The sequence below is a fragment of the Bacillus cereus group sp. MYBKT14-1 genome, from assembly GCF_051915185.1.
In the GTDB taxonomy this organism is placed as follows: domain Bacteria; phylum Bacillota; class Bacilli; order Bacillales; family Bacillaceae_G; genus Bacillus_A; species Bacillus_A cereus.
In genome coordinates this window covers 113,658-171,328 of record NZ_JBQAEF010000001.1, presented here as the reverse complement: position 1 = coordinate 171,328, position 57,671 = coordinate 113,658, and the positions used below count along the sequence as shown (strand labels likewise).

Below are 57,671 nucleotides of genomic sequence, written 5' to 3'. Positions count from 1 at the left end.
ATCACTGATTCTTCTGGAGCTTGCTTTTCTACTTCAATAGTAGGTTGTTTTATTTCTGTGTTACGTTTAATTTCTTCTGATAATATTGTATCCTCGTGCTCTACTTTAGAAGCTACTAATTCTTCTTGTAGATTGTTTTCGTTTAACACCACTACATCTTTTTCTAGCTTAGCACTTTCCATCTGCTCAGCTACTGTTTTATGAAGTAATTCATCCGCTGAAACTTCCTGCGGTGTACTCATTTCTTGAATCACTTCTTTTTCTTCTACTAAAGGCACTACTTGGCGTTCGATTTCATAACCGTTTTTCTCTAGCCATTGATCAACTACTGACTTTTCTTCCTTTTTATTCTCTTCATATTGTTGCTCTCCTTGCTGGTTAGCAGCTCTATGACTAGAAGAAGTTGGTGCTTGTCCTTCTGAGAAATCAGATAATTTATATCCTTTTTTCTCTAACCATGCATCAACGACTGATTTACCCTCTACAGATATTTCAAGGTCTTCTCTTTCCTTTACTTCCTCCTGCTTTTCTTCCTTTTTCTCTACTGAAGGACGATTATATCCATAAATTGGCGAAATCATTTCTGTTGGACGAAATGGTCTACGGTTACTCTCTTGCGAAGGTGCAGATGCCTTTTTAACGACAGACTCCCGCACCGGTTCATATTGCACTTCCGGCTCTTCATATGTAGAAACTACCTTTTCCACATACGGTCGTCTGCTTCTTTCCACCTTTATTCCTCTTTGGGCAGTAGGTTCTTCATATGTTACTCCTTGAACAGGTTGTTCTTCGAAGCGATTTACTTCGCTTTCATCCTCTTCATCGAACCCATTATCCGGTACTAAAGGAAAACGGCATTTACCTGCATTCCTACTTGCCATTTGTGCTTCTCTTGCTTCAGTGTAGTGGTTTACACGAGGAATTTTCGGCTGACTTTCAATTTGCTTTGGTACTTCTTTATTCATCGCTGTTTGTTCTTCCTCTTTGTTAAACAGCTTTTTCATCCAATCTAACATGCTTACCACTCTTTCTACTAAATAGTAACATCCTTTATTGTATCAGCATTCGGCAAAAAGTGCAGGTAAAATTAAGCATGTCATATTTATCCACAATATTCTAATTTACGAGTGTTTCATATAGAAAAACGCAGCCTTTCATGTAAGACTGCGTTTAAGCTTTACTCTTCCGATATGCATCTACACTATCCGTTACACTTTGCAATAAAGAATTTACATACTGCGGGTCAGATAATTTTTTATCTTCTTCATGGTTTGACATAAACCCAAGTTCTAATAGTACGCCAGGAACCTTTGCCCAATTAAATCCAGAAAGATCATCCCGAAATTTAATTCCATTTACTTTCACTTGCTGGTTCTCCCTCATTTTATTAACAATCATTTGAGAGATTTGAAGACTTTCCGCATAAATCTCTTTCGTATACGGACTTCCTTCTGCCGGTGTCAATACAGCAAATCCACTTTCGTTTGGATTTTCAGAACCATCTGCATGAAGACGTAAAAATAAATTAGCCTTATGATTATTTGCGAATGTCGCCCGTTCTTTATTACTTATATCAACATCTTGTGATGTTCTCGTCATTAATACTTGTATCCCTTTTGCTTCAAGCTTTTCTTTTAATAAAAAAGCCATTTCTAATACAAGTACAGCCTCTCTCTTTTTCGTCACAACACCCGTTGTACCGTCTGTCACTTTATATTTTTGCGTTGTTGCCCCTGGTCCAATTGGCTCTAAATTTAAATTCGCTTTTTGTTGATGCCCTGGATCAATAACAACGAGAAACTTCTCTTGTTTTTCATTACTCTCTACTTTTTGTTCATTATTTTGCACTGGTTGCTCAGTTGGCTGTACTGGCGTAGTTTCTTCTTTCTTTTCCTCAGATGATACTTCCTCTTGCTTATGTTCTACTTGCTCATTCGTTTGAATTGCTTGTGACTCTTCATTCTTTTCTTGTTCTTGCTGCTTTTCTACCGGTGCGTCTTCTTTGGTATCTTTGTTTTTCTCTTGTATAGAAGATGTAGTTTCTTTTTTCGGCTGCTCTTGTGAACAACCGGCCATATATATTCCAATGAATGCAATCATGCTCATTATTTTTATATACTTCATACTTCTCTCCCATCACTTTGCACCGGATTCAAAGTTTTTCTTATAATTGCCCTATAATCTCATCCATATTTCCAATATAAACTGGCTGCCATTTTTCTGTACCACGTTCTGCAGTATAAACCGGATAAGCGTCATCATCTATATTTACGAAAACTGGATCGCCCATATCCGTTTCATATCCAATTGTAATCCATCCTTCTTGCCACTTTCCGTTTTCTTCACTTATTAATGAATTTTTATGTTTATCGTATCGGTAACCGATTTGTCCTTTTTCTAATTCACTTTCACTAAACACATATATTTCATAAGTACCTAGCTCAATATCTTGCTGTTTTGAAGTTTCAATTCGTTTTAGAAGTTCTGCGATTTTTATTTGTTGTTTCATACGTCTATCCCCTTCTATTTTTCTAAATTTTAACTAGTTTGTTTATAAAATACAATATAGATTTTAAGAAAAAAGGTGACATCCTTATAATATGAATGATTTTTTGAATATATCTGTCACAACTCTACATATATCAACGATTTTTCAAATATATCTATCGTAACTCTACATATATCAACGATTTTTCAAATATATCTATCGTAACTCTACATATATCAACGATTTTTTAAATATATCTATCACAACTCTCAATATATCAACGATTTTTTAAATATATCTATCGTAACTCTACATATATCAACGATTTTTCAAATATATCTATCGTAACTCTACATATATCAACGATTCGACACGGAATATCGACTTACCAACAAAAAATGACAAAACAAAAAGAGAGACTGTCCAAAAGGACAACCTCTCTCTTCTTATATCAATTAAAATTTAAACTCTTGTCCAACTTCAAAGCTATCTTCTAATACAAGGATACCTTTTTCTTGTGGAGCATCTGGAAGCTCTAATTCACGTGCAGAGCAGATCATTCCAGAAGAAGGAACACCGCGAAGTTCTGCTGGTTTAATTAACATACCACTTGGCATTACAGCACCAATTTTTGCAACGACAACTTTTTGTCCTGCATCAACGTTTGGTGCACCACATACGATTTGTAATGTTTCTGTACCGATTTCTACTTTACAGATGTTTAGCTTGTCAGCATTTGGATGCTTTTCTTTTTCAGCTACATAGCCTACAACAAATTTCGGAGAAAGATCTGCTTCTACTGTTTCTTCAAAGCCATTCTTCGCTAAAATTTCGTTGATTTTCTCTACAAGCTCTTTCGTTAATGTAAGGTTGCCTGTTTCTTTTACTTCTAAGTAAGAAGATGCATTAAAGATGTTGAATCCTGCTGTTATATTGCTTTCACGATCATATACGCGTGCAACATCTCCTTTGCGATCAAAAGTACGGTTCTCTAAAGTAATATCTTGTAAGGCAACAATTAAAGTGTCACCAATTCCTTCAAGGTTGTAAAAAACGTTCACTTCGTTCATCCTTTCTCTTTTCCATCTGTCTTCTTCCGATTTTTCGCTAAAATAAAGATTGGTTCAAATTCTCCATCTTCATATACGAATGAAAGTGATGTAATCGGAACATGCCCTTCGGCAAAAAATTTCATTGTCATTTGTGCAATAATATCATAACCGATTTCGTTGACGATATCAGCAATAATTAATACATCTTGGTGAGGAACAGCAACAACCATGTCACCAGAAATCTTTTCACGCATCGATTGTAGTAATGATTCGTTTAAAATACGAGTCGCGTCATACCCATCATTTGTGTTTAAAAAGTAGAATGTATTACCCGCTACTGTGTCTTGTTTAAATTCATAACCTAATGAGCGTGCGTTGAATAATGCCATTTCACGCACTTGCTGTTCTGTAAGTTCTAATTTTTGTAATAGACGCTCATCAATTAGTCGATACGTTTTATTCGAATCTAGCGCGTAGTAAATACGTGTTTCCGCCGTATGATCCGTCATAATAAACGGATTTCCTTCTTCTGCTTGTTTCGGGAAAGAAGTAGAGCGAATAACAGGTAAAATTTTCGCTCCGCTATTTTCTTCTTTATGCATCGCAATTAGCGCTTCTTGTACGTAATAAGCAACTTCTTCAATTGCCTTTTCCTTGTTCACTTCCCATTTTGCCACAACTCCTGGAAGCGATACGTTAATACCTTTTTTGGAGTCTTTTTGTTCAATACGTAAAACTTCTTTCTCACTATCATACTGAAAGTCCCATTCTGGGCGAGATAATTTCTTTATTAACTCATCTTTCATCTTTTTACTTGTCATCTTCATCTCTTTTTTCCTCCCTTCCAAAAAAATAACCTCCCCCGCGAAGGTAGAGGTTGTTTTACAATTCAATTGGCAAATTGCCTTATTTTAAACCTTCAATGAACTCTTCGATTTGTTCTTGTGTTTTACGATCTTTGTTTACATAGCGACCAGTTTCTTCACCTTTATTGTACGCTACAAAGCTCGGAATGCCAAATACGTCTAATTTTACACATAGATCAATAAACTCATCACGATCTACATAGTAAAATGAGAAATCACTATATTTCTCTTCTACTTCTGGCATAAATGGATCTACAAAGCGGCAGTCTGGGCACCATTCTGCTGAGAACATAAAGACTACATTCTCTTCATTTTTTAACTGTTGGAATTGCTCCATGCTTTCTAATGACTTCATCTATATTTCCTCCTCTAACGGGTGCATTTTTCATGTTATAATCTTTCTTTTATACTACCATACATCGCGCACGGTGCAAGGTTTATGCTTGCTTTTTGTCATACTTATATTGCCCAACTAACAACTTAACAACGTGTACAAATAATTCCGTGCGGTCGACATAATCATCTGTAAAAATACCGATAGCACCTTCGTGACTACGAATATCTTTTCGCTGCACAAACTCTTCCATCACTTCGCTTAATTCCTTACCATCTTCAAGAGGTGCTAAAAAATCGTCTGGTAACGTAATACGCGCTCCTCCGGCCACAAATACTTTCCCATCCATTGTTGCTAGCGCGCCCCAGTTACACATAAATAAACCGTGCTCCGTTTTCATTACGCCGCCTTCTAGTCCAATACCAATTTGAGCTTCTCCTTCCTCTAGCGCTCGCTTCGCTCTATTGATCGCTCCTTGCATCGTCTCTTCATCTGAGAAAGGCTGAGCTGATACTCCTGACGGAACAGAAAGAGATGTAATTTCAGCATCTTTCCAAACCTTCTCCACAGCGCCAACCTTCGTTTTATTCTTTGATCCTACTACTACTTTCATTTCGTTCACCTCTATAAAAATTCATCATTCTATTCTAATATCCCTATCAGATACGAATTAAGCATCAACAACTACCACATATTACCAAGTCATCTATTCAGCCTAAAAAAGAAGGTTTTTTCTAGCAACATTACCGTCTTCGAAAACAAAAACAGCCTTCCTCTCACTTCCTACTTGGGGTCTTCATACATCATTCGAACACCAATTAAGCACTGACCACTCCCACTCATGGATGGGTCATCTATATTCAAGCTAAAAAAGAAGGTTTTTTCTAACAACATTACCGTCTTCAAAAACAAAAACAGCCTTCCTCTCACTTCCTACTTGGAGTCTTCATACATCATTCGAACACCAATTAAGCACTGACCGCTCCCACTCATCGCTGGGTCATCTATTCAAGCTAAAAAAGAAGGTTTTTTCTAACAATATTACCGTCTTCAAAAACAAAAACAGCCTTCCTCTCTTTTCCTATCTAGGGTCTTAATACACCATTCGAGCACCAATTAGGCACTAACCGCTCCCACACATGGATGGGTCATCTATTCAATCCAAAAAAAGAAAGGCTCTTCAGCCCTTCTTCTCTACGCGTTATTTTTAATTGTCTCTAACGTCGTTTTATCCGTTGCTCTTACAAGCTTCGTAATTAACTCTTTTGCTGCCGCATAGTCATCAACATGTAAAATAGAAGCATGTGTATGAATGTAGCGTGCACAAACACCAATTACTGCTGATGGGATACCTGAGTTACTTGTATGTACACGGCCCGCATCTGTACCACCTTGTGAAATAAAGTATTGGTACGGAATGTTGTGTGTTTCTGCTGTATCTAAAATGAATTCTCGCATTCCTCTATGTGTTACCATCGTACGGTCGTAAATACGAAGAAGAGCACCTTTTCCTAATTGACCGAACTGTGTTTTGTCACCAGATGCATCGTTGGCTGGACTTGCATCAAGCGCATAGAAAATATCTGGTTGAATCATATTTGCAGCAGTTTGAGCACCGCGAAGACCAACTTCCTCTTGTACAGTCGCACCAGAGTACAATGTGTTTGGTAATGTTTCGTCTTTTAATTCTTTTAGTAATTCGATTGCAAGGCCACATCCATAACGGTTGTCCCAAGCTTTCGCCATAATTTTCTTTTCGTTTGCCATCGGCGTAAACGGGCAGATTGGCACGATTTGTTGTCCTGGTTTTACACCAATCTCAATCGCATCTTCATAGCTATCTGCACCTATATCAATTAACATATTTTTTATATCCATCGGTTTTACACGTTGCGCGTCACTTAATAAGTGAGGAGGAATAGAACCAACAACCCCAATAACAGGACCATTCTTTGTCATCACTTGTACGCGCTGAGCTAATAGTACTTGGCTCCACCAGCCGCCTAATGGTTGAAAACGAAGCATTCCGTTTTTCGTAATTTGCGTAATCATGAAACCTACTTCATCCATATGACCTGCTACAAGAACACGTGGGCCAGTTTCGTCCCCTTTTTTCAGACCAAATACGCTACCTAAACCGTCTTGTACAATTTCATCAGCATATTTGCTTAATTCTTGCTTCATAAAACGGCGTACATCATGTTCGAAACCTGATGCACCTTGTAATTCTGTTAACGTACGAAATAATTGTAATGTCTCTTTATTCACGAAGTCCCCTTCTTTCAAACCTTAGTAGAATACCTCTTTTATTGTAACGAAATTTTCGAAATGTTTCTAGTTTCTTCTTTTTTAGCTGTATTTGCTTTATAATTATTATCGGTACACTATTTTTATTTTATAGAATTGAGGTGAATATATGAGCTGGAAAGGTTTAGTAGCAGGTCTTGGCGTTGGGTTCGCAGCTGGTTATTTCGTTGCAAACAAAGTACAAGAACAATCCCATATTTCTTCAGAGAAAGCATTGAAAATGGTGAAACAAGCATTAAGTCATAAAGGTGAAATTACTGGCTCTTGGGTACATATGGTTCCAGAGACATTTGAAAAATATGATGTCGCATATGAAGTTTATCGCGGCGGTCTTACAACGATGTTAAATGATATACAAGAACGATTTGAATTTTTAGTTGATGCTAAAACAGGTACTGTTTTAGAGGTTATAGCAGCATAAAACGGAGGGTTCCCATTAGGTGAACCTCTTATTTTTTAATTGTGGATAGTGATTAAATTTATATCGGCGATTTTTCGAATATATCGGCGCAATTCGATTTATATCAGTGATTCCTCAATTTTATCGGCAATTTCCCCACTGTATCGACTTACCGAAAAAGACCAACAATAAAAAAGAGGTCGCTCCAACAAATATTCTGGAACAACCGCCTCTTTTTATGCTTCTATACTCGTTTTTCTCTCTATCTTTTCTACAATGTGACCTTCCTCATTCCACTTTACCGCCCGGTAATATGCGTCATGATAAAAAGTAAACCATGCTCCTTTTTCAGCTCCATACTTCATCCACTTTTGCTTATTTTCAATCGATGTCATCGGATAATCATCGTATGCCATTACCCATAATACATTTTGATGGGCGTGCGTCGGCAATAGGTCTGCTAAATGAAGCATCGTTTCTCCTTGGCTTTCTAAAGCAATAACTGCATGTCCATCACTATGACCGCCTGTATGCGCCATTTTTATTTCAGCTGTAATTTCTATTTCTTGCTGAAACGTAACAACTTGATCTACAATCGGCTCCCAATTTTCCTTCCAATATGTATTACGGGATCTAATATTTGGACTTCTCATTTCATTCCACTCTGTTTCACTTACGTAAACTTTCGCATTTGGAAAAGTTGGTACAAGTTGATCACCTTCCCATTTCGTTAAACCAGATGCATGATCAAAATGAAGATGCGTCATTAAAACGTAATGAATATCTTCAGGCTTTAGTCCCAGCTTTTCTAAAGAATTCTCAACTGACGACTCTTCCGTTACACCTTGATTCCGCTTCATCTTTTCATTCAATTTACCATTTCCTATACCTGAATCAATGAGCATGTTGCCGTCTTTCGTTTGCAAAAGTAACGGATCTGTTCGTAAATAAATATGATTTGTATCATTATGTTTATATTTACGTGACCAAAGTACTTTCGGTACAACGCCAAACATTGCTCCACCGTCTAAATGTGTATTTCCACCTTTTAACCATGTCACTTTTATATCACCAATTTGTAACTGTTCCATTTTTCATCCCCCTTTCCTTTCAATACTAACATAAAATTCTGATTATTTTAGATACAAAAAACCTATGCATTACTGCATAGGTTCTGTACGATATTTTGCTTCTACTCGGTAAATGCGATGACCTTTACTAGAGAACTTCTCTTCGTATTCTGTCATAATGTTTCCTTCATAATCACTATTATGAAGATCTAGGCTAAGGTAAGTTAATAACATACCATACTCAGCCATACTCATTAGAGAGTATTCAAATAAACCTTGGTTATCTGTTTTGAAATGAATTTCTCCGCCTTCTACTAACACTTCTTCATAATTGCGTAAAAATGTTTTATACGTTAAACGACGCTTCGTATGACGTTTCTTTGGCCAAGGATCTGAGAAGTTTAAATACACGCGATCGATCTCACCTTTTGCAAAGAAAACTGTTAAATCTTCAGCATCTTTATTAATTAACTTTAAGTTCGGTAATTCTTCTTCAATTAATTTATCTAGTGCATCTACAACAACACTTGTGAATTTTTCAATTCCAATATAATTAATATGAGGATTCGCTTTTGCCATATCATACATAAAGCGGCCACGACCTGTACCTACTTCAATGTGAATGGGTTGCTCATTCCCAAATACTTCTTTCCAATTACCAGCGCGCTCCTCTGGGTTTCCGATTACGATATGTGAATACTCATTAATTCGATCCATTGCATATGGTTTATGTCTTAAACGCATAGATGTTTCCCTCTCTTTACATAGCTATTTTAAAGGAATAATTCCTTCTTTCTGTTTTAATCAATCTACCAAACAAAAAACCAAGTACGTACGAGCACTCGGTCCGTTTCTTTCAAGTATAAGATGTACCATTTTGATAAAAACTACATACAGCATTAAACATTCCATGACGAAACAGCTTTTTCTCTTACATTTGAAGAGAAAAACAATCGAAAGGATGATCCGTTCATGCCAATTAATCAACAACATCAATTAGAAGTGCTGAAAGATATTTTAGTCAACCACCAAAGTGATTGCTGCGGGACAGTTTCAGAATGCGAGCAATTAGAGCGCCTCATTCAATCGTTACTCGCAAACGATAATATAAGTAGTGACGCTAAAACAATGCTAAACGATGTATATTCTTATAGTCAATCGGGTAAATCTTCCTCTAATTTGGACAACCATATTTCCAATAATCAAGAACAACTTACTCAGTGGATTGCTGGAATGGACAATTTTTCTTAAGTATCATTCTGAAGCAAGTAGTTGCTGTAAATATTGATGCCAATATTCAGCTTCTGCTTGCTGTTTTTTTGTTGTATGCCATTGAATAGACAAAATCGTTTGTGCTATCACATACCATCTCATACGCCTAAGCAGCGATTCATCCATTTCAATATCATAGTAACCGAGCCACTCACTCCATTCCTGGCGCGGAATGTACCAATATAATAACATACCGAGGTCTAGAGCTGGGTCAGCAATTACAGCTCCATCCCAATCAATTAAAAACAATTCATCTTCATCCGACAATAGCCAGTTGTTATGATTTACATCACAATGGCATACAACGAATTCATTGTATTCAATAGCTTTTAATGAATCCATTAAATATTGAAGGCCTTGCTGAATTGTTTCATCATCCCTTATATCTCCTCTTAAAACGAGTTGCAGTTGTTGTAATAACTCTTGTGCGTGAAGCGGCTGCTTCCCAAGTCTTTGAATCATCTGTACAAGCGCTTTAGAGGAGTGTATTTTCTTCAAAAGTTTCGCAACACGTTCTAGTTTCATATCCTCTGGCTCTAGCTTCTGTCCCGGAAGCCATTTTTGAGCAGAAATTACATCACCATTCGTTACCCTTCTTGTCCAAAGTAATTTTGGAACAATTCCTTCTGCTGACAATACCGCTAAAAAGGGCGATGTATTCCGCTTTAAAAATAACTTCTGTTGTCCGTTTTGCGCAATATATGCATCGCCCGTTACTCCACCAGCCGGTACAAGACTCCACTCTTTTCCTAATAATTGTTCCAACCATTCCATATTCATTACCCGTTAACAAATCCTTATCTTTTATAGTTATGAAAAGAAAAACCGCAACATTTCTACACATGTTGTGGATTCATATATTTTACTGTAAATGAAAAGAAAAATTAGCCTAAGCCAAAAATCCTCTATTTTATTTTACAAAACCTGTCATAGAATGACAACTTATCAAAATCGTCACCTTTGTCAATTCTACATTTATTACATTCTCATCGTCAAGTAGCGATTTGTCACATTATCGTCAATATATACGTGCTAATTGGAGCGAGCTTAAGTTCCTTTCCTCTAAATGAAGAAATTGGCTCTATTTTCGCTTCGTTTTCGTTTACTAACACATGCCACGTTGCTTCTTTCGGAAGTTGCACAGTTTTAGCTTCTAAACCGCTATTAAATAAGACGATAATCTCTTTCCATGGCCCAAACGTTTCTGCATGCTCTAGGTGATATGCAAGTACTTCTGTAGATGTTTGTAAAAAAGTCATATGTTTTTTTATAAGGTCTGCGCTTTGTAAACGGAATGCCCCATGCTCTTTACGAATCGCAATTAAACCTTTTATATAGTTAACAGTCTCTATCTCTTTCTCTTTTTGATCCCAATCTAATTGATTGATCTCATCATTTGCATTATAACTATTTTCATTTCCTTTCTTCGTACGATAAAACTCTTGCCCTGCGTGTAAGAAAGGAATGCCTTGTGAAAGAATAACCATTGCGCTCGCTAACAGGTGACGTTTTTTCAAAATCGTTTCTGATTCTTCATTACTGCGCACTAGTTTATCCCACATCGTCATATTATCATGACATTCTACATAGTTAATGCTTTGCGCTGGCTCTAGAAACAGCCCTGTTTCTTTCATACTTAAAAGACTTCCTGCTGCAATATACTGCAAATGATTACAGTCTACATGCCCACCAAAGGCAAAACCACGCTTATTTATATGAAATGTACTCCCTTTTATCCCATCACGAAATTGATCATTAAACTGCGCGATATGTGGCATTTTCTTCGCATTATTTAACGTTGCTTTTTCTTTGGCAGGAAGCGGTGTTTGTAAATCCCATCCTTCTCCTAATAACAAAGCATCTCGTTTTATGTTTCGCACTTCTTTTTCTATTATATTCATTGTATCAACATCTAAAATTCCCATTAAGTCGAATCGGAATCCATCGACATTGTATTCAGTAAGCCAATATAAAATAGACTCTACAATGAATTTCCTCATCATTTTCCGTTCAGACGCTATATCATTTCCGACTCCCGTCCCATTAGAAGGCATACCATCTTCACCATGACGAAAATAGTATCCTGGAACAAGCTTTTCAAATGATGATAGCTCTCTTTCATAAACATGATTATAGACAACATCTATAATCACCCTAATACCTTGTTCATGAAATGTTTCAATTAGTTGTTTGCACTCAACTATCCTGTTATACGGATCAGAGGGGTTTGTAGCATAATATCCTGTTGGTGCATTGTAATATAATGGATTATATCCCCAATTATAGGCGGACGAAGGATTCGCCTCATCTACACCACCGAAACAATATAAAGGTAATAGTTCAACATGTGTAACACCTAAATCTTTTATATGAGACAACCCTGTTAATGTCCCATTCCGTCCTGTTGTTCCCTCTTCCATCAATCCTTTATATGTTCCCTTTTGAATTACTCCACTATTTGGATGTATAGTCGCATCACGAATATGCAGTTCATACAATATGGCATCTGTCATTGATTGTAATATTGGTAATCCCTCTCGTCTTGTTACATTCGTTTTTTCTAAATTGATAACAACACCATGTTTTCCATTTACCGTCACCGACTTTGCATAAGGATCCACAGCTTCGTTCCATATTAAATTAATACAAACAAGAAATGTATAGCGTGCTCCGTCTAAATCACCTTGTAATATTTGAATCCAAACTCCGTTTTCTCCCCTGTACATTTCATGATCGGTATATTCTTTATCGCTCTTATAAATTCTTACTTTCGCAAGCCTTGCAGTTGGGGCCCATACTTTAAATGTCGTTTCTTCTTTTTGATAAACAGCACCTAAATCTGTACCTTCGTAATAATACTTTTCATCGAAACTTTTTGTTCGAATAACAGCACCTATTTGTAAATCAGTTTCTTCATTCCGTTCATCTCGTACTGTATAATACTTCCCCACATCTAGCGGCTCTTCTATAAAGCACTCATACTTCGTTGCATCTGGAAGCGCAATAGTATGAGCAATCGGTAAATCTTTCACATTACTTCCTTCTTGCAAACGAAATGTCCGACTTGTTCCATACGCATGTGGGAGCAAAATTGTAATTTTATTCATTTCATCTAAATAGGCATCAAATGGACGTTTTACTTTCAACATAAAAAAATCACCATCATTCTCAAAGTTAAAATAAAGTGAAACTTTAATGAGCGAGAAAATTTCTCCATCCTCACTTATTATTAGCCTTCACCAATTAGGCGAGATAAAATGAGCTGCAAATGATAAGGCTTTTCTTATCAACAAGACTCTATACAGTAACTCCATTCTTCTCTATAGTATATTCACCTGCATAAAAAACGTTTTCAACATTCTATTTTTGTAATTTTATTTCAGCAATCGATTTATACTTCGGGGTTTCTTTCACGTGGGATTCGTATAAAGTAATTGTATCTGCTTGAAATGATATTTCAGGCACTTCTTTTATACTTTCTAAACGAAACTTTTCTTCTCCTATCCATTTACGAGCAACGGTAATATGCGGGTGATATGGGCGTGTTTCTAGAGAAAATCCATTTTCTTCACAAATGGCATGTATTTGCTTTTGCAACTGAAACAAATCGTGATTCTCACTTACCTTCGCCCAAAAAATACGAGGCTGATCTTCCCTACCAAACGTTGAAAAACCTTGTAATGTGAACGATAGTTCTTTTGTTTCTGCAATTGTTTTTAATCCATTCTTTATTCCCTCTAATTGTTCCCCCGTTGCACTCCCTAAAAATGAAAGGGTAATATGATAGTCTTCTTTATGTACCCATGAACGAAATTGTAATTCCTCTTGCATATCCTCTTTATAGTTAGACAGCATTTCTTTTATATGATTCGGTAACGTAATTGCGACAAAATAATGCAGTTCCATGTACATCTTCTCCTTCTTTTCTATTGTTGCTTTTCTTTCTTATCTCATTCAGGTAAAAAGAAGCCGCTCTCCAAAATAGAGAGCGGACATTATTTATATATCCATTACTTCGCTAATTCATGAATTGCTTGCGCGTAAATTGCTGTTGCTTTCAATAAGTCTTCAATTTCGATATACTCATCTTTTTGATGCGCAAGTTCTTCTTTTCCAGGGAATAGCGGGCCAAATGCCACACCAGCTTTTAATGAACGAGCATAAGTACCGCCGCCGATTGCTAATAGTTCTGCTTTTTCACCTGTTTGTTCTTCATACACACGTTGTAACGTACGGATTAATACGTGATCTTTATCGACGTGATGTGGGCGAGAATTAGAATAGTCAGCCACTTCAAAACCATGCGTACCAACATATTCTTTCAACTTCACAATTGTTTCTTCAAAGTTAGTTGTAACTGGGTAACGTACGTTTAGCCCTAAGTTACCACCGTTTTCTTTCGTATAAGAAATGCGACCGACATTCACTGTTAACGGACCGCTAATTTCATCTTTGTAAGCAATAGTAGCTTTTTCACCAAAAATATCACCAGTAAATGTTTCTGTTGCAAATGTCGCAAATGCAGTTGCTTTTCCATCAAGTGAAACTGTAGTTAAGAAGTTTGCTAATAATAAACCTGCATTTTCTCCTTTTTCAGGAGTAGATCCGTGCGCTGAAATTCCTTCTATTTGCAACGTCACTGTATTTCCTTCTATAGTCGATTTCCCTATTTTTTTAGCAGTTTGTAAATACTCTTCATATGCTACTGTAAGTGCATTTACATCTTCTCCTGTGATAACTGCTTCTGCAAAATCAGGAACCATATTTAAACGGCGCCCTGAATCAAATGAAACAAGTTCATATGTACCTTTTTTCTCTTCACTACCATTTTGCACAACTTGTATATCAGAAATTCCTTTTTCTGCATTAATAATTGGAAAGTCTGCATCCGGTGCAAAACCAATTGTTGGCATTTCTTCATTTTTAAAGTAGTGATCTACACATTTCCAATTGCTTTCCTCATCTGTTCCTATAATCATACGAACACGTTTTGAAAGAGGTAAGCCTAATTCTTTCACAATTTTCATTGCATAATATGCTGCCATCGTTGGGCCTTTATCGTCAATTGCACCACGTGCAAAAATCTTTCCATCGCGAATATCCGCACTATATGCGGGAGTCGTCCAGCCATCTCCTTCTGGTACAACGTCAACGTGACAAAGAATACCTACTAATTCTTCTCCTTGTCCCATTTCAAGATGACCTGCATATCCTTCTAAATTTTTAGAAGCAAAACCTTCAGCTTCTCCTTTATGTAACATGAAAGATAGAGCTTTTTCTACACCTTCACCGAATGGTGCGCCCTCTTTCGCAGATTCTTCTTCCCATACACTTTTAATTTGTAAAAATTGTTGTGTATCACGAATTAAATCATCTTTTCGTTTTGCAACTTCTTCTGTCCAATTAATCGCTGACATCACGCATCCATCCTTCACTATATTGTTTCTTTCATCATAACAAACAGAAATCTCTTATGCCATACACGAAAACTAAATACCGAACAATTGTAATATTTCAGATATTTCTTATTAGTTTTTCTTTTGTTTTTTCAAAAAAATTTGCAGGAATTTGGCGTTTTACGTAGAATTTTATGTGTTAGTTGACTGACCATATATACAATGTCAACTACCAATATTTTTCTATATGAATATTTGTTAAATTTCTGTAAAATTTAAGTAGATTAAAGCATGAATTTTATCATGTAGAGTACAATGGTAGTAACGACCTTCTTTCCTGAATGGGGTCAAAAAAACTAGTAGAGGAGTGGTTTTCTCTTGAAACCTACAACTACTCGTATGCTAACACGCATTAAATCAATTTATATGTACATCAATGAAAACGGAACGGTAACGACGAAAGACCTTGTAGATGAGTTCGGGATCACACCGCGAACGATACAACGTGATCTAAATGTGTTGCAGTTTAATGAACTCGTGTATAGCCCTTGCCGCGGTAAGTGGACAACAACAGGAAAGAAAGTGAGAATGACCTCATAACGAAAAATAATTGTATGGTAAATAAATACATACCCCTTTCTAATAATTAGAAAGGGGTCTTTTCTGCGCCTATAAAGGTACTACTTTTCAGTATCTACTTGATATGTTTTTAACATTTCTACTTCTTCATCTGTTAGCTCTCGGTATTGTCCAAGTTCTAGTTCTTCATCTAATACTAACGGACCCATCTCTGTTCTCTTTAGGTAGACTACTTTTTTTCCTACCGCTTCAAACATACGCTTCACTTGATGGAATTTCCCTTCCGTAATCACAAGCTCAATTTCAGAAATATCATCGCTTTTCAATATTGTAAGTGCACCTGGCTTTGTTTCATAGCCATCGTCTAAAATAACACCTTTAGCAAATTCTTTTACATCCTCTTCTGTTACTACTCCTGCAACGTGTGCATAATATTTTTTCGGCACATGCTTTTTCGGAGATAATAATTGATGTGATAACTTCCCATCATTTGTTATCAATAAGAAGCCTTCCGTATCGATATCAAGTCGTCCAACTGGGAACGGATCAAAGATTGCATCTTCTAATTCTAATAAATCTATTACTGTTTCATGATTATCATCTTCCGTCGCTGAAATAACACCTTGTGGTTTATGCATCATTAAGTAAACAAATTCTTTGTATTCCACAACTTCACCGTGAATCATAACTTCTTGCTCTTCTACATTTACATGAACTTTCGCATCTTTTACTGGCGTTCCATCAATTTTCACAACGCCATCTTTCAATAATTTCTTTACTTCTTTTCTACTTCCATATCCCATATTTGCTAATAATTTATCTAATCTCACGTTTTTCACCTTCTTTATTTATCATAGAAAAGGGGACGTAATTACGCCCCTCTTGATTTCAACTTTATTTTAAATCTACTACCAAGTTTACGTTGAATTTTATCTAATGCTTCTCCACCAAATACTCTTTCAAGTACTCCTGTGCGAATTGCTAACAATCCGTAAACAAGACCGCCAATACCTGCACAAATCGCAACTGTTATAAGAGCACCAATACGGCCATCAGGCGAAATCATGAAGGATAGAATCCATTGTGATAGTTTTACAGCAACGACCATTATAAGTGTCAGTACTGCAATTTGGAATGTTCTTTTATATACAACACCGAATGAATAGTGTGCGTATTTTTTAATTTGTTGATTTGTGTACCAAACAGAAGCTAAGAAACCAACTGCTGTCGCTAGAATTGCTCCTACTGTACCGAAATAACGAATAAAGATTACGTTACATACAAATTTCAAAATAACGCCCATTATAAGCGCAATAATCGCATGCTTCTGCTGGTTAATACCTTGCAGGATTGCTGCTGTTACTGTAAATAACGCGAATAACAACGCAACTGGTGCATACCACATTAATACTTGTCCACCTAGTGGATCTGAATCGTAAAACGCAGTATAAATTGGATATGCCAGTGAAGAAATACCGACAACTGCTGGCAATGTTAAAAACATATTTGCCTGGAATGTTTGTGTAATTTGTAATTTCAAATAGCGGTATTGTTTTTCAGTAAATGATTTTGTGATTGCTGGTACAAGCGTTAAACTAAACGCTGTTGCAAGTGATACAGGAATCATAATTAACTTATGCGTCCACATTGTGAAAATACCGAGAGCTCGCTCTGCGATATCACCTTGACCAATCGCCTGCATAATTGAGTTAAATGTCAATGTATCAATTTGTTGATATAAAGGAATTGTTAACCCAATTACAACGTAAGGAATCGCATATGCAAATAACTCTTTAAACAATTGAACGGTGCTTACTGTTGATTCTGGTACAGTTTGTTCAATTAAATATTGATCCAAATATTTTTTACGTTTTAGCCAGTACCAAATTAACACACCGAGTGCTCCAACCGCTGAAACGAACGCAGCAAATGTCGCTACTCCAACTGCTGTTGCAACTGTACCGCCAAGTACTTTAATAACGATAAAACTACCTGCTAATAAAAAGACGATACGAATAATTTGTTCAATAATTTGTGAAACGGTAGTTGGTCCCATAGACTGGTGACCTTGGAAATAACCACGAATTAAACTCGCTGCTGGTACAACAATAAGCGCGAAGCTTACAAGACGAATGATCGTCGTAACTTCTCCTACATTATTGTGTATACTTTGTTTACCAAGCATCGCTTCTGCAAACAATGGCGCCGTCATGTACAGTACTAGGAACGAAAGAACTCCTGTTACTATCATCATAACCATTCCCGAGCGGAACATTCTCCGGCTCGTTTTATAATCGCCAAGCGCATTATATTTGGAAACAAATTTTGAAACAGCAAGTGGCACACCTGCCGTTGCGATACTTAAAAAGATCGTATATGGAATGTATCCATATGTATAGAGCGTTCCGCCTTCTGTTCCTACTAATGCATGAAACGGAAAGACGTAAATCATGCCTAAGAACTTTACTAAAAATGTCCCTAGCGTAACAATAAGCGTTCCGCGCAGAAATTTCGAATCGGACATACAAAAATCCTCCTACATCTACATAAAGTGAAACTATAATTAGTTGGAGACTTCTCTCCTACTCCTTATTAGTTGAACCATTCGAGCATTTACAGGCTAACAGACTCCCTATTTGCTTCTCCTAAATCTTGAGGTTTTAGTCTTATCGCCTACAAATGGCAGGATAGTGCTGAACTCTAACTTTTGTATTGTACCACAATTCTCTCATTAAGCAGTACTTCACTCTATTTTTCTTTTAAGGGAAAACATGCTATTCTTTTAGGCAGGAAATGTAGAAAATGAGGTCGATATATTATGCATTATGATGTTATTGTCATCGGCGGCGGTCCTTCTGGGCTAATGGCTGCAATTGGTGCTGCAGAAGAAGGCGCAAATGTCTTACTTCTTGATAAAGGAAATAAACTTGGGCGTAAACTTGCAATTTCTGGTGGCGGACGCTGTAACGTAACGAACCGTCTACCACTTGATGAAATTGTTAAACATATACCAGGAAACGGTCGCTTCTTATACAGCGCTTTTTCTATTTTTAATAATGAAGATATTATTACATTCTTCGAAAATCTCGGTGTTAAATTGAAAGAAGAAGACCACGGTCGCATGTTCCCTGTGTCAAACAAAGCACAATCTGTTGTAGACGCACTTTTAACACGATTAAAAGACTTAGGTGTAAAAATTCGTACAAATACGCCTGTTGAAACGATTGAATATGAAAATGGTCAAACAAAAGCAGTTATACTGCAAACAGGCGAAGTGTTAGAAACAAATCACGTCGTTATCGCTGTTGGCGGAAAATCAGTTCCTCAAACTGGATCTACTGGAGACGGATATGCTTGGGCTGAAAAAGCGGGTCATACAATCACAGAATTATTCCCAACAGAAGTACCTATCCTTTCAAACGAGCCGTTTATACGTGACCGCTCATTACAAGGTCTTGCTTTACGTGATATAAACTTAAGTGTATTAAACCCGAAAGGAAAAGCTATCATTTCTCACAAAATGGACATGCTCTTCACTCATTTCGGCCTATCTGGACCTGCTGCTCTTCGCTGTAGCCAATTCGTCGTGAAAGCGCTGAAAAAGTTTAAAACGAATACAATACAAATGAGTATTGATGCATTGCCAGAGGAAAATAGTGAACAACTATTTCAGCGCATGCTGAAACAAATGAAAGAAGATCCGAAAAAAGGAATTAAAAACGTTTTAAAAGGTTATGTTCCTGAACGTTACTTCCTATTCTTATTAGAAAAAAATGAAATTGACGGCAGCGAACAAGCTGGACAAGTTTCTCACGAAAAGATTCGTGCACTTGTGAAAGACTTTAAAGAGTTTACTGTGAATGTAAATGGTACGCAGTCAATTGAAAAAGCATTCGTTACTGGCGGCGGTGTATCCGTGAAAGAAATTAATCCGAAAGAAATGTCTTCTAAATTTACGAACGGCTTATATTTCTGCGGAGAAGTTCTTGATATTCATGGTTATACTGGTGGCTATAATATTACATCAGCCCTTGTTACTGGTAGAATTGCCGGAACGACAGCTGGAGAAAACGCGAAAATGCAGTATTAAAAAAAGAAACAGGGATTCCTGTTTCTTTTTTTATAGGTACATGAAATTATATGAGCGATTCCGCAACTTATATCGGCTATTTTCCAAATTTATCAGCGATTCTGCAACTTATATCGGCGATTTCCCAAATATATCGACTTACCGACAAGAAACGACAAATATAGGCTCCACTTAACTTCCCATTGCTTTTTTGTTGCTTTATATACCTTAGTACCTTTATATTTTATATTGTTGAATATTTAAAAAAGGGTAAGGGGAAAACAAATGAGAAAAAAAGTCATGATGTCTTTAATGTTAATGACGTTTCTTTCTGCGGTAGAAGGAACGATTGTTAGTACAGCAATCCCTCGTATAACGAGTGATTTGTCAGGCGTCGAACTTGTTAGTTGGGTATATGCAATTTATATGCTTGCAACAGCTGTTTCGACTCCAATATACGGAAAGCTCGCTGATTTATTTGGCCGTAAAAAAGTTTTACTGATCGGAGCTACAATCTTTTTAGTCGGTTCTGCACTTTGCGGAGTCGTTACATCGATGGAACAATTAATCTTCTTCCGCGCGCTTCAAGGTATCGGTGCTGGTGCTGTTATGCCAATCACAATGACAATTATTGGAGACTTATATAGCGAAGCGAAAGACCGCGCGAAAGCACAAGGTTGGATGAGTGCCGTTTGGGGTGTATCCGGTGTTATCGGACCGTTAGTAGGTGGATTTTTAGTTGATTCCCTTTCTTGGCGTTATATTTTCTTCCTAAACGTTCCATTCGGAATTATCGCTTGCTTAATGATTGCAATTTACTACAAAGAATCTATTAAACCTGCTAAGCATCATATCGATTATCTTGGTGCAACAGTCTTCTCATTAAGTACAATCGCTCTACTATATGCATTATTAACAGGTAGCAGTAAGCAAAACTGGGGAGACATGACAATTATCGGCCTATTAATCTTTGCCGCTATTTCATTTATTATTTTCTTATTCATCGAGAAGAAATCTCCGGAACCATTAATTCCGCTAGCACTTTTCTCTAACCGTACATTATCTACGATAAATATATTAACTCTTATTGCTGGCGCAATGATTATTAGTATTACAATGTACCTTCCAATTTGGAGCCAAGGTGTATTAGGGAAAAACGCTACAGAAGCTGGACTTATTTTAATGCCAATTCCTGTTATGTGGACATTTGGCGCTATTTTCTCTGGTAACTTAGTAGGCAAATTAAAAACGAAACAAATCATTTTACTTGGAGCTAGCATTTTATCAGTCGCTACGTTCTTATTATTTACACTATCAACAAATTCACCATCGTTCCTTATTTATGTAGCAGTCGGATTATTCGGCTTAGGCATGGGGCTTGTGACACCGATTTACATGGTAACAATTCAAGCAGCCGTACCAGCTCATACACGCGGAACAGCTGTTGGTTTAAACACATTTATTAATACATTTAGTCAAACGTTAGGTGCTGCAATATTCGGTACAATCTTCAATACGATGATTCACGCACGTGGTATTAAAAATCTTGATCTTGTATCTGGTGGACATGGCGGTACTACAGCAAACGTAGTAACCGAATCGCAATCTGCATTAGCATCAAGCGTACACGTCATTTATATGAGCACTTTCGTATTAGCAGTATTTACATTAATTATCGCTTGGCTCTTATTAAAGCCAGCTACACAAACAAGTGAGCAACAATAAAAAGGATGACCATTTTGGTCACCCTTTTTATTCTTCATTCTCCACAATATGTTTCAGCATGGATAATTTATTATCCCAAAAACGTTCATAATACGAGAGCCATTGTTGTAATTCTTCTAATGGTTCTGGATGCAAACGATATATCTTCTCTCTTCCGCTTTTTCTTCCACTTACTAAATTCGCTTCTGAAAGAATATGAAGGTGCTTTACAACCGCAGTACGACTCATCGGAAAATGATCCGTTATTTTGGAAATCGGTAACTCTTTGTCACTTAATAACCGTATTACTTCTCGGCGGGTTGGATCAGCAATTGCTTGAAATACATCATATTTCGCTGCTGACGAGGACACTTAGCCTTCGACAACCTTTTTCAGTTTTTCATTTACAATCGCTACCCAACCACCGCTCATTCTATCGCGAATAATAGAGCTCTTCGCATTTGCTTTCGGAAGAATTTCATCAGGATGTTTCCAGCCGCCGTGAATTAACGTAAATTCTGTTTTGTTATCTCCTAAGTCTTTCAAATCAAATGAAACAACCCAGCCATCTGTATCCCATGAGAAAGATAAATGGTTTGGCTCATCAATTTCTAACACTTTACATGGTGATGGCCCAAATGGTGATTGCACATGAAATTCATGTCCTACCTCTAATACAAAATCATTTGGCATAAACCATGACGCAATCCCTTCTGCAGTTGATACTACACTCCATACCTTTTGAATAGACGCGTTAAAAACGATTGTTTGTTTAATATCATTTAATGTATTTTGTTGTTCCATTTTCATTCTCCTTTACTCGGCGTTATAACATAACACCTTTTGGTTATACTTCGATAATATAACACCTTTTAGTTTCATTTCAACGCTAATTCTTTTACTGTTGAGAAATTCTCAACATTTTTTCAACAGGACAAACACCCTCTTAGCATTTCCTCATAATATACTCACAAAGGCAATACAAAATAAAAACTTCTCTCAACATGAAACTCCATCATTCATATTGAAAGAAGCGCCTTACTTATATCATGCGTACTTCGTCTCTCCTCCTTCCCTCAAGGGACAATACGCGAGATATGACAAAGTCAGAAGGAATATGCCCACCATTTGAGTAGGTAGTTATTTCTCTTCTCCTCAACATTTCCTCAGGAGCGAAATGACTACCGACTCACTTTTTTCAAACAAAATAAAAAGGGGTTGAAAGCTATGTTCTATTGCATTAACTGTTCTGATATTCATCATGAAAAACATCCGAATGATAAAGTATTCAAAAACGGTTTTTATATTGATCCATTTTTAGGTGATCGTTATCACCTTGGTATGTGTAAAGATGCCCAAAACCATGAAACAGGGGAGCCTCTTTTAACGACAAAGAAATTAGGCACAACCCAATCTATTATGAACGTATTACCGACACATGTTGTCCCAACATAAAACATAAAAAAGAGCTGGGTGAGCCAGCTCTTTTTTATGCTTTATAAACGATCATTGCTGAAAAACAATAAATTTGGTTTTCGTCATCGTTAATAGAAACACCGACTTGGTACTTAATGTCTACAAAGTTACTATCATCAATCTTTTTCAAAAAAACATTTACAGCGTCTTCTAAGTCTTTTTCGTGACTTTCATCAAACACTTTTACACGAATCATGTTAACACCATCCTAGATCGCAGCCCTCCGCCGCTTGATTATTGCCACGGTGCGTATCTATGATGCGATAAAACTTTCCCTCTTCATATATATATCCGTCTTCTAACACATATTGTTTACCTTCAGTATAGACATAAAACTTACCTATCATAAATTTACTCGTATATAATTCCAAATAATCTGGTCTAAATTTAGCTACCACTTTATTTGTAATATCAATTTTTATTGTGCGTCCCACCTTCTCTCCCTCCTTTGCAAAGAACGGATTTAGGTATATTGTATTAGCGATTTTACATTTTATGCTTAAAAATAAGTGGATATGCCTCCTTTCTCCACCTGTACTATTTTTCTAAAAAAATCACGATAAATAAGGTCCCCAAAAAAAACATAAAAAAGCACTTTATCTTATTGACTCGAATATAAATATTATGTTATTATATAAAATTTGACATTTTTACATACGTATGCTATCATTAAAAGTGGTTACCACATATGGAGGTGGATGATTTGTTTCAAATTGGTGATAAAATCGTTTATCCAATGCACGGTGCAGGAATCATCGAAGCAATTGAAGAGAAAGAAATATTAGGTACTTCACGTCAATATTGTGTGATACGCATCATTAGTAAAGATATGCAAGTAATGCTTCCGATGGATCAATTAAAAAAATCAGGTATTCGTTATATCGTTGATCGAGGTACGTTAGATGATATACTTCTTGAATTTCAAAACGGGGAGTCAGACACATCACTCTCATGGAAACAAAGATATACAATGAATATGGAAAAAATGAAAAACGGCAATTTACAAGATAGCGCAGAAGTTGTTCGGGATTTACTTCGCCGCAATAAAGAGAGAACATTAAATGCGAGCGAAAAACAAATGCTAGATAATGCACGAAAAATGATGATTAGCGAAGTCGCGCTCGTACAAAATGTTACTGAACATCAAGCAACAGAATTTCTTCAAGATACAATTAATCACTAAATTTAAAATAGCTGGCCGCTATTTTTTTTGTAAAAAAAGGACGAAGAGTTTTATCTCTTCGTCCTTTTATATTACCCACGCCCAGCTTGAAACGATGGATATAACGTCATTCCACCATCTGCAAATAGCGTAATGCCCGTTACATAACTCGCCTCTGAAGAAGCGAGCCAAGTTGCTACTGCTGCAATTTCTTCAGGGTTTCCAATATAGCCCATCGGTATCATACTTTCTACGTCAGCACGTTTTTTAGGATCAGCAAACTTTTCTGCATTGATCGGGGTATTAATTGCACCTGGTCCTATATTATTTACTCGAATACCTTTTGGCGCATACTCTAGCGCTAACGTTTCTGTCATCAGTTTAATACCACCCTTACTTGCTGCATAGTGCACAAATAGTGGCCACGGAATTTTCTCATGAACACTAGACATATTAATGACAGAACCTTTAATATCATGTTCTACAAAATATTTAATCGCTTCACGACTTCCTAAAAAAGCACCTGTTAAATTTGTATTAATTACCCTATTCCAATCTTCAAGCGGCATTTCATGCGACGGTACCGCGTTTTCTATCCCTGCATTATTAATCATAACGTCAAGCGTACCAAACTCTTTCACAGCAGATTGAATGAGATTCACAACATCCGATTCGACGGTTACATCACCTTTTACAGCAATCGCTTCGCCGCCTACCTTTTTAATTTCTTCTAACACATCATTCGCTTCTGACTCTCGTGAGCGATAATTAATAACCACTTTCGCTTTTTCCTTAGCAAACCTCACTCCCATCGCTCTTCCGAGACCAGTTGCTGATCCTGTAATAACGACAACTTTCCCTGCTAAATCACTATACATTTCCATACCTCCTTTAACTTTTGGCTATACCTAACATAATTCCGGCTGCGATAATAAAAACAATACCGACAACGATACCCGTTAATTGACGTTTCGTTTTCTTTTCACCTAATATAAGGATCCCACCAAGCGTGGAAATAATAATTCCCATTTGCGATAGCGAGAAACTTGTTGCGACTCCAACACGCGGCTGCGAAATGAATAAAAACATATTTCCAGCTGCCCAAATTAATCCTGGAATAATATTTCGGATTGCATATTTATTAAATGGATGATGTTTAAAGGTAAGCAAAATCCCACCTAACACCATACCAACTGCTTGTGGCAACAAAGCTGACCAACCATCTACGTTAAATAGTCTAATCACTACTACGTAAACTAAATAGCCGACTGTTGAAATTAATAAAATTACGATACCTCTTTTAAAGTTTGCTGCTTGCTCTGCATTCTTTTCTTCTTCACTTTGAAGCGATGTTAAAATAACACCGATAATAATACAAACGAGCGCTAAAATCCCAAGGACGACCGATATTGTCGTGGACCATTCATGAAATACGATAACGCCAAATAAAGTCGTCGCGACTAATTGAAGTCCTGTTGAAATTGGCATCGTCCTCGAAACACCCATTAAATCAATACTTTTCAATTGATTTGCCTGACCAAGCGCCCAAAATAAACCTGACACAACTCCAACTCCGATAACGGTAGGTGTTAATACTGGCTTCATAAAAATATAAACAACAATTGAGAAAATAAGTGCTCCAAACGTTGTTCCGAGCGTTTGACTATACGGTCCCCCGCCCAGTTTTACGTTAAATAGCACAATACTTCCCCAAAATATAGCTGGTAAAATCGCTAAAAATATATCCATCACTCATTACCTTTCTTTACTAAATGCATAGGTTATCACTCTAAGTCATTAGAGTGAGCTTTTATTTTTTCTTTTTCCCGTTCACAAACTTTTTCTGCAATAGCGTCAGAAACATTCTTTTCTCGCTCCACTTTCTTTATCTTTACGTGATCTAAATGGTCTTCCAAAGTAAGCGTAACTTTATCGTTCGGGGGATTATGCGCTCCTTGAAATGTAAGAAATTGTAGCTTCACTTCATACCTAGGAACAAATTCATCTTTCTTGCCGAGACGCTTTATATTTATAACTGAAGCACATTCATATTGATCTTCTGTCACTTGTCTAATAACTGAATAGTACCTATTTGATAATGCACTCTCTAAAAGCTGTTCTCTTGATTCTTTCGCGAAAGAATCACTTGGAGAAGAGAAAAAAGACGCACATAGCATTGTCATAACTACACATATTTTTTTCATAATTCCCTCCTTGTTCTATAGATTAGTGTTCTCAAAACTGCCATAAAAAAACGACTTTCCCTATATAGGAAAGTCGTTTTAATGAATCCAATATTAACCACCGCTCACTGGTGGGATTAGTGCAACAACATCACCAGATTGGACCCTGTCATCTTCATTTGCATATTCTTCATTAATCGCAACCATAATTGGCTCTGAAACTGGTACATTATATTCGTTCGCAACAACATCTTTTAACTGTGCAACCGTAATATTTTCTTTCTCTATTTGTAATTCACTTGTCCCTGCTTCTTCTTGCAAGTGCGCAAATAACAATACTCGAATCATACTTATAGCTCCTTCCCAGGCTCTCCCGCCGGATATGGTGTTTTTTCTAATTGATCACCAATCCATGAGTCACCATCTTCCCAAAACTCCTTTTTCCAAATCGGAACAATTTGTTTTATGCGTTCCATAATATATTCGTTCGCTTCATAAGCCGCTTTACGGTGTGGTGTTGAAACAGCAACAACAACCGCTATATCAGAAATTTGCAACGTACCGATGCGATGTGTAATCGCAACGTGTGTACCTGGCCATTTCTCTTTCACTTCTAATCCGATTTTCTCTAGCATCTTTTCTGCCATCGTTTTATAAGCGACATATTCTAAGTATAATGTACGACGCCCTTTCGTAAACTCTCTAACCGTTCCAATAAATGTTGTAACAGCACCGCATTCACGTCGAATTACTTTCTTCGTTACCTCTTCAATCGAGATTTCTGTATCAATTACTTCATAATATGTATTTGTCATTTCGCACTCCTAACCGTTTGTAAAAACCAGTCTATGTACAACTCTTCTTCTGTTATATGAAATACTTTATATTCTTCTCGTATATTTGCTGGGACATCATACCACGTAATAACCGCCACTATATTTTCTACTTTATGTAAAAGCTCAGCATCTTCCGCAGAACGAAGTAACACTACTTTCGGGTAGTTCTCTTTTTTATAGCCCTCTATTAAAATTGTATCCACTTTAAAAAACTCATATAAGCGAATAATTTCTTGCAAGGACCATTTCTTTCTTAGTGAAGAAAGTGAAAGTAATCCAGCACCTTCTACACTACTTACGACAGCACCAGCTTTACGGTGTCTTTCGCTATCTTTTTGCGCTACTTCTGGAAAACCTCCGTGCCCGTGATGTTTAATTGTAGCAACTTTCATTTCGCTTTCGGCTAATGCATGCACAATTTTCTCTACAAGTGTCGTTTTTCCGCTATTTTGATACCCTACTATTTGTAAGATTGAAGGGGCTTCGCCCATGGCCACTCACATCCCTCAGAGTGCTCTAACAATAATACGGATACTTTCATTCCGGTCTCAAATCCTCTCGTTCCTCCGGGTAACACGATAAAAGCATTCGCATCTGCAAGTGAAGATACCGCACTCGATTTATCTAAACCAACCGGCATCGCTTGTAACGCCCCATCCACAATTGTTACGTTCGCTCTTACGAAACGAGTAAATGGATTTGGCTTCGGAAAATCTTTTTGTAAAATAGCATCCGCTCTATATACGTGAGGTTCCTTCGCATACAAATACGTTTTTATAATTGGATGCACAAATAATTCAAAGCCTACATAACAAGCAGACGGATTTCCTGATAAACCAAAGAGTAACTTTCCATCAACTTCAGCTACTGTCGTTACACTTCCGGGCCTCATGGCTATCTTATTAAAGAGTACATTTGCCTGTAATCTTTCATAAATAGCTGGTAAGTAGTCATAATCTCCTACTGATACACCGCCTGTTGTAATTAAAATGTCGACCTCATCCATCGCTGATTGAACAGCTGTAAAACATGCATCTAACTCATCCGCGAGTTGACCATAATAACGAACTTTCCCGCCAGCTTTCATAATTTGAGCTGCGATCATATACGAGTTACTATTTCTAATTTTCCCCGGTTCTAACGGCTCATGTACTTCTAATAATTCACTTCCTGTCGTTACAATACCGACAACAGGCTGTTTTACAACTTTCACCGTGCTATATCCAAACGTTGCTAGTAAGGCCGCAACACCTGGATTAATTGCAACACCTTTCTTAACGAGAACTTGATTTTGTTTTATATCTTCTCCTTTAAACGACACATTGTCACCGTTATTAAAAGGGCGTTTTAACTTCATATATGTTTTCCCGTTCTTCTCAAACCCTTCTGTCAGCTCTAGCATTACGACTGCATTGCAATCTTCTGGAATAGCTGCTCCTGTCATAATGCGAATTGCTTCAAAAGCTCCTACTTCCTCTAAAAAAACGGAACCCGCCCCGATTTCTCCTATTACTTCAAATTCAACTGGATTCTCTTGAGTTGCTTCTTTCGTATCTTCTGCTCGAATGGCGAAACCATCGTAAGGGGAACGATTAAAATGAGGAACGTCATGATCTGAGACAACATCTTCCCCGAGAATTCTCCCGTAACTTTCCGTAATAGAAATTTCTTCTACTTCACCATGCTTCGCATATTTCATTACCCGTTCTACTGCCTCAGCAACTTGAATTGGAATTCGTTTTTCTACCATCGTTTCTCACCTCATATTTGCAATTTTTTTTATCTCGATTAAACTTTATATATTCAATAGAAATTACTTCAAGGAGGAATTCCATGTCTTCATTTACACATTTCAATGACCAAGGACGCGCAAAAATGGTTGATATAAGCGACAAAAAAGCAACCGTTCGAACAGCAATTGCGTGCTCTAGCATTGTCGTTACGAAAGAAATTTACGATAAAATCTCTCACAATGAAATTGGGAAAGGTGACGTATTAGCAGTTGCGCAAATCGCAGGCATTATGGCCGCGAAACGTACTTCTGATATTATCCCAATGTGCCACCCTTTATTATTAAAAGGTGTTGACGTTTCTTTCGATTGGAAACAATCAGAAGAACAATATCGTTTACTCATTGAAGTAAAAGTTAAAACAGAAGGTAGCACCGGTGTTGAAATGGAAGCTTTAACAGCTGCTTCCGCTACCGCTCTTACTGTGTATGATATGTGTAAAGCTGTCGATAAAGGTATGATTATCGGTGAAACGTACTTACTTGAAAAAACAGGTGGAAAAAGTGGAGATTATACGAGAAATTCATAATCCTCTCTCCGTTGAGCCTAAAGGGTTTCCTTTAGGTTCAACCTATATATCTTGCATATAAACTTTTCGCTACATTCATATCATTCGTCCCATGAATGAACGCCCTGCCATCTGTAAATAAAACAAAACGATATTCTTCTACCGGAAATGATAATAAATAAGGTGTCGCCTTTATCTCTACGCTTCTTTGTAAGCGTTTTTTAATTTCTTCTAAATTAAAATTCTTCCGCACACCCGGGCGAATTTGTACTGTATTCCGCCCACATAACACTTCTGTTTTCGTTTGTCCTTCAAATGTTAAACTCGGATATGTACGTAGCCTTCCGCAAGATAAACAAGTATCTTTTTTCTGCCTATTCACTTTAAATGCCATCTGTTGATTATTCCAAAGATCAAACGATAACATCGTTTCACGAAGCGCACCAAAGTCTTCTACTAATATTTTCAGCGCTTCCGTAATTTGATGCGCAACTACTAATTGTACTGCCGGTTGTATAATACCAGCTGTGTCACATGTTGCACCGCTCGCTGGATGCTCCATTAAACAGCGAAAACACGGTGTTTTCCCTGGTAAAATTGTATACGTTACTCCGTAGCTTCCGACACACCCACCATATATCCACGGAATATTATACTTTTGTGAAATATCATTAATCAGAAGACGCGTTTCAAAATTATCTGTCGCATCTAATATTAAATCTACATCATTCACTAATTCTTCCATTTCTTGCACCGTTACATCCGTCACAACCGGATTTATTTCCACCTCAGAATTAATCGCTTTTAAATGTTCTGCAGCCGCTATCGCCTTCGGTTTATACTGCTTTGCATCTTCTTCTGTATATAGTTGTTGTCTTTGTAAATTACTCCATTCTACATAATCACGGTCAGCAATCGTTACTTTTCCAACACCTGCTCTAACAATCGCTTCTGCATTTGCCGCACCGAGAGCACCAGCACCAATAATAAGCACATGCTTCTCTCTTATTTTTCTCTGTCCTTCTTCTCCAACACCAGAAAATAATATTTGTCTTGAATATCGCTCCTGCATGCGATAGCCCCCTTTCTTATCCTCCTATATAAGACATTTCGATTTTCGGACGATTTTTTGCACTTTCTTCTGTTCGTTCATCCGAATACCTATCTTTTCTATTCATCCATACATCTTGTATAACACTTAATAACTCCTCATCCGAAAGATTTCCTCTAAGAAGTTCTCTTACATCCAAACCCTCTGTCGCAAATAAGCACGTATAAAACTTTCCATCTGCCGAAATTCTCGCCCTCGTACAAGAGACACAAAATGACTCAGAAACAGATGTAATAAAACCAACTTCAACATTTGTTCCAACGTACCGATATCGCTTCGCAACTTCACCAAAGTAATGCGCTTCAGCTGGCTCAAGTGGATCCATCTTATGAATCATCTCAATCAATTCTCGTTTTGTAACGACTTGATCAAAATTCCACCCATTTGTACTACCAACATCCATAAACTCAATAAACCGAAGCGTGATTCCTTGCTCTTTAAAATACGCAGCCATCGGAAGTACTTGATGATCGTTCATCCCTTTTTTCACAACCATATTTACCTTTACTTCCAGCCCCGCCTCTTTAGCTGCTATAATTCCCTTAATTACCGGTTTCGTATTAATATTTCGACCATTAATATTCTTAAATATGTCGTCATCTATTGCATCTAAACTAACATTCACTCTATGTAATCCAGCTTCTTTTAATGCCTTCGCTTGTTTCGTTAAATGTACAGCATTTGTCGTTAACCCTATATCTATTAGCCCATCAATTTTCACAAGACGTGCAATAAGTTTTGTTAAATCTTTACGAAGTAGTGGCTCACCGCCAGTAATTCTAATTTTTCGTACACCAATGTTAACAAATAATTTTGCCAAACGCTCAATTTCATCAAAAGTTAGTAAAAACTCATCTTTCAAAAAAGCATAATCTGACCCAAATATTTCCGCTGGCATACAATATGTACATCTAAAATTGCAACGATCAATGACAGATATACGTAAATCTTGAAGTGGGCGTCCAAAAAAATCTTTAACCATCTCCTGCATCGCCACCCTCCCTTTCTGCCAAATTTCTTTCTTTTCATTCTATTATAATATATTTTCGAACTGCGATGTTTTTGCTCAAGAGAATAATGTGAAACTTTAAATAATTAGAGGGGATCCACTCCCCTGGTTAACGAGGTTTACTTACAAATACAAAGATAAAAAAACCTTGAAACATAAAAGTTTCAAGGTTTTCTGCTTATTAACTTAATCTAATAATAGTTAGGGTAGCCCCTGGCGTTGCTGTAGATAATGTAGCTACTGCAACTACTCCAAATAACTGTAAGCTAACAGCGGCTCCAGCAGGCAAGTTAGCGATTATTGTTGCACTAAATGAACCAGTAGCCACTGTCGGGGCATTTATCGTTCCCGCAAGCGGACTGCCATTTACAGTTATACGAGAACTTACAAGTAATCCTGCCGTTAAATTAATTGTATAGGCTATATAATAGTTTCCTGCATTCGCAACTGTAAATACAGTATTTCCACCACTAACGGTTATTCCTGGTCCAATATTTTGATTGTTTGGTAACGGAATATTCGTGCCACCTAACAAAACAGAAATAACACTTCCTGATGTATTATTCGCAAACGCATACGTTGCAGTTGTACTGACTCCGGTCACCCCGGTCGCTCCTGTGGCTCCGGTTGCTCCAGCTCCGGTTGGACCAGTTGGACCTTGGATTCCTTGTGAGCCGGTTGGACCTGTATCTCCAGTTGGACCTTGAATTCCTTGCGGGCCTTGAATTCCTTGTGGGCCTTGAATTCCTTGTGGGCCTTGAATTCCTTGTGGACCTGTCGCTCCGGTTGCTCCTGTAACTCCCGTTGGACCTTGAATTCCTTGGGGACCTTGAATCCCTTGTGGACCTGTCGCTCCAGTTGCTCCTGTAGCTCCCGTTGGACCTTGAATTCCTTGCGGGCCTTGAATTCCTTGTGGGCCTTGTGGGCCGGTCGGACCTATCTCTCCTTGCGGACCTTGGATTCCCTGTGGGCCTTGTGCCCCGGTTGCCCCTGTCGCTCCTTGGATTCCTTGAGGACCTTGTGGACCTTGAATTCCTTGGGAGCCGGTTGGACCTATGTCGCCTTGTGGGCCTTGAATTCCTTGGGGACCTTGTGCTCCGGTTGCCCCCGTTACTCCTTGGATTCCTTGGGGACCTTGAATACCCTGTGGACCGGTTGGACCTATCTCTCCTTGAACACCTTGGATTCCTTGCGGGCCCTGTAAACCCGTCACTCCGGTTGCTCCTGTTGCTCCTGTCACTCCAGTTGAGCCTGTCGCCCCAGTATCTCCTGTTACTCCTGTCGCACCTGTTGCTCCTGTCGGGCCAGGTGGTCCACCTGATGGACCTGTCACTCCTGCCGGACCTGATGGCCCCGTTGGGCCGGTCGGTCCTGCTGGTCCTCCTGACGGGCCAGTCACCCCTGTTGGACCGGTTACTCCTGTTGGACCGGTAGTTCCTTCTCCCGTCGCTCCGGTTGCCCCCGTATCTCCTGTTGCTCCCGTCGGACCTTGCACTCCTTGAATTCCTTGTGGTCCTTGCACTCCTTGTGCACCTGTTGCTCCTTGAATCCCTTGTATTCCCTGCACTCCTTGTGCGCCCATCGGACCTGTTGGACCAATCGCCCCTTGTATTCCTTGCACTCCTTGGGGCCCCTCTGGACCGGTTGCTCCTATTTCCCCTTGTATCCCTTGAATTCCAGTTGCTCCTTGTGCTCCAGTTGCTCCCGTTATCCCTTGCACACCTTGTATTCCCTGTATTCCTTGTGGACCTTGTGGGCCGGTTGCTCCTTGCACTCCTTGAATGCCTTGTATCCCCTGAGGACCCTCTGGACCCGTTGCTCCAACTGGCCCTTGAACACCTTGTATTCCTTGCGGGCCCTGCAGTCCCTCTGGGCCTTCTGGACCTGTTGGTCCTATCTCTCCTTGTATCCCTTGGATTCCAGTTGGACCTTGTGACCCAGTCGGACCTATGTCACCTTGCGGACCTTGGATTCCCTGTGGGCCTTGTGCTCCTGTTCCCCCTGTCGCTCCTTGGATTCCTTGAGAACCTTGTGGGCCTTGAATTCCTTGTGGACCAGTTAGACCTATGTCGCCTTGTGGGCCTTGAATCCCTTGCGGACCTTGATCTCCTGTGGCCCCGTTACTCCTTGAATTCCTTGGGGACCTTGAACACCTTGTGGCCCTGTTGGACCTATCTCTCCCTGCACACCTTGGATTCCTTGCGGACCCTGTAAACCCGTCACTCCGGTTGCTCCCGTTTCTCCTGTCGCCCCGGTTGCTCCTGTCGGGCCAGGTGGTCCACCAGATGGACCAATTACTCCCGCCGGACCTGATGGCCCCGTTGGGCCGGTCGGTCCTGCTGGTCCTCCAGACGGGCCTGTTACCCCTGTTGGACCAGTTACTCCTGTTGGGCCTGTAGTGCCTTCCCCTGTCGCCCCAGTTGCTCCCATATCCCCTGTTGCCCCCGTCGGACCTTGGATTCCTTGAATTCCTTGTGGACCTTGCACTCCTTGTGCACCCGTCGCTCCTTGAATTCCTTGTACTCCTTGCACTCCTTGTGGCCCCTCTGGACCCGTTGCTCCTATTTCCCCTTGTATCCCTTGAATTCCAGTTGCTCCTTGTACTCCTGTTGCTCCCGTTATCCCTTGCACACCTTGTATTCCCTGAATTCCTTGTGGGCCTTGTGGGCCTGTTGCTCCTACCGGTCCTTGAATGCCTTGTATCCCCTGTGGACCCTCTGGACCCGTCGCTCCAACTGGCCCTGGCACACCTTGTATTCCTTGCGGGCCCTGCAGTCCCTCTGGGCCTTCTGGACCTGTTGGTCCTATATCACCCATCGGACCTTGTATCCCTTGAACTCCCTGTGGCCCTGTTTCTCCTGATGGCCCTGGTACTCCTTGTATACCTTGTGGACCTTGATCTCCTGTGGCCCCTGTTACCCCTTGTGGCCCTATAACCCCCTGTATACCTTGTGGACCTTGATCTCCTGTTGCTCCCGTTGCCCCTTGAATACCTTGAACTCCTTGTATTCCTTGTTCACCAGTTACTCCCGTCGGACCAGGAATACCTTGAATACCCTGCGAACCTTCTGGACCTGTTGGCCCAATTGGTCCTTGAATCCCTTGGATTCCTTGCAAGCCCTGTGCTCCCGTACTTCCAGTCGGACCTGTACTTCCCGTTGCTCCTGTTACCCCTGTACTTCCTGTAGCCCCAGTATTCCCCGTTGCTCCAGTCGCACCTGTACTTCCACTCGGTCCACCACCTGGACCTGTCGCACCAGTCGGCCCCGTCGGACCAGGAGGTCCTCCAGATGGTCCAGTTATTCCAGTTGGACCTGTTATTCCAGTCGGGCCTGTTATCCCCTGACCAGTTGCTCCAGTCGCTCCGGTTGCACCTGTATTTCCACTCGGTCCTGGTGTTCCTTGTATCCCTTGTGCTCCTTGTATTCCTTGTGGACCAGTTGCACCCGGTAACCCTTGGACGCCTTGAATTCCTTGAGATCCCTCAGGTCCCGTCGCTCCAATTGGCCCCTGTAATCCCTGTATCCCTTGTATACCTTGTGCCCCAGTCACTCCCGTTGGACCAATCGGACCTTGTAGCCCTTGCACACCCCCCGGTCCTGTCGCTCCAGTTTCTCCTTGTGGTCCTCTCAATCCTTGTGGCCCCTGCTGTCCTTCTGGTCCAGTTGCACCTATTGGACCAACTGATCCTTGTATCCCTTGCACACCTTGAGGTCCTGTCGGGCCCATCTCCCCCATCGGACCTTGTAATCCTCTTGGTCCTTGAGGTCCTGTTGGGCCTTGTGGACCGGTTGGACCAGTAATCCCTATACCTGTAAATCCAGTTGGAACAGGTGGGAAAGTAGGCCCAATAAGTTCTGGTGGAATTCTAAAATTAGAGCTTAACGAATTTTGCTTCCGATTATTATCACGATTCTTCACACTTTCACCACCTGCAAACCGTCTTTTTCATAATAAATAAGCCTCTTCTTAATCTATTTACAAAAATAATTTCCAAGACTATTTTTATTTTAAATAATAAAAACTCCCTTAATTCCTTAAGGGAGTCCTGCAATTGAATCCATATTATCTGTATTAGGGACAGCTTGTGCTATACCCGATGTATTTACACTTTGCCCCATATTTGTTCCTGTTACAGTACCAGCAGGAGTGCCTCTTGTATATGTTGTCGTCACCGAATCACCTGGCTGTAAACAAAGCTTCGTCTCCGTCCCTATTACTGTAACAACATCAATCCAAGTGCACCCCATTGAACCACTATATGATTTCGAAGCAGTAAATGAAGTATCACTCAAATTATCACCGGTAAATATATTCCCAGTGTTATTCACAATAACAAATTCTTTTATATGAGCAGGCATAATTACACTCTACCTTTCCTCTATGAACCTAATGTACGTGTACTTGTTGCTAACGGCGGAAGAAACACTGATGTTCTAATGACTGCTTCTGGCTGTCTTTTCCCATTTAAAAAAATAGCCGCACTCGACCCTCCAGCACCTGCATATACTTTTGCTACAGCTAAAGGCGAGATATCATAACAGTCGCCGACATTAACAGCTCCTGTATTATTCATAATTTTTACTTTACGCAAATTAATCCCCATTTACCCCTCCTCCTTTTTATACTGTATGCAAAAGAAAAAAACTTGAAACAGACTCGTTTCAAGTTTTTAACTATTAACTATTTCGTTTCACCTTCATATTGAAGCATACCGCCAACCATATTCACTGTTTTAAATCCTTGCTCATTTAAATAATGACATACATTTTCACTGCGCATTCCTGAACGACAAATAAAGATATATTCATTCTCTTTATTAAAGAAATCTACTTTATGTGGGATATCGCCCATTTTAATATGTACAGCTTCTGGAATCTTTCCTGCCGCTACTTCTTCATCTTCTCTTACGTCTACTAAAAATAACGTTTCTCCATTTTCTAAACGCTCTTGTACCTCTTCTGTAGTAATTGTTTTAACTTCTGTCATATGTAGTTCCTCCTTATATACAATAAAACCTTTAGTTTCTTTTTCACAAACATTCTCTACCAATTTTAGCACGCAAAAGAAAGAACGCAAAGAATCGAAAAACTATTTCTCAATTTTCTCGCAAAACTTATTCTTTACAAACATAACTCTTGCATTGTATCCTCAATATACTTGTCTTATGAAAGGAGCCAATGAAAATGACACTTTCCCTTTTCATAATGGGCATCATTTTCTTAATCGCTGCAATTATTACTCTTAGTATGAAAAATACTAAAAAAATAAAATCACCCCAAGAAATGTCATTCTTATTTCTATTGCTTAGTATCGCATTCTTCGGTATAGCAATTGCCACATATATTTTCCGTCTACAAATCATGTAAAAAAAGGTGCCTACTACAAACATTGCACCTTTTCCCCATCATTTGTCTTCTAAACAAAACTAGATACTTTCCGATTTAAAAATTCATAAACTTTCTTTTCAAATAAATGAATATCAAATGCTCCCGCCATATGCCCATTTATACTTTCTATCTCATACACTTCCGCATACTTCCCTTGTTTTCGCAAAATATCTACCATTTTATAGTTGTAACGAGACGGCTGAAGCAAATCTTGTTTACATGGAATCATAAGTACATTCGCTTCTATGTTAGAAAGAGATTCTTCTAATGAAGAAAAACCATGTGCAATATCATGCAATAAAACTGCCTTTGCAGTATACATCCATGAATTTGCATCTACTAACTCTATACTTCTATATGTCGCTTTATTTATCTCTTTTTCAAATGATGTTAGTGTAGAAAACTTTTCATAAGGTTCTATCTCTATACTATTACGAGGAAATGCCATTTCATAAAAATGCTCATCAAACGCGTTCATAAACATCATTCTATTTGCTAAATGAAGCCCCTTTATCGGCTGCTCTTCTCCATATTTTCCACCTTTCCAACTTGGATCCAGTTGAATTGCTTCAATCGCATTTTGCGCTACGTTTACTGACGTAATAATTGGATTTTGTGGGTTCGTAATAACGCCAATCATCCGCTCTACCATATGTGGATAGTGAACCGCCCATTGTTGTGCAATCATTCCCCCTGCCGACGGTCCAATTACAGCGTGTAACCTTGAAATTCCCATACCTTTTATTAACTCATATTGCATACGAGCTACATCAAGAAATGTAAAAAGCGGAAAATCCATAGCATATTCTTCTCCAGTTTCTGGATTAATCGATTTCGGTCCTGTTGTAATCACATATGGATTTCTCACCTGCACATTACAAAGATTATCTGTACATATAACAAAATACTTATTTGTATCAATTGCTTTTCCAGGTCCAATGAGCCCATCCCACCAACCAGACTCCTCATCATGCACTGTATATTTTCCTGCCGCATGACTTGTTGCACTAAAATAATGACAAACCAAAATCACATTTGACCTTTCTCTATTTAACGTACCATATGTCTCATATCCCATTTGAACAGGAATTTCCCTGCCATTTTCAAACGTAAACCCTTTTAAAACAAACTTCTCCTTTTTTACAATTTGCACAGATTCTCCCTCTTCCCGTTATAGTATGAACTGCTTACTAAAGATTTTTTTCCATGCAAACTAATCTCCTTCTTCTTTTCATAAATAAATGAATAATATACAAAATTAGCCACAAAATAGCACTATATTACAAGATTAAAGAGGGTATACACATGATTTGGAATTGGTTACGTAAGAAAAAAAAATCAAATAAACCAGAAGCAAACGAAACAGATAATCAGGAGCAGCATTCTAACAATGAAGAGGATGATAACAAAGAACAGACTAGAAGTATGAAACATAATAAAGGTAAAAATCACGAACAAAAAGATTCTTCTCAGGATAAGCAACAAAGTACTAAACAAAAAGATTCTTCTCAGGATAAGCAACAAAGTACTAAACAAGAGGATTCCTCTCAGGATAAGCAACAAAGCACTAAACAAGATGAACCTTCTCAGGATAAGCAACAAAACTCTAAACAGGATGATTCCTCTCAAGATAAGCAACAAAGTGCTAAACAAGAGGATTCCTCTCAGGATAAGCAACAAAACTCTAAACAAGATGACTCTTCTCAGGATAAGCAACAAAACTCTAAACAAGATGACTCTTCTCAGGATAAGCAACAAAACTCTAAACAGGATGATTCCTCTCAAGATAAGCAACAAAGTACTAAACAAGAGGATTCCTCTCAAGATAAACAACAAGGTGCTAAACAAGGTGATTCGTCTCAAGATAAACAACAAAACGCTAAGCAAGATGAACCTTCTCAAAGTAAGCAACAACACTCTAAAGGTAATAGTATTTATGATTTTACGAAACCAGAAAAAGACCGTATCCATTCTTTACAAAATTTAATAGAGAAGCTGAAAAAATCTAGTGATTTTGTGAATTATCATACATCCGACGATGAAACGATGCCTTATTGGATTTCTTACTATCGTCCTTCGCTTGATGGAGAGAAATTACAAAAATATTTAATGCCTACTCTTTTGGAACGACCTAATGCTTCACTAGAAGAGCTGAAAGAACATATTCCAATGAGCGGCATTACAATTACGAACGACTTACAAAAAATTGAGGATATGGTTTTAAAGGGGCATGCGATTATTCAATTGAATCAGCAAGATCAAAAATGTATGCTTGCAAACATTGCAATTGATAATTATCGTGCACCAACCCCTCCTTTAAACGAATCAACTGTTATTGGTCCGCAAGAAGGTTTCGTAGAAGATATTGATACAAACATTAATTTAGTTCGAAAACGTCTTCCTGTTTTAGATTTACAAACAAAAGAAATGATTATCGGCGAGTTTTCCAAAACAAAAGTTGTCATGATGTATTTAGACAACCTCGCTGAAAAAGATAATGTAGATTTTCTCGAGGAATCATTACGCGCTCTTGAATATGATCAAATTAATGATAGTGCTTATATACAAGAATTGATGGGTGAAAAATCGATTTTCCCTCTCTATATCAATACAGAACGCACTGATAGAGTTACAAAAGCACTAATTGATGGAAAAATCGCTATTTTCGTTGATGGTTCTCCAAATGTTCTATTAACGCCCGTATCATATTTCGATTTCTTTATTTCACCAGAAGATTATAATGTCTCTTGGCTATATGCAACGTTTTCAAGAGTTTTACGACTTATCGCTGTCCTTTTCTCAATTTGTGCAGCTCCATTATATGTTGCCGTTTTAAATTATCATTATGAACTTATTCCAAGTGATTTGCTGGAAACATTAATTTTATCAAGAGCGCAAGTTCCATTCCCACCTTTAATTGAAGCACTTTTTTTGGAATTAGTTATTGATTTATTAAGAGAAGCTGGTGCAAGGTTACCGATGAAAGTTGGGCAAACACTCGGTATTGTAGGCGGTATCGTAATCGGGCAAGCATCTGTACAAGCTGGGTTAACGAGTAACATTTTATTAATTATCGTTGCACTATCAGCACTCGCTTCTTTTATTACACCTATTTATAAAATGGGTAACGCTGTTCGATTACTACGCTTTCCTTTTCTTGTGTTTGCAGAAATAGGCGGATTGTTCGGGATTTCTCTTGGATTTATCTTCTTATTTACTCATCTATTCAGGCTTACTTCCTTACGTAAGCCGTACGCTTTATTTTATCCGACAAGGCAACAATCAGTTAAAGATTCTTGGATCCGTTTTCCATTAACAATGATTGATACAAGAGATGTGCAAGCAAGACCACAACATGTAAAAAAAGCAGCGAAAGGAATTTCAACAAAACATAGATCGGATTTTGATGATTAAGAAACGAGGTGCATTGATGAGTAAAGTTCAAGAAAAATATCAAATATCTCCTATCTTCGTTTTCTTCTTAATTCACAGTGCACAGTTTGGTGCTGGCGTTCTAGGATTCGCTCGAATTATCGCAAAAGCTGCTGGATACGACGGCTGGATGGGGGTTATAATCACAGGAATTTTCATCCATATTCTTATATGGATGATGTATATCTTATTAAAAGAAACAAATGGGAATTTAATTGATTTACATCGACAAACATTTGGAAAATGGCTAGGAAATGGCATTAGCATCATCTTTATGGCTTATTTTTTAATCGTTAGTATTTCGGTCATTCGAACATATGTTGAAATTATTCAAGTATGGATGTTTCCTACCGCTTCCACCTTTATGTTAACACTCTTTTTATGCTTAGTTAGTTATTACATTATTTCCTCTGGATTTCGTGTCATTACTGGTATTTGCGTAATCTCAGTTGGCGGTACATTGGGCTATTTATTTCTTAGCCTATTTGTTTTGAAATACTCACATTGGGATAATTTACTTCCTATATTTACACATTCTTTTTCAGATATTTTAAAAGCAGCGAATCTGTCAATCTACAGTATGACAGGGTTTGAGATTTATCTCATGGTTTATCCTTTTGTGAAAAAACCTATGCAATCTCATAAATTCGCTCAATATGGAGCATTATTTTCAAACCTTTTATATTTATTTAGTACCGTTTTAGCCTTTACCTTTTTTAGTGAGAAGCAATTGTTAAAAACAATATGGGCACAACTTTCTATGACCCAAGTCATTCAATTACCATTTATAGAAAGACTCGAATATATTGCAATTTCAGGCTATGCACTCGTTATTATTACAAGTTTCATCCTTCCTTTATGGGCGGCAACGAGAGGAACTCACGAAATATTTCGCGTGAAACAAAGAGGCGTTCTAGTTGCTTTCTTCCTTATCACTCTCATTGTTTCACAACTTTTAACAAGCAGACATGATATTAATAATTTTATTAGTAATGCGTCAAAAGTTAGTTCTTGGCTCATTTATGTATACATCCCAATCCTATTTATTATTGTGTGGGTGAAAAGAAAATGGAAAAAATCAAAAACACAAGTAAATTAATACTTATTTCTTGTATAACATTCTTCAGTCTAACTGGATGTTTACAAAAAAATATTATCGATGATGTACAGCTTATTCAAGGAACCGTTTTTGATGTCGCAAAAGATAATAAAGTAAAAGTGACATTCGTTTGTCCCATTCAGAAAAAAGGAAATAAAGTTCAAGTTTTTGAAGGCAGTGCAAATGCAGTAAAACAAGTAAAAGCAGACACATCTTTAGAGTCTTCTCAACCATTTGCTAGCGGACAAATGCGTGTCGCTCTATATACGATAAGACTTGCTAAAACAGGAATGTCTACTTCATTCGATACATTACTTCGAGATGTGAATATAGGGAACGCTTTATATGCTGCTTTATTAGATGGGAATGGTACTGAACTTTTAAAAGGCAAATATTCGACTTCATACAACGTTGCAATTTATATAAAAAAATTGCTAGAACATAACATGGAGACCGGACCTTTACCAGCGGATAATCTACATATAGGAGCATTTCGCTATTATCAAGAAGGAAAAGACTACTATATTCCCATTCTAAAGAAACATGGTGATAAAATAAAAATTACCGGAATTGGCCTTTTTAAAAAGGATAAATATATCGGTAAAATTGCGGAAAAAGATATGTTCATATTTAAAGGACTGTTAGAGAAACATAAATTAGATTCACATGAATTTAAAACAGATTCTGCGTACGTAATGATTAATAATATTCGTTCTGTTCCAACTTACGATATAAAAATTAAAAACGGAAAGCCTTCTTTTTTCATTAACGTTCGTCTTGATGCACGTATTCAAGAACTATCAAAACAAATTAACTTAGAAAATAACAAGAACACAAAAAACATTGAAAAAGATGTCCAAAAACAATTAGATAAACAAGCTGCTAAGTTAATTAAGCAACTTAAATCTTTAGGCGTCGATCCTCTCGGGCTAGGTGCAAAGTATAAGCAACATTATCGCCCATTCAAATTAGAAGAATGGAGACAAATGTATAAAGATGTTCCTGTCCATATAAAATACACCGTAAATATTACAAATTCTGGTGTCATTGAATGAGAAATGATTGAACTCCTCTCTCCAGCATGATACAACGGAGAGAGGAGTTTTTTATTATCAAATAGAGAGAGAAGATATTTATGGGGGAGCTTATGTCTAAAAAATTAGTAAAGCCTATTTTAAATGGTATTTTATTTCTCGGCGTCTTTTTATTTGCTCATACATACTTAAAAAATGTTTCCTTCACACGTTATTTACTTGTCGTTATACCAATGTTGCTCGTTGGTATGTTTGGCATCGACCTTATTTTATCCATTTTAATAAAAAAAGAAGAATAACGAGCGAACATCTTATTTCGATAAGATGTTCTTTTCATTTCATAATCACCTTATGTTACAATAAACTTCGGCATAACGTAAGAAAGGATGAAACAACATGACAAACGAAAAAGGTTTAGATAAAGGATACGAACTTGTTGCGAAAATGCATGAAGTATTCGGACATCCTGTAACAAATACTCCAACAAAATTAACGGAAGAGCGCGCAAAAATCCGTGCAAGTTTTATGCAGGAAGAACTAGAAGAATTTCTAGAAGCAACGACTGTTGAAGATCAATACGATGCACTGATTGACCTTATTTACTTTGCATTCGGCACGTTTGCCGAAATGGGCGTACGTCCTGATAAAGGATTCGAAATTGTAAATAACGCAAACATGGCAAAACTATTCCCTGACGGGAAACCTCGATTCCGCGAAGGTGACGGTAAAATTCTAAAACCTGAAGGCTGGCAAGCACCAGAACCACAACTTCGTGCTGAAATCGAACGTCAACGCCAAGAAGCTGAAAAAAACTGCTAGGATTTCCTAGCAGTTTTTTATTATGTCTTTTTTTCTGGCAATCATTAATGACCCACGTGTCCCGCATGTCCTGCAGCTCCACTAATGCTAGCCGCTCCTGCTGCTGCCCCCGCTCCTCCTGCTCCAATTCCACCTGTCCAAGGAGAAGATTGTTGTTGTTGATACTGTTGATACTGTTGGTATTGTTGGTGTTGTTGGTGTTGTTGGTGTTGTTGGTGTTGTTGGTGTTGTTGGCCTTGGTAACCTTGATGACCATGTTGACCTTGGTGACCGTGGTGGCCTTGATGGCCGTGGTGATGTACTTGTTGTTGATGATGTCCATGATGACCGTGGTGACCTTGGTGGTGATGGTGGCCGTGGTGATGTACTTGTTGTTGATGATGTCCATGATGACCATGGTGACCTTGGTGGTGATGGTGTCCATGATGGCCATGGTGTCCTTGGTGGTGATGGTGTCCATGATGGCCATGGTGTCCTTGGTGGTGATGATGTCCATGATGGCCATGGTGACCTTGATGATGGTGTCCATGATGACCGTCGTGGTGGCCATGGTGACCGTAAAAACCTTGTGGATAACCACCTACTCCTCCAACGAAAGATGGGAATGTAGTTGGTACGCCTACTGGTACTCCTCCCGCTGCTCCGCCTACAAATGTTGGGATTCCTGTTTGCACTCCAGCTACTGATGATGGAAATCCTCCTGTTAATGTTGGAATTCCAGTTTGTGCTCCAGCTACTGATGTGGAAAATCCTCCAGGTGTTCCACCCATCCAGCTCGGAATTCCGCCATATCCTTGTTGTCCGCCTCCCATTAACATCATTTGTTCATAACTATCCGATCCACCTCCGAAAAAGCCATGTGGTGCATTATTGTCCATCCCTTTCATTCCTTTCACCTCTTCTACTCAATTTAGCCTACCTTTTTTATCATATTTCCTATAGAAAAATAGGTGTTTGTCTGTATTGGAATTCCGCTCTTTTATTTGTACGTATTGGAATAATTGAAAACTTAGACTAGGGTGATCCAGAGATTATTTTCTACACAAAAAAGCTCAGAGTATACATACTCTGAGCTTTTATTTAGAATAAATTAATTTGCAACAACATTAACAAGTTTTCCAGGAACAACAATTACTTTACGAACTGTTTTCCCTTCAATTTGGTCTTGAATTGCTTCAAGTGCAAGTTGTTCCATTTCTTCTTTTGATGCGTCTTTACTCATTGTTAGTTTTGCGCGAACTTTACCCATAACTTGAACAACAATTTCAACTTCATCTTCTACAAGTTTAGACTCATCAAATGTTGGCCAGCTTGCATATGTGATTGTTTCATTGTATCCAAGTTTGCTCCATAGCTCTTCCCCGATATGAGGTGCAACTGGTGCAATCATTTTTACGAAACCTTCTACATATTCTCTCGGAAGTGTTTCAGCTTTGTATGCATCGTTGATGAATACCATCATTTGAGAAATCGCTGTGTTGAAGCGAAGCTCTGCATAGTCTTCTGTTACTTTCTTCACTGTTTGATGGTAAGCTTTTTCAAGCTCTTTATTTGGTGCGTCAGTAATTTTCTCACTTAATTCACCGTTATCTTGAACGAATAGACGCCATACGCGGTCTAGGAAACGACGAGCTCCGTCAAGACCATTTTCAGACCAAGCAATTGAAGCATCTAATGGTCCCATGAACATTTCGTATAGACGAAGTGTATCTGCACCGTGGCTTGCTACGATATCATCAGGATTTACAACGTTACCTTTTGATTTACTCATTTTCTCGTTGTTTTCACCTAGAATCATACCTTGGTTGAATAATTGTTGGAATGGCTCTTTCGTTGGAACTACACCGATATCGTATAATACTTTATGCCAGAAACGAGCATATAGTAAGTGAAGTACAGCATGTTCTGCACCACCGATATAAATATCAACTGGAAGCCATTGTTTTACTTTTTCAGGATCTACAAGTGCTTCGCTATTGTTTGGATCGATGTAACGTAGGTAGTACCAGCAGCTACCAGCCCATTGCGGCATTGTGTTCGTTTCACGACGACCTTTTTTACCAGTCTCAGGATCAACAACATTTACCCACTCGTCAATGTTAGCAAGTGGTGATTCACCTGTACCTGAAGGACGGATGTTTTCTGTTTTCGGAAGAACTAATGGTAATTCCTCCTCTTTCACAGCTGTCATTGTACCATCTTCCCAGTGAATTACTGGAATTGGTTCACCCCAGTAACGTTGACGGCTGAATAACCAGTCACGTAAACGGTACGTTACTTTTTGATTTCCTGCGCTCGTTGCTTCAAGCCATTCAATCATTTTTGCGATTGCTTCTTCTTTATTTAATCCATCAAGGAATGCTGAGTTTACGTGTGCACCATCACCTGTGTACACTTCTTTCGTAATATCTCCGCCTTTTACAACTTCCTTCATTGGAAGATTAAATACTGATGCGAATTCATAGTCACGCTCATCGTGAGCTGGAACTGCCATTACAGCACCTGTTCCGTAAGTTGCAAGAACATAGTCAGCGATCCAGATTGGTAATTTCTCACCGTTTACTGGGTTAACTGCGTAAGCACCAGTGAATACACCAGTTTTCTCTTTCGCAAGTTCTGTACGCTCTAGGTCACTCTTCATTTTTACAGCGTTAATGTAAGCTTCTACCGCTTCTTTTTGTTCTGCTGTTGTAATTTCTGCAACAAGTGCATGTTCTGGAGCTAGTACACAGTATGTTGCACCAAATAATGTATCAGGGCGCGTTGTGAAAACTGTGAATTTCTCGTCTGTACCATCGATGTTGAAGTGTACTTCTGCACCTTCAGAACGACCGATCCAGTTACGTTGCATATCTTTTAAGCTTTCAGGCCAATCAAGCTCATCTAGATCTTCTAATAGACGATCTCCGTAAGCTGTAATTTTTAACATCCACTGTCTCATCGGACGACGCTCAACTGGATGTCCACCACGCTCACTCTTACCGTCAATGATTTCTTCGTTTGCGAGTACTGTACCAAGTGCTGGGCACCAGTTTACAGGTACTTCATCAACGTAAGCTAAGCCTTTTTCAAATAGTTTTAGGAAGATCCATTGCGTCCACTTATAGTAGTTTGGATCTGTTGTATTTACTTCACGGTCCCAATCGTAAGAGAAACCTAATGATTTAATTTGGTTACGGAACGTATTAATATTATGCTCTGTAAATTCAGCTGGGCTGTTTCCAGTATCAAGTGCATATTGCTCTGCTGGAAGACCAAATGCATCCCATCCCATTGGATGCAGAACGTTATATCCTTGCATACGCTTCATACGAGATAAAATATCTGTCGCTGTATAACCTTCTGGATGTCCTACGTGTAAGCCTGCACCTGATGGATATGGGAACATATCTAGTGCATAAAATTTTGGTTTTTCTGTCTCATCTGGCGTACGGAATGTTTTATTCTCTTCCCAGTACCCTTGCCACTTCTTCTCAATTTCTTGATGATTAAAGCTCATGAGATACCCTCCTTGAAATTCTATTTATTTTCACCGCCCAAAATACAAAAAACCTCTCATCCCTAGAAAGGGACGAGAGGTTATAGATTCCCGCGGTACCACCCTAAATTAATGTACAAATATACATTCGCTTAGATCCGTAACGTGGATTAACGGCAATTGCTACTATTAGTTTCACAACTGCAACTCAAAGGCGAGTTCATAACGAAACGTGGATTGACTTGCACCGACCGTCAACTCTCTAAACCAGCTTCTATTACTACTACTCCTTCTCACTGTTATTACACATATAAGTTAAGTGAACTATCCTTCACCTAGTATCTCTTAAGAGCTTACTTAAAGCGAGGACTTCTCGGTTAATCGTTACTCTTAATAACTAACGAATTCATCTTAAGACAGCCGAGCTATCTCCCTTGTTCTAAAGGTTGTTTTATTTAAATATATTCTAAAACATGTTACATGTTCCGTCAAACTAAACTGCAATTTTTTCTTCAACTGTTTCTTCTACTTTTACTCGTTTATCATAAATGCTCGTTGCTATAAGCGCTACTACAAGCATTACCATGATTGCTATAAACAATACTTCCATATTGTATAAATCCACAATTGCTCCGCCAACGACCGGTCCGAACATTTTCCCTACAGTCGCCGCACTATTTACGACACCTTGATAAAATCCTAATTTATCTTTTGGTGCAAGTATATTTGCAATCGTTGGAACCGCAGGCCATACAAATAACTCACCAATTGTTAATGTTACCATCGCAACGAGGAACATCGTAAATTGCTGCGCTTGACTTAACACAATGAATGACGCCGCAAAAATGAAAATCCCAATCATAATTTGCTGTTTTAAAGAACGCTTCATCCAACGAATTAGCATACTAACAAGTGGTTGCGCACAAACAATCATCGCTCCGTTTATCGTCCATAGTAAACTATAGTGACGAAGGCTAATATTCAATTCTTGCATATGTGTTGCAATCGCTCCTTGCCACTGTACGTATGTAACCCAGCATAAAGCATATGCTACACACACGATAAGAAGTGCTTTAAATCCAGGTGTAAGTGACCACCCTTTTTTCGTTTCGACTTCTTTTTGCACTCCTGGCTCTTTCTTGTCTTCCATACCGCGGAATCCAATAAAAGCAATTAAAAAGAAAACAAAGTATAAAATAAAATTCGCTAAGAAAATATAATCAAAACGATACGATGCAACTAATCCACCACATGCTGTTCCGATCGCAATACCAACATTTTGTCCAACGTACATCGCATTAAATGCCCGTCTTCCGCCTTCTGGCCAAACCGTACCAACCATCGCATACATCGATGGGAAGACCATTCCAGAACCGAAGCCGATTAACGCTAGCCACACAACATATAACGGCCAACCGTGGAAGAACACAAGACCTAAAATCGATACAAGTGTAATCACAATCCCTACTAAAGTTGATTTATAACCGCCCCATTTATCAAATAAAACACCGCCGAGCAAGTTTCCGATTACACCAGTAAGCGAATTGATCATTAATACCATTCCGGCCACAGATAAAGATTTTCCTAGGTGATCATGCAAATAAATTGTATTAAAAGGCCATAAAAAAGAAGCACCCGTGACATTAATAATCATCCCAGCTACTAATAGCCATACTTTCCTTGGCATAGTTTCCCCTCCTATTCTATTTTTTTCGTTCATATATATAACAGTAAAATTGTAGTCGTTTTTAAATAGGAAGGCAACTGATTAATAGTTGATGAAATTCAGATAATGGCTCTTCGGTAAATGAAATTATATTGGTTGCTTCTTGGATTATATCAGCGATTATTAAAATATATCGACTTACCGACAAAAAACGACATCAGTAACAATATATAAATAAAGGGAGACTGCATGAAGTTCATGCAGTCTCCCTACTTTATACTATCCAACTTCTTTTTCTCGCTTCGCACGTTCTTTAGCGCTCCATTTAAATATTTTATCTAATAAGGAATATATTCTCCCAGATTCTTTCGTTAACAAAGGTCCTAACGATGCCAATATTAAAACATACAAAGCTGAGAATGGTTTAATCGTTGCCATTAAGCCGCCCGCAATTCCAATATTCGCGACGATAATGGAAAATTCTCCGCGTGATACAAGTGTTAAACCGATATTCGTAGAAGCCTTATGCGATAACCCAGCTTTACGACCCGCAAACATTCCAGCAGTAAAATTACCGATAAGAGTAATGAAAACTGCTCCTAACGCCAACCACACTGCTCCTCCAAGTGAAAATGGGTCTATACTTAAACCGAAGCTGAAAAAGAATATAGCTCCAAAGAAATCACGAAACGGAACAACGAGCTGTTCAATTCGATCACTATGCTCTGTTTCAGAAAAGACGAGCCCCAATAATAAGGCTCCAATCGCCTCTGCGACATGAATCGTTTCTGAAAATCCTGCTACAAAGAATAAAATAGCGAATATTACGATAATAAAAATTTCATTGGACGAAATATCTAACATTTTATTTAAAAATCGTGTAGCTTTTCTAGCAACTACAAAGAATAGTAGCATATACCCTACTGCGATTAAAATAGATGTAAGAGCACCTACAAATGACGTTGCCCCTCCTAGTACTAATCCTGAAACGACTGATAAATATACGGCTAAAAAGATATCATCAAACATAATGATTCCTAAAATTAGCTCCGTCTCTTTATTACCAGATCTTCTTAAATCAACAATTACTTTCGCAACAATTGCACTCGATGAAATTGTTATGATCCCAGCAATAATTAATGTTTCTAATAAGGGGAAACCCATTATATATCCGTAAAGTAAACCTAATATAAAATTAAGCGATATATGAACAGTTCCCCCAAAAGCAATTGATTTTCCTGATTTAATTAACTTTTTAATTGAGAATTCTAAGCCTAAATAGAATAAGAGGAATATAACGCCAACACGGCCGAGGAAGGAAATAACTTCTCCACTTTCAATAAATTTTAAATCAATCAGCCCTAAATCTGGGGCATGGGGACCCACTAGCATGCCAAGTATTATGAGAAACGGAATAATCGAGAACTTTAACTTTGCAGCGAGAATAGCTGCAAAAGCGACTAATACTAACGCAGTTCCAACTTCAAAGATTAAAGTATCCATCGATTATGAATCCCCTCCTACTGAAAGCAACTCATTAATAATTCTTTTTACTTCATGTCTTTCGCCTGATAATACCAGCATATCGCCAGCCTCAATGATAGAATCTGGGCCTGGATTAAAGAACTTCTTCATATTCTTTTTCAAAATGGCAATGATCGTTACGTTATATGTGTTTCGGACATGTAAACTACCAATTGTTTTTTGTACGACTGGTGCATTATTTTCCACCTTAAACCACTCAATTGATAATCCTTCAAAAGCCATTTCAATCGTATCTAAAGCTTGTGGTCTATATACCATTCCGCCCAATATAGCTGCAATTTGTCTCGCTTCGGAATCACGAAGAGAGACGCTTGAAATACTCTCCTCATGATCAGCATCAAAATGGTACATTTCTCTTCGGCCATCATCATGAATAACGATAACCATCTTTTCATTACCTTTTGTAATCACTTCAAACTTACATCCAATGCCCGGCAGTTCACTCTCTCTAATATTCATATTTTCCGCCTCCTAATTTTTTAGTTACGGCTTTTATAAATCGACATCAATCTCCGTTTTAAAGGGCTCATCCTTTGAGATACCTAAATACTTTAGCGTCTCTGATGGAGTCGCGTGATGGAAATGTTTTTGCAATAACGCAATCGCTATCCCTCTTTTGTACGCATGAAATCCAAACGTTTTTCGCATTGAATTTGTTCCGATTTTACCAACAACTCCAACTGCTTCTGCAGCATTATGGATTACACGATACGCTTGTTGGCGCGTAATTGAATTTGGCGTTTTATTAGATTGAAATACGTAATTTTCTCTTTTAACGTCAATAGATTGTACGTAATCTAAAAGCGCTTTTTTTACTTTTGTATTTAAATAAATATCTTGTTTAAATTTTTCATCTTTCACAGGAAGAGTATAAAACTCTTTAACAGTCCCGTCTTCATTTAATACATCTTCAAATTTCATACTAAGTAGCTCTGTAATTTTTAATCCTGTGTTAATTCCAATAACAAATAAAAGATAATCTCGCTGGGAGTGCTCTTTTAAATATTTTTTCATAGCCTCAATTTGGCTTATATCTTTTAATGCCTCTACAACTTCCATACATGTATTCTCCTCATCTTACGAACGGTAATTTTCTCATTATGTTGTCCATTTTACCTTATCATGCTATGAGATTTCCATGTGTTATCCATTATTTTCACAATATACTCAGGTGGTTCTGAAAACTTTCAATGTGGAAACTTACGATTGTATAAATACGTTGCGGTAAAAAATGTGGGGATAAAAGTTCAGCTTCTTTCTACAGATTGGATTCCTCCTTTCCTTATACAGCTACTTCTACTTTTATATTACGTTACTTACTTGCATTATATTATATATATCAGTAACATTAAAGTGTTTTTTCTGAAAATAATAAAAACCGAGCGTTTTTGCTCGGTTTTTATTATTAATCTTCTTTCGGAAGAACAATTCCTTTATACAATTGAACTGTAATGAAGTAATAAATCGCATAAATAACTACGAAAATTACGATTGGTACCCAAATACGGAAGTACGGATCGATTAAAATAAATCCGAAAATATTCATACCAACTAATACGTGAGCGATACCCACAATTGCTGGGAATAAGAATACTAAGAATAACTCTTTATAAATCGATTTCGTTAATAACTCACGGCGCACACCGATTTTACGGAGCATTTGATAACGCGTAATATCTTTTGATGCACCAGAAAGAATTTTAAACATAAGACAGCTTGCCATCATTGCTAAGAACGCAATTCCAAGGAAGAATCCCATAAACACTGTTCCGCTCGCAAAGCCGTAGAACATGTCATACATTTGATGTTTACTATTCATTTGTTCAGCTTTTACATTTTTATATTTATCTAGTTGCAACTCGTCAATTTTTTTCCATTCTTTTTCATATGTTAAGAAATCATCTACTTTTCCGATAAATGCTATACCTTCTTTACCATTTATCTCATCGTACATTTTTTGATTTACAATTTTAATTGCATGATCCTGATGTACATAGAATGGTTGGATTGTTCTGAAAGCCTCGTCCCATTCTTGTGGAAGTTCTTTCGCATTCGCATCTTTTTCATTCATTTCTCTAGCAACTGCACCTACTGGTAGTTCCTTTGAGACTTTTTTCGTTTTCACGCCATCCTTCATCGACTTCATATTTTCCATATCTCTTATTACAGGACGATTTTTCTCTAAATCCTCTTTTACATAGTAAACGTATTTATCATCGATTTTGTAACGATATTCATTTTTCTCTTTAAATGTAATACCATTTAAAATTTTCTTTTCTTCAGCCGTTGGATTATGAACTACTGAATCATAAATTTCAAATCCATCAACCATTTTTATAACGTTATTTTTAAACGCCATACCGCCTGAAATTGCACCAGCTCCGAGCGCAACTAACATTGCTACCGTCGCAAGCACCTTCGTTAAACTATTAATACGGAAATTTAATTGTGCAAATGTAAAAGCGTTAAGTCCTTTTTCACTACGCTTTTTATTACTTTTTAACTTTTTAATAATGACTGGGAGAAGTGATCCAAATAACATGTAAGTACCAGCTGTTGTTGTAATTAATGCAATAAGGATTCCCATTTCTCTTAGTTTTTCCATGTAAATCATTGATGCATAGCCCATTCCTAATAAAATAACCGCAAGGAATGCAACTACACCTGTCATTTTTCCTTTTACTGCAACACGTTCTGTTTGTGCGTCTGCATGTACAAGTTGCAGGACAGAAATACGTGATAATTTAATACTGTTCATAATTGCCGATAATACAAATAGTGCAAAGAAGAAGATGCACGTAACAGTCATAGATGGCAGATAAAATGCTTTATAGCCTTCACCAGCAAATTCTAATTGTTTCATTAATAATTGACCGATACCTTCTGCAAGTCCTACACCAACTGCAATTCCAATTGCAAGAGACGCGGCGCCTAATACAATTGTCTCAATAAACATAAGTAATGTAACTTTATGCTTTTTTGCTCCTAACATCATATACATACCAAACTCTTTTTGACGAAGAGATAGTAAGAAAGAGTTCGCATACAAAATATAGAAGAACGTTATAATAGCTAGTAAAAATGAACCTGCTTGGAATACAAATCCAATTTGACCAATAGTAGAATTTTCCTTAAGGAAGGCCTCGTTTAACGCTAATGTTTGAAACATATAAAAAATTGAAATGGACATGACAAGACCAACAAGTAAGACGATATAATCTTTCAGCTTACTTTTTAGCCCTGACATGGAAAGTTTAAATAACATGCTCTAGAACCTCCCTTCTTACGCTTTTTGTGTGCCTAAGTCCGCAAGCACATCTAAAATTTCTTTATAAAACTCTTCACGTGTACCGCCGCGGTGAATTTCTTTATATAGCTCACCATCTTGAATGAATAAAATACGCTGACAGTAACTTGCACTGTACGGATCATGTGTAACCATCATAATAGATACGCCTTGATCTTTATTTAAGTTTGTCATCGCATCAAGTAAACTCGTTGCATTTTTAGAATCAAGCGCTCCTGTTGGCTCGTCCCCTAAAATAATTGCCGGCTCATGCACTAAAGCACGCGCTGCTGCCGAACGTTGCTTTTGCCCACCAGATACTTCAGATGGGTACTTTTGAAGTATTTCTGTAATCCCTAACATATCCGCTACTTTCTCGACTTTTGGTCCAATGTTACGTGATGCGACACCTTGAAGAGAGAGTGGAAGTGCAATGTTTTCATAAATAGATAAGTTCTCTAATAAGTTAAAGTCTTGGAAGATGAATCCTAACTTTTGTGAACGGAAATCAGAAAGCTCACCTTGCTTCATTTTTGTAATATCCGTACCCGCAATTTCAACAACGCCGCCCGTTGCTTTATCTAATGTTGAAATTACATTTAATAATGTCGTTTTACCAGAACCAGATGGTCCCATAATTCCAACAAACTCACCCTCTTGAATTGAGAATGACACACCTTTTAACGCGTGTGATTGGTTCTCACCTTTTTTACCGTACACTTTTTGAACGTTTTTCACGTCTACAACTGGTTTCGTCATATATATCCTCCTACGCTTGTTTTTCCATTACCTATTTTGCGCCTTTTGGAGGTGAACTGCTATTTGTTAACATTACATTTACCTTACACTTTTGTAATATAAAGAAGGTGGGCGTGTAAGTTTGGCTTTTACTACTTTGAATATTAGTGACATATCGAATCGGTAAATGAAATTATATCGGCGATTTTTCAAATATATCGGCGCAACTACAAAAGCGGAAAATAAAAATAGGCTGCTCCACAAAAGGAACAGCCCACTTCTCTCTTTATTTCTTTAAAGGTGTTACCGTCCAATACGTAACAACTCGCCAAATCCATTCTAATGGACCCATTTTAAAGATTTTCATCCAAATTACACTAAACACAATTTGAATTGCATAAATTGCAATACATACATATAAAGTCTGCATGTAAGTTAAGTTTTCTGCAAAGTTAAATACACTGCCTGCAATTAAAATCATTGCAGTTTGTCCAATATAATTCGTTAAAGCCATTCGGCCATAATATTTCAGTGGTGCTAACAATGTTTGAACTGGTTTTAATTGAAGTAATAAAATTAATGCTCCAACATAGAAAGCTGAAATAATTGGTCCCACTGTAACACCAATTTTTAAAAATTGGCTTGCAGCGTCCATTGTTCCATCCTCATTCATAAGTATCATATTTACAAATGGATCAGCAGGAACGTGCCCATATTGATACCATACAGCTATGACACTTAAAACAAACATAATGCCTGTAAAAATAGCGACTTGCTTTATGTTTTTTGAAAGATTTTCAAATACACGATATTGTCCTGCAGCAAGACCTAATAAAATTAAACCAAGTGGTAATAGTTCTTTAACACCCATTACACTAAAGGCTATTGTCAAAATAAGACCAATTACTAAGTTCACTTGTTTTTTCGCTTTATAAAACGGTAAAACGATTAATCCGCAAATTGCATATAACGTTAACGCTTCTCCAGGCTGAAACATGTAATGAATCAAACCAAAAATAAATAATGCAACTACGCGGCGGAAAAATAGAACATATCCATTTTTCCCTTTCGCAATCGCTCTTGTAATGAAGATATAGAATCCCACTCCAAATAAGAATGAGAAAATCGAGAAGAAACGACCTTCTACAAATAAGTATAGAAACCTTTGATAGCTAGCATCTACTGTATTAGGATCTGGAGTTTTAATATTAAGTAGTGCTAAAATATTTACTAAAATAATCCCCAGTAATGCGAAGCCACGAATGTAATCTAACTCATCAATTCGCTTGTTTATAATATTGTTCCCCATAAAGCAGCTCCTTGTCCAAAATTTAATCCTCCCTTACTCTACTGGAAAAGTAAGCTTACAACTATCGGCAAACCTTACAGGAATCTTACATTATTGTCATATAACAAAACAAAACCAGGTCATATTGCGACCTGGTTTACTCTGATTGCTTTGATCTTTGAGGTTGTCCTTTTTTACTGTTACGCTGTTTCACTTGAACAATCGGATCAAGTTCATTCGAAAATTCAGCGTTATGTCCATTTTGTGTTTTTTGCTCTGGGTTATTTTGATCTGAACGTTTCGCCATTACATTCACTCCTTATTAGTGCGGTGTAATAATCATTTGATGTTGCAATTGGCGAATTGCCATACGTGCTCTATTTAACTGCTCACGTTGCTCATCATTCGCATGTTGTTGCATCGTTTGTAAATCGTTATACGCTTGTTCCAATTGTAACTGTGCATCTGAATACTCCATCGTATTGTAATGCTCTTGTCTCATACCAAGATCTAATTGTTCTTTCGCATATTCCACCGCTTGTTCCGCTTGTGTAATATACGATTCAAGTGATTGACGCTCTGCCATAATTGTCCCTCCTTGCTTCAATTCCCCTTTAGTGTGTCCCTTCCATCTGAACCTTATGAGTATGTTATAATGGATTTTGTTTCATTTTGACTCGGCTTAGGAGGGAAAGTAATGAAGGTTCAAAACCCTTTTCCATATACAAACGACAATAAACGTTATCATACATGGAATTATCATTTACGAAATGAATTTGGTGAAAAAATCTTTAAAGTTTCATTAGATGCTGGCTTTGATTGCCCGAACCGTGACGGTACAGTTGCTTATGGCGGTTGTACATTTTGCAGTGCTGCTGGATCTGGTGACTTCGCTGGCGATCGCCGCGATGATGTTATAACGCAATATCATGAAATGAAAGAAAAAATGCGCTCAAAGTGGAAAGATGGAAAATGTATCGCTTATTTCCAGGCATACACAAATACACATGCACCACTTGAAGTGTTAAAAGAAAAATTCGAACCGCTTCTAGCAGAAAAAGACGTTGTCGGTCTTTCTATTGCGACTCGTCCAGATTGTTTACCGGACGATGTTGTTGAATATTTAGCGGACTTAAATAAACGCACTTACCTTTGGGTTGAACTCGGACTACAAACCGTCCATGAACGTACTGCAAATCTTATTAATCGTGCTCACGATTATCCTTCTTATGTGGAAGGTGTAAATAAATTACGTAAGCACGGCATTCGAGTTTGTTCTCATATTATTAACGGCCTTCCACTTGAAGATTACGACATGATGATGGAAACAGCTCGTGAAGTAGCGAAGCTTGACGTACAAGGAATTAAAATCCACTTACTTCACTTATTAAAAGGAACGCCAATGGTGAAGCAATATGAAAAAGGACAACTCGAGTTCCTTTCTCTTGAGGATTACGTAAGTCTCGTTGTTGACCAACTTGAAATGATTCCAGAAGACGTAATTGTGCACCGTATCACAGGTGACGGTCCACCTGATTTAATGATTGGCCCAATGTGGAGCTTAAATAAATGGGAAGTATTAAATTCCATCGATGCAGAATTTGTACGCCGCGGAAGCTGGCAAGGAAAATATGCAAATGAGGAGAAACAAAAATGAAATTAGAACGTGTATTACCGTTTGCTCGCACTCTCTTGCAAACAGCAGTAAAAGAAGGCGATTACGCTGTAGATGCAACACTCGGCAATGGGCATGACACTTGCTTCCTAGCTGAAATCGTTGGAGATAACGGAAAAGTATTTGGATTTGATATTCAAAAAGAGGCAATTGAAAGCTCAACAACTCGTCTAAAAGAAAAAGAACTTTTCGAACGTACTGTTTTAGTTCACGATAGTCACGATACACTTCTATCCGTATTACCAGAAGATGCAAAAGGAAAAGTAACAGGCGCAATTTTCAACTTAGGTTACCTTCCAGGCGGAGACAAGTATATCGTTACAAAACCGAACTCAACAATCTCAGCGATCGAACAATTATTAGAAGTAATGGCACCTGAAGGTATCATCGTCCTTGTCATTTACCACGGACATCCAGAAGGACAAGTAGAACGCGACGCTGTTCTCAAATTTGCCGAAGAACTAGACCAAAAACAAGCACACGTACTGCGATACGGCTTCATTAATCAACAAAATAACCCGCCATTTATTGTGGCGATTGAGAAGCGATAATATATCAACGATTTTTCAATTATATCTATCGTAACTCGGGATATATCAACGATTTTTT

Annotated in this window: 60 protein-coding genes, 1 pseudogene and 1 other annotated feature (1 of these 62 only partly in view); of the genes and pseudogenes, 16 read left to right on the top strand and 45 right to left on the bottom strand. The window is 38.0% G+C overall.

Annotation, left to right across the window (positions count from 1 at the left end):
- From ACTFO4_RS01000 to ACTFO4_RS00965, 8 genes are all read right to left on the bottom strand, one after another.
- Positions 1-1,016 carry the 5' end (the start) of a DNA translocase FtsK gene (locus ACTFO4_RS01000; protein WP_440013263.1) on the bottom strand. Its footprint begins 2,680 nt before the window's first position, so 1,016 of the gene's 3,696 nt are visible here — the first part of the coding sequence; the start codon lies at positions 1,014-1,016; its stop codon lies off the left edge, out of view.
- 154 nt (positions 1,017-1,170) lie between these two features.
- Positions 1,171-2,124 (bottom strand): N-acetylmuramoyl-L-alanine amidase, encoded by a 954-nt coding sequence (locus tag ACTFO4_RS00995; protein ID WP_326234574.1) that lies wholly within the window; start codon positions 2,122-2,124, stop codon positions 1,171-1,173.
- Positions 2,125-2,164: 40 nt separating this feature from the next.
- Complete coding sequence (locus ACTFO4_RS00990; RefSeq protein ID WP_000813166.1) at positions 2,165-2,509, bottom strand: hypothetical protein; 345 nt, start codon at positions 2,507-2,509, stop codon at positions 2,165-2,167.
- A 434-nt stretch (positions 2,510-2,943) separates the two neighbouring features.
- Complete coding sequence (gene ytpR, locus ACTFO4_RS00985) at positions 2,944-3,558, bottom strand: YtpR family tRNA-binding protein (protein WP_326263005.1); 615 nt, start codon at positions 3,556-3,558, stop codon at positions 2,944-2,946.
- Positions 3,555-4,367, bottom strand: coding sequence for a DUF1444 domain-containing protein (locus tag ACTFO4_RS00980; RefSeq protein WP_000784588.1), 813 nt, complete (start codon positions 4,365-4,367; stop codon positions 3,555-3,557). The genes ytpR and ACTFO4_RS00980 overlap by 4 nt, the downstream gene beginning before the upstream one ends.
- Before the next feature lie 79 nt (positions 4,368-4,446).
- A complete protein-coding gene (locus tag ACTFO4_RS00975; protein ID WP_000838193.1) occupies positions 4,447-4,761 on the bottom strand; it encodes a thioredoxin family protein in 315 nt (104 codons plus the stop codon).
- An 82-nt stretch (positions 4,762-4,843) separates the two neighbouring features.
- Positions 4,844-5,353: a DUF84 family protein gene (locus tag ACTFO4_RS00970; protein ID WP_326234575.1), complete on the bottom strand. Its 510-nt coding sequence runs from the start codon at positions 5,351-5,353 to the stop codon at positions 4,844-4,846.
- A 581-nt stretch (positions 5,354-5,934) separates the two neighbouring features.
- Entirely contained in the window at positions 5,935-7,008 is a 1,074-nt protein-coding gene (locus tag ACTFO4_RS00965; protein ID WP_326234576.1) for a M42 family metallopeptidase, read from the bottom strand.
- Between the two features lie 148 nt (positions 7,009-7,156).
- Here ACTFO4_RS00965 and ACTFO4_RS00960 point away from each other — a divergent pair, with 148 nt between their 5' ends.
- Positions 7,157-7,468: a PepSY domain-containing protein gene (locus ACTFO4_RS00960; protein ID WP_000118540.1), complete on the top strand. Its 312-nt coding sequence runs from the start codon at positions 7,157-7,159 to the stop codon at positions 7,466-7,468.
- Between the two features lie 215 nt (positions 7,469-7,683).
- Here ACTFO4_RS00960 and ACTFO4_RS00955 read toward each other — a convergent pair whose 3' ends face one another.
- Both ACTFO4_RS00955 and trmB read right to left on the bottom strand, forming a co-directional pair.
- Positions 7,684-8,538, bottom strand: a complete 855-nt coding sequence (locus ACTFO4_RS00955) for a YtnP family quorum-quenching lactonase (protein ID WP_000436845.1) — start codon at positions 8,536-8,538, stop codon at positions 7,684-7,686.
- Positions 8,539-8,607: 69 nt separating this feature from the next.
- A complete protein-coding gene (trmB, locus tag ACTFO4_RS00950) occupies positions 8,608-9,261 on the bottom strand; it encodes a tRNA (guanosine(46)-N7)-methyltransferase TrmB (RefSeq protein ID WP_001239381.1) in 654 nt (217 codons plus the stop codon).
- Positions 9,262-9,489: 228 nt separating this feature from the next.
- Between trmB and ACTFO4_RS00945 the strand changes: the two genes are divergently transcribed.
- Complete coding sequence (locus ACTFO4_RS00945; RefSeq protein WP_001122235.1) at positions 9,490-9,768, top strand: YtzH-like family protein; 279 nt, start codon at positions 9,490-9,492, stop codon at positions 9,766-9,768.
- A 3-nt stretch (positions 9,769-9,771) separates the two neighbouring features.
- Here ACTFO4_RS00945 and ACTFO4_RS00940 read toward each other — a convergent pair whose 3' ends face one another.
- The 4 genes from ACTFO4_RS00940 to pepV all read right to left on the bottom strand — a co-directional run bounded on the left by ACTFO4_RS00940 (position 9,772) and on the right by pepV (position 15,206).
- Positions 9,772-10,569 (bottom strand): phosphotransferase family protein, encoded by a 798-nt coding sequence (locus tag ACTFO4_RS00940; RefSeq protein WP_001986674.1) that lies wholly within the window; start codon positions 10,567-10,569, stop codon positions 9,772-9,774.
- Positions 10,570-10,796: 227 nt separating this feature from the next.
- Positions 10,797-12,938 carry a type I pullulanase gene (gene pulA / locus ACTFO4_RS00935; RefSeq protein ID WP_440013266.1) on the bottom strand — a complete coding sequence of 714 codons (2,142 nt, stop codon included), beginning with the start codon at positions 12,936-12,938 and terminating at the stop codon, positions 10,797-10,799.
- A gap of 211 nt (positions 12,939-13,149) precedes the next feature.
- Positions 13,150-13,695 carry an RNA 2',3'-cyclic phosphodiesterase gene (gene thpR / locus ACTFO4_RS00930; RefSeq protein ID WP_000418986.1) on the bottom strand — a complete coding sequence of 182 codons (546 nt, stop codon included), beginning with the start codon at positions 13,693-13,695 and terminating at the stop codon, positions 13,150-13,152.
- Between the two features lie 104 nt (positions 13,696-13,799).
- The gene (gene pepV / locus ACTFO4_RS00925) at positions 13,800-15,206 is read right to left on the bottom strand and encodes a dipeptidase PepV (RefSeq protein ID WP_001274236.1); all 1,407 of its coding nucleotides are present in this window, start codon (positions 15,204-15,206) and stop codon (positions 13,800-13,802) included.
- 357 nt (positions 15,207-15,563) lie between these two features.
- Between pepV and ACTFO4_RS00920 the strand changes: the two genes are divergently transcribed.
- Positions 15,564-15,785 carry a DeoR family transcriptional regulator gene (locus ACTFO4_RS00920; protein WP_000805512.1) on the top strand — a complete coding sequence of 74 codons (222 nt, stop codon included), beginning with the start codon at positions 15,564-15,566 and terminating at the stop codon, positions 15,783-15,785.
- 80 nt (positions 15,786-15,865) lie between these two features.
- On the opposite strand, the gene ACTFO4_RS00915 is transcribed toward ACTFO4_RS00920, so the two are convergent.
- Together ACTFO4_RS00915 and ACTFO4_RS00910 are read right to left on the bottom strand one after the other, a co-directional pair.
- A complete protein-coding gene (locus ACTFO4_RS00915) occupies positions 15,866-16,594 on the bottom strand; it encodes a pseudouridine synthase (RefSeq protein WP_001234947.1) in 729 nt (242 codons plus the stop codon).
- Between the two features lie 41 nt (positions 16,595-16,635).
- Complete coding sequence (locus ACTFO4_RS00910) at positions 16,636-18,288, bottom strand: putative polysaccharide biosynthesis protein (RefSeq protein WP_001284028.1); 1,653 nt, start codon at positions 18,286-18,288, stop codon at positions 16,636-16,638.
- 294 nt (positions 18,289-18,582) lie between these two features.
- On the opposite strand from ACTFO4_RS00910, the gene ACTFO4_RS00905 reads away from it, so the two are divergent.
- Entirely contained in the window at positions 18,583-19,854 is a 1,272-nt protein-coding gene (locus ACTFO4_RS00905; RefSeq protein WP_000558859.1) for an NAD(P)/FAD-dependent oxidoreductase, read from the top strand.
- A gap of 264 nt (positions 19,855-20,118) precedes the next feature.
- Entirely contained in the window at positions 20,119-21,558 is a 1,440-nt protein-coding gene (locus ACTFO4_RS00900; protein WP_001228021.1) for an MDR family MFS transporter, read from the top strand.
- Positions 21,559-21,585: 27 nt separating this feature from the next.
- Here the strand turns inward: ACTFO4_RS00900 and ACTFO4_RS00895 are convergent, their stop codons facing one another.
- On the bottom strand, positions 21,586-21,909 hold the full coding sequence (locus tag ACTFO4_RS00895) for an ArsR/SmtB family transcription factor (protein ID WP_000098837.1): 324 nt from the start codon (positions 21,907-21,909) through the stop codon (positions 21,586-21,588).
- Complete coding sequence (locus ACTFO4_RS00890) at positions 21,910-22,341, bottom strand: SRPBCC family protein (protein WP_000437765.1); 432 nt, start codon at positions 22,339-22,341, stop codon at positions 21,910-21,912.
- Between the two features lie 423 nt (positions 22,342-22,764).
- On the opposite strand from ACTFO4_RS00890, the gene ACTFO4_RS00885 reads away from it, so the two are divergent.
- A complete protein-coding gene (locus ACTFO4_RS00885) occupies positions 22,765-22,992 on the top strand; it encodes a DUF3973 domain-containing protein (RefSeq protein WP_000498989.1) in 228 nt (75 codons plus the stop codon).
- Between the two features lie 34 nt (positions 22,993-23,026).
- On the opposite strand, the gene ACTFO4_RS00880 is transcribed toward ACTFO4_RS00885, so the two are convergent.
- Together ACTFO4_RS00880 and ACTFO4_RS00875 are read right to left on the bottom strand one after the other, a co-directional pair.
- On the bottom strand, positions 23,027-23,209 hold the full coding sequence (locus ACTFO4_RS00880) for a sporulation protein Cse60 (RefSeq protein WP_000621751.1): 183 nt from the start codon (positions 23,207-23,209) through the stop codon (positions 23,027-23,029).
- A gap of 1 nt (position 23,210) precedes the next feature.
- Positions 23,211-23,447, bottom strand: coding sequence for a DUF2553 family protein (locus tag ACTFO4_RS00875; RefSeq protein WP_000533801.1), 237 nt, complete (start codon positions 23,445-23,447; stop codon positions 23,211-23,213).
- A 254-nt stretch (positions 23,448-23,701) separates the two neighbouring features.
- Here ACTFO4_RS00875 and ACTFO4_RS00870 point away from each other — a divergent pair, with 254 nt between their 5' ends.
- Positions 23,702-24,196: a CarD family transcriptional regulator gene (locus tag ACTFO4_RS00870; protein WP_080470820.1), complete on the top strand. Its 495-nt coding sequence runs from the start codon at positions 23,702-23,704 to the stop codon at positions 24,194-24,196.
- 71 nt (positions 24,197-24,267) lie between these two features.
- Here ACTFO4_RS00870 and ACTFO4_RS00865 read toward each other — a convergent pair whose 3' ends face one another.
- The 7 genes from ACTFO4_RS00865 to ACTFO4_RS00835 all read right to left on the bottom strand — a co-directional run bounded on the left by ACTFO4_RS00865 (position 24,268) and on the right by ACTFO4_RS00835 (position 28,944).
- Positions 24,268-25,053 carry a glucose 1-dehydrogenase gene (locus ACTFO4_RS00865; protein ID WP_000286674.1) on the bottom strand — a complete coding sequence of 262 codons (786 nt, stop codon included), beginning with the start codon at positions 25,051-25,053 and terminating at the stop codon, positions 24,268-24,270.
- 13 nt (positions 25,054-25,066) lie between these two features.
- Complete coding sequence (glcU, locus tag ACTFO4_RS00860; RefSeq protein WP_000350861.1) at positions 25,067-25,924, bottom strand: glucose uptake protein GlcU; 858 nt, start codon at positions 25,922-25,924, stop codon at positions 25,067-25,069.
- A 35-nt stretch (positions 25,925-25,959) separates the two neighbouring features.
- Entirely contained in the window at positions 25,960-26,379 is a 420-nt protein-coding gene (locus tag ACTFO4_RS00855; RefSeq protein WP_000717684.1) for a DUF3888 domain-containing protein, read from the bottom strand.
- A gap of 93 nt (positions 26,380-26,472) precedes the next feature.
- Positions 26,473-26,706 carry a molybdopterin converting factor subunit 1 gene (gene moaD, locus ACTFO4_RS00850; protein WP_000621778.1) on the bottom strand — a complete coding sequence of 78 codons (234 nt, stop codon included), beginning with the start codon at positions 26,704-26,706 and terminating at the stop codon, positions 26,473-26,475.
- Positions 26,707-26,708: 2 nt separating this feature from the next.
- Positions 26,709-27,173, bottom strand: a complete 465-nt coding sequence (gene moaE, locus ACTFO4_RS00845; protein WP_000185942.1) for a molybdopterin synthase catalytic subunit MoaE — start codon at positions 27,171-27,173, stop codon at positions 26,709-26,711.
- On the bottom strand, positions 27,170-27,685 hold the full coding sequence (mobB, locus tag ACTFO4_RS00840; protein ID WP_098583621.1) for a molybdopterin-guanine dinucleotide biosynthesis protein B: 516 nt from the start codon (positions 27,683-27,685) through the stop codon (positions 27,170-27,172). The genes moaE and mobB overlap by 4 nt, the downstream gene beginning before the upstream one ends.
- Entirely contained in the window at positions 27,655-28,944 is a 1,290-nt protein-coding gene (locus tag ACTFO4_RS00835; RefSeq protein ID WP_416809588.1) for a molybdopterin molybdotransferase MoeA, read from the bottom strand. Before ACTFO4_RS00835 ends, mobB begins: the two co-directional genes overlap by 31 nt.
- 83 nt (positions 28,945-29,027) lie before the next feature.
- Here ACTFO4_RS00835 and moaC point away from each other — a divergent pair, with 83 nt between their 5' ends.
- Positions 29,028-29,513, top strand: coding sequence for a cyclic pyranopterin monophosphate synthase MoaC (gene moaC, locus ACTFO4_RS00830; protein WP_000094146.1), 486 nt, complete (start codon positions 29,028-29,030; stop codon positions 29,511-29,513).
- Between the two features lie 37 nt (positions 29,514-29,550).
- On the opposite strand, the gene ACTFO4_RS00825 is transcribed toward moaC, so the two are convergent.
- The 6 genes and pseudogenes from ACTFO4_RS00825 to ACTFO4_RS00800 form a co-directional block, all read right to left on the bottom strand.
- Positions 29,551-30,564, bottom strand: coding sequence for a molybdopterin-synthase adenylyltransferase MoeB (locus ACTFO4_RS00825; protein WP_001158098.1), 1,014 nt, complete (start codon positions 30,562-30,564; stop codon positions 29,551-29,553).
- A gap of 16 nt (positions 30,565-30,580) precedes the next feature.
- The gene (moaA, locus tag ACTFO4_RS00820; protein WP_001157119.1) at positions 30,581-31,594 is read right to left on the bottom strand and encodes a GTP 3',8-cyclase MoaA; all 1,014 of its coding nucleotides are present in this window, start codon (positions 31,592-31,594) and stop codon (positions 30,581-30,583) included.
- A gap of 199 nt (positions 31,595-31,793) precedes the next feature.
- Positions 31,794-35,533, bottom strand: a pseudogene (locus tag ACTFO4_RS00815) (BclA-related collagen-like exosporium protein).
- Between the two features lie 116 nt (positions 35,534-35,649).
- Positions 35,650-35,973: a hypothetical protein gene (locus ACTFO4_RS00810; RefSeq protein WP_001110855.1), complete on the bottom strand. Its 324-nt coding sequence runs from the start codon at positions 35,971-35,973 to the stop codon at positions 35,650-35,652.
- 20 nt (positions 35,974-35,993) lie between these two features.
- Positions 35,994-36,218, bottom strand: coding sequence for a spore germination protein (locus ACTFO4_RS00805; protein ID WP_000512468.1), 225 nt, complete (start codon positions 36,216-36,218; stop codon positions 35,994-35,996).
- A gap of 77 nt (positions 36,219-36,295) precedes the next feature.
- Positions 36,296-36,601: a rhodanese-like domain-containing protein gene (locus tag ACTFO4_RS00800; protein WP_000141207.1), complete on the bottom strand. Its 306-nt coding sequence runs from the start codon at positions 36,599-36,601 to the stop codon at positions 36,296-36,298.
- A gap of 197 nt (positions 36,602-36,798) precedes the next feature.
- Here ACTFO4_RS00800 and ACTFO4_RS00795 point away from each other — a divergent pair, with 197 nt between their 5' ends.
- The gene (locus tag ACTFO4_RS00795) at positions 36,799-36,981 is read left to right on the top strand and encodes a hypothetical protein (protein WP_000175905.1); all 183 of its coding nucleotides are present in this window, start codon (positions 36,799-36,801) and stop codon (positions 36,979-36,981) included.
- 49 nt (positions 36,982-37,030) lie between these two features.
- Here the strand turns inward: ACTFO4_RS00795 and ACTFO4_RS00790 are convergent, their stop codons facing one another.
- Positions 37,031-38,155 carry an alpha/beta fold hydrolase gene (locus ACTFO4_RS00790; RefSeq protein ID WP_440013269.1) on the bottom strand — a complete coding sequence of 375 codons (1,125 nt, stop codon included), beginning with the start codon at positions 38,153-38,155 and terminating at the stop codon, positions 37,031-37,033.
- Positions 38,156-38,307: 152 nt separating this feature from the next.
- Between ACTFO4_RS00790 and ACTFO4_RS00785 the strand changes: the two genes are divergently transcribed.
- The 5 genes from ACTFO4_RS00785 (at position 38,308) to ACTFO4_RS00765 (ending at position 43,386) form a co-directional block, all read left to right on the top strand.
- On the top strand, positions 38,308-40,416 hold the full coding sequence (locus tag ACTFO4_RS00785) for a spore germination protein (protein ID WP_440013271.1): 2,109 nt from the start codon (positions 38,308-38,310) through the stop codon (positions 40,414-40,416).
- A 16-nt stretch (positions 40,417-40,432) separates the two neighbouring features.
- A complete protein-coding gene (locus tag ACTFO4_RS00780) occupies positions 40,433-41,533 on the top strand; it encodes a spore germination protein (protein WP_440013273.1) in 1,101 nt (366 codons plus the stop codon).
- Positions 41,503-42,588, top strand: coding sequence for a spore germination protein GerHC (gene gerHC / locus ACTFO4_RS00775; protein ID WP_103621649.1), 1,086 nt, complete (start codon positions 41,503-41,505; stop codon positions 42,586-42,588). The genes ACTFO4_RS00780 and gerHC overlap by 31 nt, the downstream gene beginning before the upstream one ends.
- Positions 42,589-42,680: 92 nt before the next feature.
- Positions 42,681-42,866 (top strand): hypothetical protein, encoded by a 186-nt coding sequence (locus ACTFO4_RS00770; protein WP_000038783.1) that lies wholly within the window; start codon positions 42,681-42,683, stop codon positions 42,864-42,866.
- A 97-nt stretch (positions 42,867-42,963) separates the two neighbouring features.
- Positions 42,964-43,386 (top strand): hypothetical protein, encoded by a 423-nt coding sequence (locus ACTFO4_RS00765; RefSeq protein ID WP_000180554.1) that lies wholly within the window; start codon positions 42,964-42,966, stop codon positions 43,384-43,386.
- Positions 43,387-43,430: 44 nt separating this feature from the next.
- Here ACTFO4_RS00765 and ACTFO4_RS00760 read toward each other — a convergent pair whose 3' ends face one another.
- The 11 genes from ACTFO4_RS00760 to ACTFO4_RS00710 all read right to left on the bottom strand — a co-directional run bounded on the left by ACTFO4_RS00760 (position 43,431) and on the right by ACTFO4_RS00710 (position 55,973).
- Positions 43,431-44,273 (bottom strand): hypothetical protein, encoded by an 843-nt coding sequence (locus ACTFO4_RS00760; RefSeq protein WP_440013275.1) that lies wholly within the window; start codon positions 44,271-44,273, stop codon positions 43,431-43,433.
- A 203-nt stretch (positions 44,274-44,476) separates the two neighbouring features.
- Entirely contained in the window at positions 44,477-46,885 is a 2,409-nt protein-coding gene (gene leuS / locus ACTFO4_RS00755) for a leucine--tRNA ligase (protein ID WP_000009461.1), read from the bottom strand.
- 65 nt (positions 46,886-46,950) lie between these two features.
- Positions 46,951-47,170: a binding site (T-box leader), on the bottom strand.
- A 187-nt stretch (positions 47,171-47,357) separates the two neighbouring features.
- Positions 47,358-48,551 carry an MDR family MFS transporter gene (locus ACTFO4_RS00750; RefSeq protein ID WP_001137561.1) on the bottom strand — a complete coding sequence of 398 codons (1,194 nt, stop codon included), beginning with the start codon at positions 48,549-48,551 and terminating at the stop codon, positions 47,358-47,360.
- A gap of 258 nt (positions 48,552-48,809) precedes the next feature.
- Positions 48,810-50,033 (bottom strand): cation:proton antiporter, encoded by a 1,224-nt coding sequence (locus ACTFO4_RS00745; RefSeq protein WP_416809581.1) that lies wholly within the window; start codon positions 50,031-50,033, stop codon positions 48,810-48,812.
- Positions 50,034-50,036: 3 nt separating this feature from the next.
- Positions 50,037-50,534 carry a cation:proton antiporter regulatory subunit gene (locus tag ACTFO4_RS00740; protein WP_001026053.1) on the bottom strand — a complete coding sequence of 166 codons (498 nt, stop codon included), beginning with the start codon at positions 50,532-50,534 and terminating at the stop codon, positions 50,037-50,039.
- A 33-nt stretch (positions 50,535-50,567) separates the two neighbouring features.
- Positions 50,568-51,134 (bottom strand): tyrosine-type recombinase/integrase, encoded by a 567-nt coding sequence (locus ACTFO4_RS00735; protein ID WP_000454211.1) that lies wholly within the window; start codon positions 51,132-51,134, stop codon positions 50,568-50,570.
- 346 nt (positions 51,135-51,480) lie between these two features.
- The gene (locus tag ACTFO4_RS00730) at positions 51,481-53,340 is read right to left on the bottom strand and encodes an FtsX-like permease family protein (protein ID WP_061457787.1); all 1,860 of its coding nucleotides are present in this window, start codon (positions 53,338-53,340) and stop codon (positions 51,481-51,483) included.
- 18 nt (positions 53,341-53,358) lie between these two features.
- Positions 53,359-54,120, bottom strand: coding sequence for an ABC transporter ATP-binding protein (locus ACTFO4_RS00725; RefSeq protein ID WP_000165837.1), 762 nt, complete (start codon positions 54,118-54,120; stop codon positions 53,359-53,361).
- Positions 54,121-54,385: 265 nt separating this feature from the next.
- Positions 54,386-55,408 carry a DUF418 domain-containing protein gene (locus ACTFO4_RS00720; protein ID WP_440013278.1) on the bottom strand — a complete coding sequence of 341 codons (1,023 nt, stop codon included), beginning with the start codon at positions 55,406-55,408 and terminating at the stop codon, positions 54,386-54,388.
- A gap of 136 nt (positions 55,409-55,544) precedes the next feature.
- Positions 55,545-55,694 carry a hypothetical protein gene (locus tag ACTFO4_RS00715; RefSeq protein ID WP_001129341.1) on the bottom strand — a complete coding sequence of 50 codons (150 nt, stop codon included), beginning with the start codon at positions 55,692-55,694 and terminating at the stop codon, positions 55,545-55,547.
- 15 nt (positions 55,695-55,709) lie between these two features.
- Entirely contained in the window at positions 55,710-55,973 is a 264-nt protein-coding gene (locus ACTFO4_RS00710) for a YtzC family protein (RefSeq protein ID WP_000840865.1), read from the bottom strand.
- Positions 55,974-56,084: 111 nt separating this feature from the next.
- Here ACTFO4_RS00710 and ACTFO4_RS00705 point away from each other — a divergent pair, with 111 nt between their 5' ends.
- Positions 56,085-57,044: a TIGR01212 family radical SAM protein gene (locus ACTFO4_RS00705; protein ID WP_000868035.1), complete on the top strand. Its 960-nt coding sequence runs from the start codon at positions 56,085-56,087 to the stop codon at positions 57,042-57,044.
- A complete protein-coding gene (locus tag ACTFO4_RS00700) occupies positions 57,041-57,613 on the top strand; it encodes a class I SAM-dependent methyltransferase (protein WP_440013281.1) in 573 nt (190 codons plus the stop codon). Before ACTFO4_RS00705 ends, ACTFO4_RS00700 begins: the two co-directional genes overlap by 4 nt.
- Positions 57,614-57,671: the final 58 nt, after the last annotated feature.

Bases quoted from the DNA above. Each gene is read 5' to 3' on its own strand.
- ACTFO4_RS00750 (WP_001137561.1), bottom strand. From the start codon at position 48,551: ATGCCAAGGAAAGTATGGCTATTAGTAGCTGGGATGATTATTAATGTC.
- ACTFO4_RS00960 (WP_000118540.1), top strand. From the start codon at position 7,157: ATGAGCTGGAAAGGTTTAGTAGCAGGTCTTGGCGTTGGGTTCGCAGCT.
- mobB (WP_098583621.1), bottom strand. From the start codon at position 27,685: ATGGGCGAAGCCCCTTCAATCTTACAAATAGTAGGGTATCAAAATAGC.
- trmB (WP_001239381.1), bottom strand. From the start codon at position 9,261: ATGCGTTTAAGACATAAACCATATGCAATGGATCGAATTAATGAGTAT.
- pulA (WP_440013266.1), bottom strand. From the start codon at position 12,938: ATGTTGAAAGTAAAACGTCCATTTGATGCCTATTTAGATGAAATGAAT.
- ACTFO4_RS00990 (WP_000813166.1), bottom strand. From the start codon at position 2,509: ATGAAACAACAAATAAAAATCGCAGAACTTCTAAAACGAATTGAAACT.
- glcU (WP_000350861.1), bottom strand. From the start codon at position 25,924: ATGGATATATTTTTAGCGATTTTACCAGCTATATTTTGGGGAAGTATT.
- ACTFO4_RS00765 (WP_000180554.1), top strand. From the start codon at position 42,964: ATGACAAACGAAAAAGGTTTAGATAAAGGATACGAACTTGTTGCGAAA.
- ACTFO4_RS00780 (WP_440013273.1), top strand. From the start codon at position 40,433: ATGAGTAAAGTTCAAGAAAAATATCAAATATCTCCTATCTTCGTTTTC.
- ACTFO4_RS00725 (WP_000165837.1), bottom strand. From the start codon at position 54,120: ATGACGAAACCAGTTGTAGACGTGAAAAACGTTCAAAAAGTGTACGGT.
- ACTFO4_RS00980 (WP_000784588.1), bottom strand. From the start codon at position 4,367: ATGAAGATGACAAGTAAAAAGATGAAAGATGAGTTAATAAAGAAATTA.
- moaA (WP_001157119.1), bottom strand. From the start codon at position 31,594: ATGCAGGAGATGGTTAAAGATTTTTTTGGACGCCCACTTCAAGATTTA.
- ACTFO4_RS00865 (WP_000286674.1), bottom strand. From the start codon at position 25,053: ATGTATAGTGATTTAGCAGGGAAAGTTGTCGTTATTACAGGATCAGCA.
- ACTFO4_RS00810 (WP_001110855.1), bottom strand. From the start codon at position 35,973: ATGCCTGCTCATATAAAAGAATTTGTTATTGTGAATAACACTGGGAAT.
- thpR (WP_000418986.1), bottom strand. From the start codon at position 13,695: ATGGAACTGCATTATTTTGTCGCAATTACGTTACCGAATCATATAAAA.
- ACTFO4_RS00710 (WP_000840865.1), bottom strand. From the start codon at position 55,973: ATGGCAGAGCGTCAATCACTTGAATCGTATATTACACAAGCGGAACAA.
- ACTFO4_RS00745 (WP_416809581.1), bottom strand. From the start codon at position 50,033: ATGGATACTTTAATCTTTGAAGTTGGAACTGCGTTAGTATTAGTCGCT.
- ACTFO4_RS00785 (WP_440013271.1), top strand. From the start codon at position 38,308: ATGATTTGGAATTGGTTACGTAAGAAAAAAAAATCAAATAAACCAGAA.
- moaE (WP_000185942.1), bottom strand. From the start codon at position 27,173: ATGACAAATACATATTATGAAGTAATTGATACAGAAATCTCGATTGAA.
- ACTFO4_RS00900 (WP_001228021.1), top strand. From the start codon at position 20,119: ATGAGAAAAAAAGTCATGATGTCTTTAATGTTAATGACGTTTCTTTCT.
- ACTFO4_RS00890 (WP_000437765.1), bottom strand. From the start codon at position 22,341: ATGGAACAACAAAATACATTAAATGATATTAAACAAACAATCGTTTTT.
- ACTFO4_RS00705 (WP_000868035.1), top strand. From the start codon at position 56,085: ATGAAGGTTCAAAACCCTTTTCCATATACAAACGACAATAAACGTTAT.
- ACTFO4_RS00720 (WP_440013278.1), bottom strand. From the start codon at position 55,408: ATGGGGAACAATATTATAAACAAGCGAATTGATGAGTTAGATTACATT.
- ACTFO4_RS00940 (WP_001986674.1), bottom strand. From the start codon at position 10,569: ATGAATATGGAATGGTTGGAACAATTATTAGGAAAAGAGTGGAGTCTT.
- ACTFO4_RS00970 (WP_326234575.1), bottom strand. From the start codon at position 5,353: ATGAAAGTAGTAGTAGGATCAAAGAATAAAACGAAGGTTGGCGCTGTG.
- ACTFO4_RS00995 (WP_326234574.1), bottom strand. From the start codon at position 2,124: ATGAAGTATATAAAAATAATGAGCATGATTGCATTCATTGGAATATAT.
- ACTFO4_RS00870 (WP_080470820.1), top strand. From the start codon at position 23,702: ATGGAGGTGGATGATTTGTTTCAAATTGGTGATAAAATCGTTTATCCA.
- ACTFO4_RS00740 (WP_001026053.1), bottom strand. From the start codon at position 50,534: ATGAATATTAGAGAGAGTGAACTGCCGGGCATTGGATGTAAGTTTGAA.
- gerHC (WP_103621649.1), top strand. From the start codon at position 41,503: ATGGAAAAAATCAAAAACACAAGTAAATTAATACTTATTTCTTGTATA.
- ACTFO4_RS00975 (WP_000838193.1), bottom strand. From the start codon at position 4,761: ATGAAGTCATTAGAAAGCATGGAGCAATTCCAACAGTTAAAAAATGAA.
- ACTFO4_RS00700 (WP_440013281.1), top strand. From the start codon at position 57,041: ATGAAATTAGAACGTGTATTACCGTTTGCTCGCACTCTCTTGCAAACA.
- ACTFO4_RS00885 (WP_000498989.1), top strand. From the start codon at position 22,765: ATGTTCTATTGCATTAACTGTTCTGATATTCATCATGAAAAACATCCG.
- ACTFO4_RS00855 (WP_000717684.1), bottom strand. From the start codon at position 26,379: ATGAAAAAAATATGTGTAGTTATGACAATGCTATGTGCGTCTTTTTTC.
- ACTFO4_RS00760 (WP_440013275.1), bottom strand. From the start codon at position 44,273: ATGAAAGGGATGGACAATAATGCACCACATGGCTTTTTCGGAGGTGGA.
- pepV (WP_001274236.1), bottom strand. From the start codon at position 15,206: ATGTCAGCGATTAATTGGACAGAAGAAGTTGCAAAACGAAAAGATGAT.
- moaC (WP_000094146.1), top strand. From the start codon at position 29,028: ATGTCTTCATTTACACATTTCAATGACCAAGGACGCGCAAAAATGGTT.
- ACTFO4_RS00955 (WP_000436845.1), bottom strand. From the start codon at position 8,538: ATGGAACAGTTACAAATTGGTGATATAAAAGTGACATGGTTAAAAGGT.
- ACTFO4_RS00835 (WP_416809588.1), bottom strand. From the start codon at position 28,944: ATGGTAGAAAAACGAATTCCAATTCAAGTTGCTGAGGCAGTAGAACGG.
- ACTFO4_RS00805 (WP_000512468.1), bottom strand. From the start codon at position 36,218: ATGGGGATTAATTTGCGTAAAGTAAAAATTATGAATAATACAGGAGCT.
- ACTFO4_RS00945 (WP_001122235.1), top strand. From the start codon at position 9,490: ATGCCAATTAATCAACAACATCAATTAGAAGTGCTGAAAGATATTTTA.
- ACTFO4_RS00735 (WP_000454211.1), bottom strand. From the start codon at position 51,134: ATGGAAGTTGTAGAGGCATTAAAAGATATAAGCCAAATTGAGGCTATG.
- ACTFO4_RS00795 (WP_000175905.1), top strand. From the start codon at position 36,799: ATGACACTTTCCCTTTTCATAATGGGCATCATTTTCTTAATCGCTGCA.
- ACTFO4_RS00905 (WP_000558859.1), top strand. From the start codon at position 18,583: ATGCATTATGATGTTATTGTCATCGGCGGCGGTCCTTCTGGGCTAATG.
- ACTFO4_RS00770 (WP_000038783.1), top strand. From the start codon at position 42,681: ATGTCTAAAAAATTAGTAAAGCCTATTTTAAATGGTATTTTATTTCTC.
- ACTFO4_RS00910 (WP_001284028.1), bottom strand. From the start codon at position 18,288: ATGTCCGATTCGAAATTTCTGCGCGGAACGCTTATTGTTACGCTAGGG.
- ACTFO4_RS00880 (WP_000621751.1), bottom strand. From the start codon at position 23,209: ATGATTCGTGTAAAAGTGTTTGATGAAAGTCACGAAAAAGACTTAGAA.
- leuS (WP_000009461.1), bottom strand. From the start codon at position 46,885: ATGAGCTTTAATCATCAAGAAATTGAGAAGAAGTGGCAAGGGTACTGG.
- ytpR (WP_326263005.1), bottom strand. From the start codon at position 3,558: ATGAACGAAGTGAACGTTTTTTACAACCTTGAAGGAATTGGTGACACT.
- moaD (WP_000621778.1), bottom strand. From the start codon at position 26,706: ATGATTCGAGTATTGTTATTTGCGCACTTGCAAGAAGAAGCAGGGACA.
- ACTFO4_RS00730 (WP_061457787.1), bottom strand. From the start codon at position 53,340: ATGTTATTTAAACTTTCCATGTCAGGGCTAAAAAGTAAGCTGAAAGAT.
- ACTFO4_RS00825 (WP_001158098.1), bottom strand. From the start codon at position 30,564: ATGCAGGAGCGATATTCAAGACAAATATTATTTTCTGGTGTTGGAGAA.
- ACTFO4_RS00800 (WP_000141207.1), bottom strand. From the start codon at position 36,601: ATGACAGAAGTTAAAACAATTACTACAGAAGAGGTACAAGAGCGTTTA.
- ACTFO4_RS00715 (WP_001129341.1), bottom strand. From the start codon at position 55,694: ATGGCGAAACGTTCAGATCAAAATAACCCAGAGCAAAAAACACAAAAT.